Origin of the sequence: Leptospira sp. B5-022 (genome assembly GCF_000347035.1) — a bacterium.
Classification (GTDB): Bacteria; Spirochaetota; Leptospiria; order Leptospirales; family Leptospiraceae; genus Leptospira_B; species Leptospira_B cinconiae.
The window spans coordinates 1-57671 of record NZ_ANIJ01000006.1; the positions used below are offsets into that span (position 1 = coordinate 1).

Consider the following 57671-nt stretch of genomic DNA (forward strand, 5'->3'; position numbering starts at 1 on the left):
GAGTGTAACTTAGTCTTGATGTTAGATGTCTACATTGAGGACATCTAATTAGATCTGTTCTTGTTGAGATTTCTTTATCTAAGATTCTGCCGTTACATTCAGGAGTAGGGCAGTGCTTTGGGTAGAAGTCATTGAGTATCTTCTTGGTTATCTCTGTGAAGTAGACAGTGTTGAGTGCTGGGTTGTAGTGTTTAGGGAGGGGAGTTCGGAAGAGATTTCTATTTTCTGTTTTTCTAATGAATGGAGCGGTTCTGGATTGGAGGAAAGGTGGTCCTCGGTTCGGATTACGTGTGTTAAATAGGTAGTAATTTATCATTGACAATCCGCACATTTTGTGATTTAGCTAAGTGAAAAACGAAATTAGTAGCTTCGCTCTTACTAATTTCGTTTTTCAGGGTTGGAACGAAATTTTTTGCCTTCTCGGTTCTCTCCGATTCGGGACCATCATAGACCTCAACAATTCCAAGCTTCTCCCTTCCTCTCTTAGCTAACGCATCTACTCCAAATACTTTCAGGTTCTTGAAGAAACAATACTCATTGAGATAGAGCTGGGAGAACTCTGGCTTTATATATCCGTAAGAAGAGAATGCTTGTTTGATTACTCTATGGTTTCCTTCTGCGTATTGGATGTGAACTCCGTCCTTACTCCAGCGATTCCTTGCCCAGCGATATCTTTTGTCTTTTGAATGCGCACTGTGATTTACCATTCTATGGTTTTTATATACGGAATTTAACCATGGATATCCGCTATCTGTGAATATTGGTGTGGTACTTGGTATATTCTTTAGGAATAGAGGACCTAAGGTATTCATCTTTTGATCCGGCACAGAATCGAGTATTAATGCTCCATTGCTTGCGGCGATCGTATGCACCATTGTTCCTATCTGTTTTCCACCGAGTTTATCGCTCATATATATGGAAGCTGTACAACCCCCGTGTTTATGCCTTTTACGGCCTTTATTCGCTCTTTGGGATGCAGAGTAGAGGACCATTGTATCTGCGTTTGTTAGGGTCTTTCCTTTGAGGGCTTTCTGGAGTATCTTCTTTGGATTTCTTTTATCCGCGATTTCGGTTGGTATGGGATTCGATTGTATACGGCTCTGAGTTTGTTTGGACTCAGTATCCTTTTCTGGAAGACGGAAGTCTTTATATTCTTCTTCTAACTGTGAGAAGATTAGATCTCTAAATGATTCTTTCTGCTCACTTGCAAACAACTGAATTCTGCGTTTTAGTAGAAGAGCAGATTTATTAGAAATTCCAATTGATCTAACTATCTCAGCTGCTGTTAAAACCTTTGGGCTTCTTTTATATGATTCATCTAATACATATCCGAATACCCAGAGAGGTAATTTGAAATGGTGCAGGGGAGTATATGAAAGTCTTGATGCTTGGTAATGACAGACTTCGCAGCGGATTAAGTAATCTCTTGTGCTGATCTTCTTCTTTAATTGGATCTTACATGTTGGGCAAAATTTCGGGTAAAATGTATCTAAGAAGTATTCAGTTATTTTTTCATAATGTTTAGTTCCAATTGGGGAAGTTGGAGGGTCTTTTATACTTGCGTTGTGCGGATTAGCAGCTGAGAATAGGTAGTAATTTATCATTGACAATCCGCACATTTTGTGATTTAGCTAAGTGAAAAACGAAATTAGTAGCTTCGCTCTTACTAATTTCGTTTTTCAGGGTTGGATCAAAATTTTTTGCCTTCTCGGTTCTCTCCGATTCGAGAACATCATTTACCTCCGAGATCCCAATCTTCTCCCTTCCTCTCTTTGCTAACGCATCTACTCCAAATACTTTCAGGTTCTTGAAGAAACAATACTCATTCAGATAGAGCTGTGAGAATTCCGGCTTTCTTGTATATTCTTGCTTTGGTTGGTATCGGATTGGGGTTAATTTCTTTGGTAGATGATACAACTTTGGGAATCGGGAGCCAACATGACATTGGTTCTGGCACTGGGATTCTTATTTTTACACCCTGCTCCTTGAGGCGTTGTAGTAATGGCGGCAGACGAAAGTAAGAACAGGACGGCTGGAGTAACACAATCCGGAGCTGTGAATGTAAAATGACCTAAGAACTTTATGGTGAAATAAATAGAGGTGATTCTCTTACAAGCTGATTTGTTGGAAAGAGAAGTATGATCGGACTGCGTTTTGTTACACATCAGTTGAGTAGGTTACGACAATGACAGCTGCATTTGCATTGATATAAATGCCTTGGTTAGCGCCTTCGCTAAGTAATGTGTTTCCAATTACTCCAACTCAATTTGGTATTGTGAAAGGAATAGAATATTTCGGATATATAGGAATATTATATGATTTAAGGACTGAGAATTGGGGCAGCGCTGCGGCAGGTATAATTGGTTTACAATTTCCCGGCGTAATTCTAATTTATTCAGTAGCTGATAAAGCACACGATGCTTGTGTCGGTAGTTTATAATATGCGATCTTTGTATTATAAGATATTAATAGTAATTCTTTTTCTTCAAAGTTGCATTGGGATGCGTTATGGCTTTGAAACCTATTATCGACATAAAGATATTGAAAATTTCCAAAATACTTACATCAAATTTGGCTTTATGCCGAAGGTAATAAACGAAAATCGTCTCAATGATGACTTATTTACATATCACTTATTTGTCTTTTTTGGAGATACAAATCCATTATTAGCTTTTCCTTCAGCTGTTAACCCAAACGAGGGTTATTGGAGCGCTTATTATCAAAAACCTGAAGAGTTACCATATTTGATTAGGTCCGATATACGTTTTGTGTTTTTAGAAGGTTGTGAATATAGAATGCCGACAAATGCAGGTAAAACTTTCTATCGGTTTGCATTTGGTAGCGCAAGAACGGAATTTTCTGGAAAATTGGAAAAGGAAATCGACCTTCCGCCAAATCATTCTATTCGCTTAAGCTTTAAGGAAAAAGCGATTCCAAATCCCGAAGGCAAGACCTTTTCGGAAAGGCTTGAGAATTCAAGAAGTGACTATGATAGGTACGAGATTAACTATACAATAGAGCAGAATCCAAGTCTTGATCCGTTCATACTTTTTGATGTTAAAGGAAAATTAATTCGTAGTTTCGAAACAATTTATCAATATGGAGAACAAACCGGAAACACATGTGGAGGTAGTTTGTAATGAAAAGTAAAATAACATTACTCATTTTACTTATATTTTCAAACTGCTACGGGAATATATTTTATTGGAGGCGCCTACCTTATTATCCTATTCAAAACTCAGAAGGAAACTATCTGAAAATATATTTACCGTCAGAACTTAAGAATTCAAGAGAGAGAATGCAGGTAGAAAGTTATTTGATTTATATTTTTCAAGAAGAAAAAGACAATGTCCTTAAAAGAAGGTTATTGATTAATAATGATCGAAAATTAGGATTTAATACTTTATGGACTGGTTTGAAGCAATTTCATTTTAAAACAGACTGCCAATTAATTTTGCCAATTTCGAAAGGAGAATATACATACGAAATCAAAGCAAATAAATATCCAGATGGTTTCTTTTCGAATCTTCTAATAACTCAAAATTTAGAGGAAAATCAATCTATCGTTTTATCGTTTTATATAATAGAACCTCCCTATTCGAAACCTAACGGGATATCGGAAGAGTTGGCAAATAGAATTCATAATAGAGTCGAGCTGAAATATGCAGTGGAGGCTACTTCGAACGAAGACAAATTTCATGATTGTCCGTATGAATAATTGGAAAGATCATTTATACAGTCATCGACTTCTGATTTTTTGTAATACTTTTTAACATCGATGCCTGCAATTACAGAAGAAAAGATTGCGGTTATTGAGATCTGAGGTTGGCCGATAAGTATTGTTGAATTTACTAAGTCGGTCATGATCGCTGCATCTGCTAACTTAGCGGCAACTTCGTCGCCTTTAATCCGATCATAAGATAAACCTAACGTATCCAAAGCGATACAATTTGACACTGCAAAGAAATAAGCAAAATGAATTTTGGCAAATTTTCCTTAATCATACGACTCCAATTTTTACCAATTAAATGAAATGACTATCATTTTTCAAATATTTAATTTACTAATTTAGTACAAACAAAAGGCTTGGGAATTTATTTCCTTTACATATAGTTAGATGCATTTTACTAAAGATTCTTTGTTTTTGGGAATTTATCTTGATAAACGTGATGCATAGAGATATGCAGACTAGCTCCATTGTATTTACCGTTTGAAATATCAGTTAATAATCTCCCTGGATTCAAATTCTTGCCCCAATGATGAGAAACGAAATGGATGTGGTTTCCTTCTGCGTATTGGATGTGAACTCCGTCCTTACTCCATCTACTCCTGGCCCAACGATACCTTCCTTCATTTGCTGAAAATGTAAAATCTTCTGAAATGCAACCGAAAGGTAGTCAGGATGATTCAATTCGAGATAATGAAATGTCTTCCTCGATAAATCGAAACGGCTTTCAGATTACGGAACAAATAGGCTTGGGTTGGGAAAGTCTACCTTTGATTCAGGAAAATTACGAGGCAATGGAAGAGATTCGAAAATTATCAGAATTAGGTTTTAGTGGACAACAAGTGTTGGAAGCAATGAACTCACAGCCTGTCATTCCCAAAGCCCAAAAACGTCAAGAGGCTCGTTATAATTTGAATGGTCGTGTTAAAGCGGAAGTTGATAGAATTCTGAATTCAAAGTCTCTTTCTGCAAACGGTTATGAATTGGATAGAAGTCGTCGCGGTAAGACAAATTACATGATTCTAAAATCTTCGATCGATATGCGGATCAATAATTTTATAAACCGGAAAGCGAATGAGCGGAGCGAGTTGTCTCAAAAGGACTTAGATTTGATCGATGAGAATTTCGAGGAATTAGTGGGATCAGTTTTAGAGAGAGTTTTGTCGGCGGCTTGAGCAATTCTTGCAAACCGATTAATGATTTCTGTTTCGGTCGTATTATACAAATAGGATATTGAAGAAATTTGAACCTAAATAATTTTTCTTTATTCTTTATCCATATAGACCATGTTCTATAATCATAAATGAACTGAAGTTAGCGACTTGTTACGCAACTGTAATATCGAATAACGTTAATTTTCTCTTTTTTCTTTGAATTCCATTGACTCAGTTTTGCAGTATTTTTCCTATATATATTGTAAAAAGACTCCGGAATTCATAGTTCCGCATTTTTTTAGAGAGGAATATGAAAGAAAAATTAAGAAAAGCCATAACTTTAGTTTTCCTACCTGCACTCTTATTAATCATTTTTAGCGGATTTTCCATTAAATCGTTTTTCTTAAACCTTACAGGCTCTTTAGTTCCTCAACCTTTGCCTAAACTTTCTGCAAGTCCAAGTGGAACATTGACTTCAAATGTAGAAATTGTAATTCCTCCTGGAACAAAAGGAATCGTTCCGAATTTATCGCTCACATATTCTTCCGGAGGAAAAAACGGGATTTTGGGAATGGGCTGGGATCTTTCCGGAATCCATTCAATCTCACGAGATCCCAGCTTCGGAATTAATTTCGATGCAAACGATAGATTCCTATCAGATCAAGTCGGTCCTCTAACGGATATTTCGGGTAACAAAACCAAGTATCATAGCCGCAAGGAATCCTTTGTTCGTTTTGTTCCAAGTGGAGTTTGTGGAAGTGGACCTTGTTCATGGACAGCAACAGATAAGGACGGAATTCTTTATAGCTATGGAAAAACAAACGATTCCAGGATAGAAGCTCTTGGAAAAAATGGAGCAGTCCGAACCTGGGCTTTAAATCAAGTTAGAGATCCATTCGGAAACGGTTATGATATCACGTATATAGAAGATTCAGTTACCGGTGAATATTATCCGAATGAAATCAAATACCAGAACCGTAGTATAAAATTCGAATATTCGGACTCACGCACTGATACATCTCCTTCCTACGTTTTCGGATCTTTCGTAAAAACGACAAAAAAGTTGGAAGAAATCGAAATCTATGCGGACGGAAACTTACTTCGGAATTATGAATTTGAATATTCAAGCGGTCCTACTACCGGGAGACAAATTTTAACTTCTCTAAAAAGAAGTGAATCAAATATTTTTGGATCAGAAAGTTACGCGGATTTAGAGTTCAACTACGGAAGTGACGGTTTCTTAGTTCAGCCTTTAGTCGATACGAATCTCAATACTCCTACTTCATCGATTAATTTATTCGTTCCAAGCGCGTTACTGATGTATGCAAACTTTTATTTCGGAAATCCTTTGCCTACCCAGCCTACTGCAACGGAGAAAAGAATAGCGACTTACCTCCAATATGCAATGAAATATCCCGTTCCGGATCGTGATGCTTGCAATAACGGAGCATCCGCTTGTCTTTGTGCAGCTTATGCGCCTTGTTGGGGAGGTAATCCGAACTTCTTTGCAATACTTGCTAGCCTCTGTTTGGATTATAATAATTGGGGCGGTCCGAATTATTGTGCCTCCGGAATTACATCGGGCCTTACCTACTGGACTCCTATGGACCTAGATGGGAACGGTATTCTTGACTTCGCAAGCATAGTAGGTTCCGAGAGTTCGAATAGTATTCGTTTGAGAGCCTGGAAGGTTCAAAATGGAACTGTGGATCCGAATGGAAGTTATTTGAGTCCTGTCCTTCCTCTCCATTATAATACCTTCTTTCAAACGGTAGATTTGGATGGGGATGGAAGAACTGATTTTGCCTATGAGAGTGCTGGAAAGTTAAATGTAATATATTCCCAGTCGAATAGTTTCAGTAACCCAGTTAGTTTTTCGAATGTGTCCATACCCGTTGCAAGCCAGAACATGCAGGCTTTTCGTCCGTATTCCTATTATTATGAATATTCCAGTTTAAATCCAAAGAGAATGATCGCCGACAAGGCCCAGGTTGATTGGTTCGCCGACATGAACTCAGACAATCTTGCGGATTTTATTCATTTCGACGGAACAAAATTTAATATCTACCTGAACCAAAAGGGGAGTCTTTCTAACGCGATACAAATTACCGGAACTTCTAATTATTTTATAAATGAGTTCATAGATTTGGATTCGGACGGAAAGGCCGAACATGTACGCTTAGTACAGTATAGTCAAAATCCTCAATACACTACAGTTAGTAACCAATTGCAGGCTGCAAACGAGCAAGCTGAAACGATTACGAACGATTTTCATACAAAAGAAGATATTTTAAATTCCATTCTTGCTAACGGGGCAAATAGCGTATCCAATTCGGATTTTAATTCTTTGATCGATTATTATTTGAAAGGCTGCGGTTATTACATTGCAAATTCAGGTTCGGGAGGGGTTGTCGTTCCAGTCCCGAATAGTTTAGGGGTGAATGTTGACTGTATACAAACCGATCCGAATTATATAGACATCACTCAATTACAAGCAGCAAAGACTGGAACACCGATCCCGAATCTAAATACACTAGTAAACGACTTGCAATTGGTTTTTGCGAATACGATCGGTCCAGTAAATACTACGATCACTAGTCTACAGAATCAACTGAATACATTAAATGCAAGTACGAATGGAACGATACGATTTAGATTGGATGTTACTACTTTTAATCTTTCTTCTCAAACATCTACCGTAGTACAGTATGATTTAGGCACGAGTGCGGACCGTTTGAGAAGTTTTTTCGGCGACGTAAACGCCGACGGTCTACCGGATTTTATAACTTTGGTGGGTAACCAGATCAAAGTTTCTTTAAACACGAATCACGGTTTTGCAGCCCAAGTTACAAGTACCTTGAATGCAAGCAATGTTTCTAAAACCAGCCAGTTTAATTTTTCGGACGTAAACTCGGATGGATTAGAAGATTTAATTCTATATAATAAAGAAAATAAGAATGTAGAAAGTTATCTGTCGAACGGAGCCGGATCTTTAATTTATAATGCCAACTTCGGTTTTGGTCAGTTCGACCTAAATGAACAAACCAGTGGGGGTGTATATAAAGCTGACCAAGGTCAATTTATCATCCAAGATATGAATGGGGACGGATCGAAAGATGCATTACTCATCAAACTTTGGCAGGATAAGACTCAAGGTCATATATTGGCTAAAACTACTAATCCAAAAATCTCCGATGAAGATGATTTGATATCGGTCACGAACGGAATCCAGACTACAACGGTAGGTTATACTACTAAGCAGTTACATTCTGGGGCAATCCAGGCTGGAACCGGGGACTATCCGAATATTCCGGACACAAGCAATACTCATTTGGTAACCAGTATAACAACCGATTTAGGTTCCGGAGTATCTATCGGAGAGTCGTTCGAATATAAAAATTCCAGATTCTATTTGGGGATTCGGGAAGTTATCAGAAGTCTTGGGTTTGCTAACTTTAAAGAGAAAGACAATGGAACAGGATTTTACAAATTTACGGAATTTAATCAGACCGATTATAGATTAGCAGGAGTCCCGACAACATTTAGCAATTATAATGCTTCCGGCAACTTGATGCAGCAGACTATTTCGAGCGGGTTTCAATTCCCGAATCCGTTTGGGACCGAAATCGCAGTTGCTACGAATATTTCCAAAACTTCTTACCATAACGGAAATTTGGAAATATCGACAAATACAAACTACACTTTAGACCAGTACGGATTTCCAATAAACCAAACCGAGATAGCCGGCTCTCATACGATTTCTACGGATCTTACACTTAGTCACGATCTAAATTCTTGGAGAATCGGAAGAACGACCCGGAATAAGAAATTTACGGATGGTGTTCTTGTGCAGGACCAAAAGGTTGTGTTTGCCGCAGACACAGTTCAAAGCGTAACCAAATTTTTCGGAACCTCTGCTGAACAAATTACAAATTATACTTACGATTCATTCGGAAATCCGATAACGATTACGGATGCTTCAGGAGCTACTTCAACCATCGGATATGATGCAATTATACATTCTTTTCCAGTCACAAAGACAAATGCCTTAGGTCATCAGGAAATAACAAATTACGACTTCAATTCCGGGTTAGAAATTTCAAAAACTGATCCAAACGGTGGATTGATTTCTAAGACTTACGATACATTCGGGAGATTGATCTCAGTAACTTATCCAGGAAATCAAAGTTGGAATGAATCTTACGAATATGCAAATACTGCCAAATTTGATTTAACAAACCTTTCCAACACACAATCGGTTACAAAAACGATCCGAGATACCACAAGCGGAATTGAGACCAAAGTTACGGAATATTCCGATCCATTAGGAAATGTGCTAAGAACTGTTTCAGATACTGCAGTTTCCGGGATTTCATTGATAACGGATTCCTTATATAATTACCAAACAGGTTTGCTTTTCAAAAAGTCGAATCCGTATTTCAGCAATACTTCTCCATTTTGGACAGAGTATAAATACGAAGACCCGGATTTCAGGTCCACTGGAACGATTGCTAGCGATTCAAAAGGCATCACCACAACTACGATATCCTACACCGGATTGACTACGAATACATCAGTTATCACATCCGATGCGGTCGCGAAATCCTTCAGCGAAACAAAGAACGAACTTGGACAGGTGATTTCAAAAACGGACAATGGAAAGACGATCCAAACGAATTATTCCGCTTACGGGCAACCTTCTCAAATTACAGACCCGGCCGGACTCGTTACGAGTTTTACTTACGATATTGCGGGAAGAAGGACAAGCGTAACCGATCCGAGTTCCGGAACGATCGGGTATACGTATGATGCATTAGGTCGGATAGCCAACCAAACTGATGCGAGAAATAAGACGATCACATTTTCCTACGACCCAATCGGTAGGATTCTTTCCACTCAAACAAATGGGACGGAAGCGCCTATCCAAAACGAATACGATAGCGGAAGTTTAGGAAAAGGTCGGATCACAAAAATAACGGACAACTCCGGAATTACAGAGATATCCTATAATATCCAAGGAAAACCGATCCGACAAACCAAGACAATCGACGGATACCAACTCATTACGGAAATGGAATACGATTCCTTGGGAAGAATGATTTCGGTGACGTATCCTGACGGTTCAGTTGTTCATCAAAGTTATTCCTTAAACGGAAATCTAGAAAACGTAAGCTTAGATAGCCCGGATGGGCCAAGTGGAATAATGGTCGCTTCGTATGAAGGTCCGATCTTTGTAGATGGTAGCCCAGTGTTCAGAAGAACGACAGGTAATGGGGTCGTTACAGACCTAAAACTGGATCTTTCCAATTTCCAAACAATATCCCTATCTGCTAAAAAAGACGATGGAAGTATCCTACAATCTCTCTCTTACCAGTACGATGGTTCAGGGAATATCACCCAGCAAACGGACAATCAGAATACGAATCGGAGCCAGACATACACTTACGATTTGCATAACCGTGTTCTTTCCGCAGCCGGAAGTTACGGAACCCAAAGTTATTCTTATAGCACGGGCGGAAACTTAACTCAAAAAGGAGATAGTAACTTTACTTACGGAGATTCCAATCACCCTCATTCTGTGACAAGTGTTGTGTCCGGTCAAAGCTCTTCTACATACACCTATGATGCTTCTGGAAATATGATCTCTCGAAACGGTGATATACTGATCTATGATTCGTTTGGAAAATTAAAAGAATATAATTTATCAAATGGAACAAATCTCAAATACACGTATGATTATTCCGGAAATCGAGTAAAGATAGAGAATCTAACCGCTGCTGTTACAAATTATAACATAGGCGACTATTACGAAATTGAGAAGCCTACGAGTGGGGATGAAAAACATACAATCTATATCAAAGGTTTAGGTGGAGAGATTTTAACCCAGATTACTCGCTCGAATGTAACTTTGGTAACTCGTGACGATAGTTTTACTTTGGCATCTGCATCATCCGGAACTTGGTTCGACCAAACAGGACTTTGCTCGGGTGTGGTTATCGATTGTGGTAAATTTTGGCAAAATAGGCTTCTGTATCCAATCCAGAAGTTCTTTGCTTATTCTGCATACTTTCAGAAAGGAATTCCTACAATTGCATTTAGGATAGGCTATATTCTATTTATCATAGGATTGTTGTACATAGCTTATCCATTCTTATTGAAAGGGAATAAAATCTTAAGGCAAAGGAAAATATCGGGCCTTTCTACTCCAGTTCTCCTAATGTCCATATTCTCAGTCAGTCTATTCCAAGACTGTAATGGACTTTTGAATGGAAATCAGGCACCTTGGTTTACATTAAAATCGAATTTAGAGGAAGCCCATGCTTTTGGAGTAAAGGCTAATAGCTTGGGCTCACCGATTGTCGGTGGATATTTTTATCAAAGAGACCATTTAGGTTCCACAACTATGCTTACTGACGGCTACGGAAATCAAGTAGCAGGACCAGGTCAGAGTGGAGTGAGTTATGTAAGTTATCTTCCATACGGAGAAATCAATCTTTCTGAGACAACTGGACCGGATATTTTTCATTACAAATTCACAGGACAGATATTGGATTCAGATACAGGGTTGTATTATTATAAGTCGAGATATTATGATCCTTATTTAGGAAGATTCATTCAAGCGGATGATCGAACTGACAAAGGAATCAATGGCCTCAATCGTTATATGTATGTTGGCGGAAATCCAATTAATAGGATCGATCCGAATGGGCATAGCTGGTTGAGTAATGCCTTGAAAATTAAATCAGGAAGTTTCTTGCAGAGGGCGTTGTTTGTAAATAAAGCAAGAAGGTTTGCTTTCGAGAGAGCGACGATAACTGCGGCTAAGATTGGATTAGCAATTTCCAGCCCACTGGGGGGATTAATTGTTGATCCTGCTTTTACATCTGGATTTTATATGGCAACTTTTGATTTTACTGTAGGGACTGCCGTGAAAGCGGTTCAGGGTAAACCTTTACCTTCCATGTCCTATAAACATGGTGGTTTTATTGTAAGAAATTCTTTGACTGAGGAGATTTATAGTAAATTGGATCCTTCTGAAGGAGACGCATTTGCTACCGGACCCTTTGTATTTGGACATCAAGGAGTTTCTGCAGCCACTATCCAACATGAACTTGGTCATGTTCGTCAATATTATTCGTATGGCGGCTGGGGAGAAGTTATACAAAGCCAAAGAGCCGGAAAAATTGCTTTCGAAAATGAAGCAGATCAAAGAGCAGGTACAAATAGTTATGGAAATAATCCATGGTACAATATAATTTTTACACCAATTATAAATGAGATCCTAAACAATTCCCCGTATCCAAATAATTATATTACTAGATGGATTTTATCTGGTTTTATTTTTAATAATTTTGTTTCACATATCCCACCAACTTACTGAGGCAGCATGAAAATTTTTCAAATTTTATTTATTTTTCTTTTTCTATATAATTGTGTTACAGACTCATTCATTCCTAAAGGAGATTCAAAGAAAGAATGTTTAGAGACAAACGTAATTTACGGACTCGCTACAATTTCTGATGAGCAAGAGATCAATGATTGGTTAGCATATTCTCTATTGTTTTGTTCCGATCTCCCAAAGTGATTTTAGATTCTTTTTTAAAGTTTTGAAAAAATTTCATTCAAGGAAACTATTTCATTTATTCTACCCACGGAATACAACTTGCCATTTCATAGCTGCAAGAAAAGAGAAACAGCCGCTTCGATTTTAATACTTTAAATCCTCCTGAGAATCGCAAAAGTAAATTATAAAACGCTTCATCCAAGCAGATGATAGATCGGATAAAGGGATTAACGGACTAAATCGTTATATGTATGTTGGCGGGAATCCTGTGAATCGAATCGATCCGAACGGTCATAGCTGGTTGAGTAATGCGCTCAAGATTAAGTCAGGTAGTTTTTTGCAGAGAGCATTATTTGTAAGTAGAGCAAGAGCACACGCAGCAGCTGGTAACTTTGGCGTGAAGTTTGTCGATGCTGGAACCTGGGCAAGACGCTTTTTTACTGATCCTAAATTTATATTAGGTCAGTATATGGGCACAACTGACTACGTTCTTTCAACTTTGGCTGGAAAGAAGCCAACAGTTCATTATGCAAGGGGAGGCTGGGGTATACGTAATTCGATATTTGCAGATTGGCATGATGGGGGACGGTCCTTTGCTGGATATGGAGTCGCGCATATTCAAAGTGGAGAAAGTCAAGATACGATTAAGCATGAAATGGGGCATGTTGATCAATATCTAAATGGAGGAAAAATGGCCAATAGCAGTCACCATCTATTGACGGAAATAGATACAGATTTACGATCCGGAACTATGAATTACGGCGCAACTAAATTTGTTTTGTATAAAATACTGGATCCTCAAACTTTTGCAGCATATTCAGGAATGTTAGCCTATCGAACAATGAATATTAATGATATAAGTATGTTTACCCTAGCTAAGAGCAAAGCGCAGGGTACTATTGATCTCGAAAATTTGATGGCACTCGAGAAGTATCTATTTGATGGATTTATCTCAGATTATTACGAAAGAGAAATAAAAAATGCCCATTCAAACTTTCAAAAAATTATATACTATTAAATATTAGGAATTAAAAGGAATTAGGTATGAAAGTCGGAATTGTAAATATATTAATTTTAGTCGCAATAGCTTTTCCTTTCTGTACAGATTTAACAGGAAAATCAAAGAAGGAAGAGCAAAAAGAAAATTGTTTAATGAGTTATCGCTTATTACAAGCAACTTATGGGGATAAGGCTGAAGAAGCGTTATTACTTTGTATTTCTAAAGCAGAAAGTCAGTATGATTGATTATTTTGGGAGCGATAAGTGCAGGGGGCTTATTAATTACTTTCAACGATAATTGCAATATGTATTAACTCGCTGACATTTGATTTCCTGATTGCTTTGATTGTCGAAGGAATATTGAAAATAATTAGTTGGTAAATTATGAGAAAAGTATTGCCTTTCTTCCTTTTGATGATCTTTCATTTGAATTGTGGAGTCTTTACTCCTGAGGAAGACACTACGGACTGTGGCAATAGCGGCATTGAATAAATTCAATAGTACTGCAAGACCAGGTTCCGATGCTGACCTATTAAATACAGTTCTTGTTTCGGCTGCATGTAAACCTGAATAATTTATCGGGACGTTGAGTTACCAAATTATAGCAATGGGTGATTATAGATTTATTTTTTGTTCTCCTTATAACTTAACATATAATCATGAACTAGTCCATGTTAATCAATGGTATGCAAATTCTACAACAAACCTATCAGGCTTTGGTGATCCAAACGAGCATGAAGCTGACTTATTTTCAGGAACTAATAGCTATTTAACATGGACACTTTTATATCAGAATGGCTATATTAGCAAAACAATTCTTAATCAGATAAATAATATAACCATCATATATAATTTGAAGAGTAGTCTACTCTATTTGTTTATAATAAGGAGAAACAATGATGCGGCGGCCCCTTGAACTCTTAATATCAAAAAAGGGAATTCCCTATATGATTACTACTTTATTTGCAATTCTTAACTGCGTTTCCTGTGGCATAATTTATGGGCCTGAAGATAATGACGATTGCAAAACTGCGATTGCGGCATATTCAATGATCCTTCAGTCAAATCTATCTGAGTCAGCTAAACAAGGACTTGAAAGTGGACTAATTTATGCTTGTTCCCCCAAGGAATAGATTATTATAAATAAATTCAATTCTTGGATTAATTGCGTTGTAGTTTGAATCTGATTTCGTCCCAGCGATAACGAAACTTTGCATACAAAGAGTTTACTTTTTATACGAAGCGACAATAAAATGCCGAACAAACTATAATGAGATTTCAAATTTCTCAGGTAAGCATTGAGATTACGCTGAGCGAATATGAAAAGAATTTGACTTTTATTTTAATATCCATTTTTTCATTTTACTACACCGAAACTGAAAAAATGAGAAGGAATAAGAATGTATTTTAAATTATGAAATATTATTCAAGCAGGTCGATTCTCAAAATGCCGAGCAAGTTTTATTATTATGTTTAACTGATGTAGAAAGGAGTTATGATTGATATTTATTACTAAACTTGATGAGCCTATTCGACGCGTTTAACAATGGAAGTTAATAATATTTATATGAAATTTATATCGATTCTATTGTGCCTTATATTTATAAATTGCGATGGGCTTGGTATTTCCGAAGTCCCCAAAAAGAAAGAACAATGTTACTTAGAATATTACTACTTTTCACAGGCCCCTGAATTAAATCAAAATGATGATTCGGTAAATTTATTGAGTCTATTGGGTTGTCTAGAGGATACGAAGTAGTAAGGATTTTTTGACGAATAATTAGATGATGGATTATGAGAAAAGTGTTTCCGTTTTTCTTTTGATGATCTTTCAGTTGAATTGTGGAGTCTTTGCTCCTGAGGGAGATACTACAGATTGCGCAATAGCGGCATTGAATAAATTCAATAGTACTGCAAGCCCAGGTTCCGATGCTGATCTATTAAATACAGTTCTTGTTTCGGCTGCATGTAAACCTGAATAATTATTATCTTTATCTTTATTATCAAATCAATTATTTATCTAGTTTTGCTAATGTTTAGAGCTCTTGAGAAATGTTAATCGAAAGAATTAAGATTATGAAAACTAAACCATACGGAATTACAATTATTGGAATATTTCTTATTTCAAGTTGTGCCTTATTTAAAGAGGACAAGAAAATCGATGCGACAAAGTGTTTAATTGCCTTTCAGGTGGATGCCAATAGCTCGGCAGCTATTGGTTCGGAAGAGGATACTATGAATAAATGGTTACTTTCTGAAAGCTGTGGGCCTAAATACTGATATATAATATAAGGTTTGACCTTATGCCTGAATAAAGACATCGGTTCTTTGATTTTATGTTGGTGGGGAGCGTTTACTTTCCATAAAGGTAACCTAATTCTTCAATTGCAAATATAACATATTATCCGAATGCAGGTTTCTACATGAAGGACAGGGAAGGTGAGAATGGAGACAGAAAGCAATATACGGAGGGACTAGATTGTCCTTAAGTTCAAATTAAAAATCATGAAACTGTTTATCGGCACTCTTGTTATTATAACTTTTGTAAGTTGTTCTTCTGCATTGAGAGATTATGACTTAATATCTCAAGGAATTAGCAGCCAGTATCAATTATTTAATAATGGAGAAACTGAATATTTTGATTCAATGCTTTCGAATGGGTCGAGTTATTCGGCAACGGCTTTTTTTATTGGCAATGACCAATTGTCTACGATTCTCAATGATCAAAATAATAAAGATCTAACGTTCTATGATGATCCAAAGGCATACGGAAGAGAGGTGGATTATCTTCTATGGGAAATCTGCGGATCACAAGAGAAACATACTAAACGATATTCTTTCAATTTGAATGGAAATCTGCTAAACCTGCTGGCATCATACGATTTTCCTTATCCGTATAGAATGCTAGGGACAGGCAAAAGAAGATTCTTTCCACGTATTCCTGCCGAAGAATACGTTAACAAAGGAAAGGCGGCCGGAGTTATTCCTTGCAGTAGATACGTATCGGTCGTTCCGACTAAGCTAAATGTAGAAGGAAAAAATACGTTTGAAATTCGGCATCAGGTAAATAAAATATATGTTTTTACTTATTTTTATCGGAACGGATTTATTAAATATTATAAAAAGATGTTATGATTATTTTAGACAATTTTCAATGTCCGAGTCTTGCTCGAAAGCGGACATTGAAGAGGTCTTTAATCCCAAGGATGGCGTGATTTGAATGAAATAAGATTTGTAGCGAATTGGTTAATTTGCGTTATGAGAGATTTTGAAAATACGGGTCTTTATTTAGTCTTATCAGATAATGAATACTCCTAATACAAAATGAAACTTGTAATTAGAGTTGAATCGTATCAAAATTTTGGATACAATTTTATTATCTCCATGACATTGCTGATTCTGCCGTTTTTTGGCGATACAAAGCGATTCATTTCGTTCGAGGTAATTGATTTGCAAGGGAATTTAATCGCTAAAGTGGACCGTGAGGGAAAGCAGCGAGTAGTTCTTGAATTATTTTTAATCTTTACAATGCCATTTTATTGGCCATTTTCTGAAAAAAAATCACGTTTTCGCTCGCTTAAATAAGTCTGCTGCGAATGAAATTTATAAGTAGATTCAATCGTATGAAATTGATTTGAATAAATCTAGATAAAAATGACTGATTGCTATAAACCGATTTTAAATTATGAAAAAGCAAACCTATCTGCTATTAGCTCAATTGTCTGTAATTTTGGCTATATCTAACTGTGTCTTTTTTGATACGGAGATTGATCCCATTTATACGCGGCCGGGTATTGATAGAAAGTTAACAAAGAAAATTGCAGTTCAGATTAATGGCCCAAAAGATAACACAAAGTTTGTTAGCCAGGGAGTTAAGAAGGTAAGCTTAGGAGCAGTCACAGCGAATGTTTATACTAAGAAGCCTCCCGCTATAATTCTTAAAGAAATTATAGTCTCCGAACTTACCAATGCTGGCCTTTCCATCGATGAGAAATCGAATAACGATAGAATTCCTAAAATTGAAATTTTTCTTAATGTATTTTTTACCGAACCGGAAATAGGTCTTTTTGCTATTTCATATTTTGGCGTAATTGATACAGATGTAATCGTGACGATTCCCGAAGAAGGTATTTACAAAAAGAAGATCAAAGGAATAGGAGACCAATATACACTTATAATGGGACTATTTACCGAAGGCGGATTGGAGTTAGCCATGCAAGATTACGCGAAAAAATTTGTATACTCTATAGTTGAGCTATTGGGTGAGTCGAGGTATTATAATGAGCTTAAATAAGGTATTTCTATATTTTTGTTTTTTTGTTTTAGCATTCTTAACCGCTAACTGTTTTTATTCTTTATACTATTTGAATACGTCTGAAAAAACAGATAAGAAATGGGAGAAGATTGATTCTGATACAGATAAAGAATACAAAGATAGATGGTACGGTCCTAAAAAGAAGCCAATATGAGAGCTTAATATTTTACTTTGATTCACTTTTTTGAGATGGTTATGCAAGTAGGTATTGTATTAAGCCAAATTTGCGACTGAATTTATTTTTTTTAAATATTATTTTCTTTGTATGGATGCTTACTCCCCGATCGCGATAAGAAATCCAAAGAATTTCATCCGGATACGATCAGGGATGAAGAACTAAATGTTATAAAAGTTTTTAGAATATCGGATCACGATATTAAAGGATAGATAATATATGAAACTCACGACCTCGGTTGACAAGCAGAAAGTAAAAGTCAAACTGAGGAGTAAATTTGGCAACGGAACCCCATAGATGTTTTCAAAAAAAAGATGAAAGCTCTAAATCACGCCAAATTATCACGCAATGTCTCGAAAACATTCAGATATTTTTGGATAACAAGAGAATCCTTTTACCAATGGAAAAATGCCTTTGAAAAATATGGAGAACAAGCAAGGATATAGAGAAAAAAATATTTTAATTACGCCTAACTTTCAACTTCCTGAAATAAAATTACTTTACCAGGCTGAGAGTTCTTGTAACAGCCCGGGATAACTCATAAGCGGCGGTTTTACGTGACGGCACAATACCATTAGTTGAAACCGCTATTGTCTTGGGATAATTGGCTGCTTCTAATTTATCTCGGTCTGCCACAGCTCCGCTGACTACTAAACAGTCTGCACCAACTTTATGGCAGAGGTGAACCACTGCATCTACGAGTTTACCTGTCAGGGTACCTGCGTCGGTCTTACCCTCCCCGGTGAGGACCAAGTCGCCTGGACGGATCATGCTAGCTAATCCGGACTCCTCTAAAAAGAAAGAAGAACCGGAGCTGAGTGTTGCTTTCTTTTTTGTCATTCCGAGGAAAGGAAGTGCAATTCCTCCTCCTGCACCGACACCGGCTGGCCAATTTGTATCATTTTGTACAGCAAACTCTGCCCATAAACGGGAGAGTTGCTCGAGTCCGTCTTCCAATAAAACAATATCGCTCGGCGTAGCACCTTTCTGAGGGCCGAACAATTTGGGGGCGCCTGTCGGACCGAGCAGAGGATTGGTTACATCCGTAAACATTTTGATATCGGCTTCTATCGACGTAAATGTAGCTGGTGGTATGAGCCTTCGAGCATTCGGTAAATATCGTAGAGATTGCACAAGGTTACTTTTGCTGTCCAATAGCTGAAACCCGAATTCATGTAAGATCCCTAGTCCACCGTCACATACTGCAGTTCCTCCTAGAAACAAAATTAACTCCCTTTTTTGCGAGTCCAGCATACCCCGAACCCAGCGACCAAGGCCACAACTCGTGCGATCCAGAAGAGGAAGTCTGCGATTCCCTTGGAAGTTTAAGGAAAGTAATCGTGCCGATTCAAAATAAGCATCGGTATTATTGGTAAGATAACAAACGGAACGGTTGAGCCCGCCTGCGTTGGGAAGGATATCTGCCCGAAGATTCAACTTTGGCCGCAATGTGTGGAGGGCAACAAGACTCCCTTCTCCTCCATCGGCCAGAGGGAGTTCAACCACCTGGATTTTTTCCCCCCAAGCATTGCGAACGCCTGAGTGCATAGCCCTTGCAGCACGGGTTGCGCTAAGAGTTCCTTTGAATTTGTCCGGTGCTATGAGGATTCGGTTGTAGCGCATTCACTAAGGTCCGTTTTTGAATTTAAAAACGGTTTTGGACAAGCAAATTTTAAGATAAAAGTGAGTGTGGTGAAACGCTGGGACTTTTTTCTCACCAATAGCCAAGGACGCTAGTTGAGAAAAAGATTCCGGTAACCTTTCAACAGGAATCGATTGCGGAAAATATTTACTCTATTCTGAATGTTCACTAAAGAGGGGTCGCTTTCCCTGAATCCATTCATTTAGGTTGCGACCCCTTGATTCCCGAAAAGAATCAATTCCGGTAATTTGTTACTATCGATTTTGAATGGTGACATTCTCCGTTTTCACGTAAGAAGTATCAAACCACCAAGCACGAACTTCCATAGGGCGATCCGCTTTGTCCGGTGCGATATGAAAATCTAACGAGAAGTTGGTGTACTGGCCTGGACCTGCAAACTCGTGTCTATAAACATCCCTTCTTGCCAACACATCTTGGCCGTCGAAAACGTCTATTGTAACGACTTTATCGTTATTCGCGTTTGTAACATCCACTAACATACGGAATACCGCTCGCTTGTTGCCCGTTCCCCAACGACCTCTATCGTACGGACCGTAGATGATATGATCCGCCCAATGATCTGCCGTGGTTACAACCCAAGCGTCTCCTTCAGCAAATCCGGTACGGTGAGAAAGATTTTTTGCCTTATAAACTAAAGGTAATTCTCCGCTCAATGGAGAAGAGCAACAAAGTAGTGCGGCTCCTCCTCCGTCTCTTTGAGCAACTCCGGCTACGTATTCACTGTCGGCACATTGGCCTTTGTAAGAACCTGGAGCCCAGTCTCCTCCACGCTGAGAAGAACGGTTATCTCCTCTATCGAACCAAACGGTGCGGCAAGAGTTTGCAAGAGGGACCTTACTATGTGCGCAAAGGACACCGCTTGTTCCCCAAGAATGTTTGGTCGCACCTGCAACATAATAATCGTTTGGACATTCGTATTTTGTAAATCCGCCGGCCCAGTCACCTGTGCCGTGATAACGAGTAGTAGTCTCATACACTGCTTGCACATTGATTGCACGGTCTGCATGCCAAAGTTTTCCGTACTTAGTATCACTACAAAGAGCTCTTTGGTCACGGCTCAAACCTAATAGACGTTCTCCGTCAGGACAGGTCCCTTTGTTTGCTCCTACAAGCCAATCATTGTCAATCGTACTTACGTTATCATCTACACCGTTAAATCCGATCTTGGTCAAATGATCCACATAAGCCACCGACCCTGTTTTACCGGAGGAAGCAAGAAGGCGATCCATATGTTCATCTCTCCAGTTGCCTCTTTTGGTTTGAGACCAATCGGAAGTTACAAGTCCCCATTCATCTTCTCCGTTCAGAGGCCAAAATGCGAAATCGATATCCTTCTCGATTAAATAATCCACCAATCTTTTAAACCATTCTCGATCGGCAGGGTTGGTTTCTCCCGGGGAAGCTCCGAATTCACTCACCCAAACCGGTGCCGTTGTTACTGCATCCGGTTCAACCACGTATCCCCATTCGTCAGTGATCGTGTTTCGGAACGTAGTTGCATCCATATCCTTATATTTGATATTTCCGCCGGATGTACCGTCGTCACCGTTATGTTTCGGTCCGATAAAACCGTAGTTATGGGCTGCATATACAAGTTTATTTACATTACGAATATGGACCTGAAGATCACGAACCGGTTTTAAGTGAGGACGTTCTCCGGAACCTAAAATAGGGATCGCACCCCACCAGTTGATTCCCTCTACTACGATGACCATATCCGGGTTAACACGTAAGATATCATTTCCCGCTTCCTGAGCGGCCTTACGCCAGTCGTCAATATTATTCCAACCCCAGTTCGGACTATTCGGCAAATGTGTATCGTTAAAACGTTGGGTGCGTACTTCGTTCCTAAGATCCGCAGCAGCGACTAACTTGTTATTCTTATAACGATTCACTAAGAATACCCAATCCGCTTTCCACATTTCGGGAGTTTGATTATATGCGAAGGAAGATCCGGTATGATACCATTGACCGTTATAGTCGAAACCGCAGCACCATTCGGAGAAAGTGGTATGGTTATTCAAGACAACAACGATCCCTGCTGCAGTCAGAGCGGCAACGGTCTCATCGTAGATCTGTAGAGGCGTTTTTCCGAAAAATTGCGGGTTAGCCGCCACAAATTCGTTCGGAACAATATTCGCATCATGGATCATTACATTAGAAAAAGGTAAACGAACCGAATTAAAGCCCCATTCCTGGATCAAAGAAATAATATGAGAAATAGGTTGTTTATCCAGACCCCCCACTACCTGTCGTGTATCACTGGCTCCATACCAGTTCACCGCTTTTAATTTGAAGCGGTTATTGTTCGAGTCTACGATATATCTTCCATTCGTACTTAGAGGAACGACCGGAGGACTGCTTGGCACAGCCAAAGACATCACTGACCGATAAGCGGACTTTGCCGATTTCGGAAGTGAGAAAGGTAAATACGCTTGGTCTGTTTCAGGGGAACAACTTGCTAATATAGCAAAGACCACCGATACAGAACAAAAAATTTTCATTTTCCTTCTGTTAAACATTTTGAATTCTCTCCATTGAATTCCCAATCAATCACGGATACTTTTATATGTGTGTGGGATATTAAACGGTGTGTACTTATAAATCGTTTACTTTTGCCCAAGATTCTTCTAAGTATCTAAAGTTTTTTCTTTTTAAAGCATTTGTTATGATAAAAATATTGAACGAACAGTCCATATATTTAAAATCCGAATATTACAAAATGTTTATTATATTAAATATATGGAATATACTAGATTGGAGTTCTTGGGCGCCTCCTCGCGAACAACTCAAAGTTCCCCCATATAGTCTTTAATCGCTCGGACCGGGCTATCCGCTTGCATCTGCGCCTCACCATGATTATGTTGCGGCGCAGTATGCCGCTACTATCCCTGGCGCGGTGTTTATTCGCCGAGGATCTCCATTACTCTCGGGTAGGCGCACAGTCATTCTGGCGGATAACTTTCGGTTTTTGGAAGATTATTTTCTCAGGGGTGTATTGTCTAGGCTGGACTTATTCTGAGAAAGAAGGAGGAGATTTCCCTCCGGATCTTTGAGTATTGAAGTATTGCCTTGTTCTTCCAATTTGATCCCGCCTTCTTGTAGTATTTTATTCACTGATGAACGTAAATCCAAAACACGGAATCCTATGGCTATTTTTCCTATATCAGATTTACTTAATGGGCCTCTTGCACTGAAAGTATTGTAGGTAAAGATCTCTAAGGTGGGTCCACCTTCATCATATCCGGGTAATGAAAGATGGCGCCCTTTGACTTCTATTCCTCGGAGATCGGTTAGATTTTCTATAAAGTCTCCCTTATAATCCCTTTCGAAACCTGTGGGATTCGCTGCCAATACTTTACTATAAAATGAAAGAGCCTTGGTCCAATCCTTGGAATTAATATTTACATGAAGGAATCGGATCTCGTCCATTTTCGGGGGATCCAGTTTGAAGTAAGTCCGTACGAACGAATTTAGACTTCGAAATATTGTGCTTGGACTAAGGGGAGTCGGAAACGGAATGTGGATCTCGAATATATTCCCATCCGGATCCCTTCCATAGATTGCGGGAACTTTTTGTAAATTTTCGAAACGACTATCTATCCTTCCTCCGTTTTTTTGGATCGTTCGGATAAGACCCGGAACATTATCCGTTTCGAAACAGATATGAGCGTAACCTAGGTCATTTGCGGCGGAGGTTGCTAGATTGGGCTTCTTCGACTTTAATATCGTTAATAATGGGCCTTCGCCCTGATAACTCGGTGTTCTAAGTGTAATCACGGAAGAGAGCGGATCTCCAAGTATCCAACGGGGCGTACTTTTCGCTTCCGTTGCACGAAATATGGTCTTATAAAAATCGGAAAGACGTTTTGGATCCGGGCTCCTGAAAATTACCGTCTCAAAAGAAAAATCCGAATTTGGGATTCTTTTGTATTCATGGGGGGAAGGAGTTACGATCCACCAGAGGGTAATTAATAAAAGTATGGAGGAGAGAACGATCAAAAACTTCTTCATTTATAAACAAGGATAGCATGGACATTCCCTTCTCTGCTTGAACGAATCCGGTATGGATCGAAAAATGAAATGTATTTCGTAGAGTGTATTTTTCCCTACTGCGGAAAGTCTTCTTCATACAATGCGGGGCAATTCCTACTGAAAATCCTTGCGACCCTTCTATTGATACTTATTTCAAAAATCAGATCATCAAATATTTTTTAAATGATACTAGTTCAACTTGTTCCTTAGCCGGAAACGAATGTAATGTCCCGAAGAAAGGAGAAGCTGCTAAGATCGTTTTTGGCCAGGCAGATTTTGTAAGTAATACTTCCGGTACAGGAGATAACCAATTTGGACCGTCCGGTATTGTATTGGATCGCCAAGGAGGAGTCTGGGTTGCAGACTCTACAAATAATAGAGTCCTATTCTTCCTTTAGTTCCTAGTTCAATCCTGCTCTAACGTAATTCCGGATATGAGAACCGACACCTTTCATGTGTTCGGAAATCGTTGAATCTAGATCTCCCAAAAACTTTTGATTGATCGCAGGTAAAAGTTTCCCTTCCGAAAATCCATTCAACAGATTCGATTCGTCAATTAAAGTATCGATCCGATCGGAAAGATCGTAACTTTGTTTGGCTACCATATTAACTAAATAGGAATTGTCGTATTTTCCGTAATTATTATCCAGATCGGTTTGTCTCAAATTTACAATGAATGGATGAGTGAAATTTTTAGTTCGATATGCATTTCGTAATGTACTAAAATGATATTTTTCTATGGTGGTATGTCGGCTGGAGATCCTATCAATTGTTTCGTTTTTAGCGGTTTCGAAACCAAGGATCGCTTTTAGATTGATCCAAAGCATACTGATCGTCCCAAAATTCGGGAGAACTCTGGAGTGATAGGGTTGTGTAAGATCGGCAACATAATGCATCCCCCAACCTAAAAACCTATATCCCCAATAGGAATGTCCCGTTTGAAAAGCAAAACGGGAAAGTGTCATAAACTGAAATACTCTGTATTTTGGATAGGTCCGGGTTAAAAATCCAGCCGCGGCAAAAATGATAGGAGATTCGTGGTAATAACCTATATGAAACGGAACCTGGGTTGCATAATAGATCTTAGGATCACCGAAAGACTGTATTCCAAAACCGTACTCTTTTCCGAAACTTTCTCCATTATCCTCGAATAGGTTTAGATCTAATCCGAAATCCGGTTCGTCACCTGCGGTTGCAAGAACTTCGATAGGACTTACAAGTTCTCCAATTCGAATATCATAAAATTCGTAATCTTCCTTGAGATCCCTTTTTCCGTTGAGACTGACCGTGTTCGGATCTGATTTTTTTCCGGGCATGGGGTTTCCTGGAAGATTTTGCAAAAAATAACCTAACGGTGTTCCGGTGTTCACCCTGAGCGCTCGTAGAAACTGATTTCGGATCGTCTTTCTATCTCCACCTTTGAATCCAAGAGCCTCCGGAAGTGGGGCGTTTGTATCGTAGCTAAGATTCGCTTCCTTCTCCATATCCCTCATAAGAGGGATCAGTTTGTCCTGTTCTTTCAGTAAAAAGTCTTCTAGTGATTCTACTTTTACTTTAGGAGCGGATACCAATTCAGGCATAACTTCGAGAGCCGGTCGATTGAATAGAAAATGATTCCACCATGCTTCTGCGGGTGTGGCGAATAGACAAAGTGAGGCGATGAAAATTAGACTAGAGTAATATTTGAGCACACCAAAGAATTCAGGATCAGCAAGAGAAGTCAACAGCAAACTGCCAAAGAGAAAAATACTAGATTGTAAAGTAGTTGAGTGGATGAAAAGGTTTATGATGATCTGTAAAATCTCTCTCTCAAACAGGAAAAGATGGAAAATATCCTAGTCGAATATGTATATCTGATTTTGATCATTCTTGGATTGGTTGTGATTGCCGATAGACTAGGGCTTGCGTATCCGATCGTTTTATTGATCGGTGGTCTTGTTGTTAGCGCTATTCCATTTTTCCAAAATATTACTATCACGCCCGAACTTGTTTTTCTAATTTTTCTTCCTCCACTACTTTACGAAGCTGCTTGGCAAATTTCTTGGAAAGAATTTTGGAAATGGAGGAGGATCATCGCAGGTTTTGCGTTTCCGATCGTGATCATTACTTCTTGTGCGATTGCATTGATTTCCACTTCTCTCATTCCGGGATTTACTTTAGCGATCGGATTTTTATTAGGAGGGATTATCTCTCCTCCCGATTCTATATCTTCCGTTACTATCATGAAACAAACAAAGGCTCCTAAGTCCGTTGTGAGTATCGCAGAAGGAGAAAGTTTATTGAACGATGCTTCTTCTTTGATCGTTTTCCGTTTTGCATTGGCGGCTGCAGTCACCGGACAATTTTATCTACAAGAAGCTGCAATCAGTTTTATTTGGGTGGTAATCGCCGGTTCATTGATCGGTCTAACGGTAGGACTTGTATTCTATGGGATCCATCGTTGGCTTCCTCTTACGCCGAGTATAGAGATCGTTTTAACTTTTGTGACTCCGTATTGTATGTATTACATGGCGGAACATTTTCATGTTTCCGGAGTTCTTGCTGTGGTCTGTGGCGGGCTACTTCTGTCTAGCAAACGCCAAAGTTTATTGAGTTATGCGAGCCGTATCCAAGGCGTGAATGTTTGGAATAGTATCGTATTCATTCTAAATGGGCTTATCTTCCTATTGATCGGTTTGCAGCTACCTTCTATCGTAAATCAATTGGGAGATATTAGTATTACCAGTGCAATCGTCTACGGACTGGTGATCTCATTCGCTTTGATCGTCACTAGGATCGTCATCACTCTTTGCACCTCCGGTTTTACTCGCATCATGAGCAATTTTATAGAAGTCACGGAAGTAAATCCGGGATGGAAAATCCCTATCGTTTTAGGATGGGCAGGGATCCGAGGGGTTGTTTCTCTTGCGGCAGCGCTTTCTATTCCGATCTATATAAACGGAGAAACTCCTTTTCCTTATCGGAATTTGATCCTATTTATCACATTCTTAGTGATCTTGACAACTATGATCTTTAACGGACTCACTCTTCCTTGGTTGATACGGAAATTGAACGTAATGGATTTTCAAATTCCCGTTCCGGTCCATAAGCAGGAAGTGATGATCCAAAAAAGATTGGCTTCGGAGTCGTTAAGGTATTTGGAAGAAAAAAATAATACCGGTGCAAAAAAGAATAAACATCTCAAAAATCTGATCTCTCGCTTAAAGACGGAATTGGGATATTTCGAGGAAGAGCTCAAGGGAATGTCCGGCATTCATAGGGGAGAAAGAAAAGAATACGGAGACGTATATTTGGAATTATTACAATTCCAAAGAGATGTTCTAAATGACCTCAATCATGATTCTGGATTCGACGAGGAAGTGATCCGCAAATACCATGCGTTGATCGACATAGAAGAGTATAAGACCAGAGAAAGTGATTGATTATACTTTCTCCGGTATAGGTCTCCGATTTGCCCTAAGTTCGATTGTTTATCTAAACTGGGAGCGGTTCAGCACTTTTTTATACGTTTTTACAAGTAACAAGATGCGGATTGAGGAGTACTTGCGACTACGGTATTATAGTGAAGAGAATAATTACCCGTGATGGACTGTGTTCCTTCTTTCCCTGCATGCTCTCCTATGATCCAAGTATCCGCTTTCGGAATGCCGCCTGCAGCATAAGCCGCAATATCAGTAGTCGCATTTCCGTACGCACGGATAATATCCAAGCCTACGGTATTGCGCAAATAGTTGATATAATCCGTTTTATAAGACTGTACATTCTCGCCCCAATATTCCGAATGAGGATGATAATGCCATGATTTTATCCCCTTTATTGGGAACCATTCGCGTGTATCCTTGGTATTCCAGTAAGGGCGACCGGTCAGATAGACAACCTGATAACCTTTGTTACGATATGCATTTACAGTTTCGGGAGCGTAATAATAAGTATCAGCAATTTTGATGCCGGCATAATCGGCAATAGACTCGAAATCATTCTTGGTTAAGGTTCCATCCACATCGAATAAAACCGTTTGGCGACCGGGATCTGCGACGGTCAAATAACCGTCAGCGCTAGAAAGATCACCTTCCACCACCATACGAACGATATAGTCGCCCGTTGCTCGGACCCCTAAGTTTGCGGTGATCTTTCCGTCACCGTTCGTAGTATACCGACCCACATAATTCCAACCGCTCATAGCGGTTCCGTAAATATAAACATGGATGTATTCACCTTCCAAATCCTTGTGGAATACGGCATCATAGTCGAATTTGCCGACCATAGTTGCATTTGATCCGGATTTTACGATGGTATCATAGACCATATGATACGGTACATATAGACCGGCCAATATCGTATTTCCGAAATTACGGAAACTTCTTTTGGTGGGTTTCGAAAAACTAGGCGGGTTGGAAGGTGTGATGTAGTCCGGACAATCCGCCCAAAGACCGATAGAGAACACACTTAAACACAAGACTAACAAAAAGAATCGCATAGGAATCTCCAAATATTTTTTTCATCTGTAAGCTCGTTCGAAAAAAAGTTGTAATCGGATTACAAAAATTTCCCAAACAGCGGCGAATGTATTGGAGCAGTATAGGTAGAGCAAGAAGAAACTAAAAATATGAGCGTAACAAGAAGTGAAAATATAAAATACGAATCAATGAGCAAAGAGAATGTAATTGTTATAAATAACTTATATATAATTCATATATAAGAAACTTCTAAACAATTAAGATGGTTAGTCGATTTTAGTTAGAAGTCAAACTGTTATGCATTCTATTTTTTTTGTTTAAATTCATATCTATAACTTCCCCCGAAATAAGCCCTTGCTCCGTGATACGCGGAACAAGAAATTTCCTCCACCTCTATCCTATTTTGAAAATATTGGAATTCCAATAAGCAGCAGTCCGGATCTTCCGAATTACATCCTGGTGTGGAAGCCCATATCCATTTAGCTTCTTTGGCCGGAGTCCAATTTCCGCTTACTTCTCCCAGATGAGCAGTAGGACCTCTCACAACCTCCAGAGAAAATTGGATTTCGTTACTCGAGGTATCTCGAAAAAGTTTTAAACTTCCACCGAAGCCATCCGTATAAGAACCAAGTCCTTCTTTAGATACCGTGGAGAATTTCCAAACATGATGTAAATATTTGGTTCTTTCTATAGTAGTCCCAGTCTTGCAGATGATCGTTTCAATCCCAGATTCATCCGAAGAATACATAGGACCTTCACAAATCCCGTCTCTGTATCCGATCCAAAGCACTTGCAATTTTTTTAAATCTTCTTTCTCGGGATCGGATAGACCTTCCCTTATTTTTTTATAAGTAAGGTTCAATTGTTTGTCAGCGACTTGGTACTCGTTCATGTAACATTTTTTCTGATCGTTTTTGTTTTTGATCTTGGAACAAGGATCCGCCGGTTCGGATGTTTTGGATAAAAGGGAAAATGCAAGTAGGAGCAGGGAGGCGGAGGAGAGTAGAAAGCGCATGAAAGGATTTTATTATCCAACGGGAGATGACAATAATTTTCCTCGGCAAAGTGTTTCGTTTTTGTTCCTGATGTTCCGATTGTATAAGACATAATGAAGGTAGTGTCCTGAAAAGAATATCATGTTATTTTTATAATATGGAATAACATAAATTTTGTTTTATTTTTCTCTTTTGTTTGCCGTTTTTCTTTAGTTTTCATGCGAAGTCTTTCCCTTTATCTTTTTCTATTGCGGCCCTATAGTTAAATGGATGTTAGCTGAACTCGAGTGAGAATTGTGCAAGGATTTGATTGTCGGTATCGGTCGTAATTCTCCGTTAGATGAATGTCTATTGGATTCCCTGTGAATTTGTCGTTTCTCGGTTACTTACGTTGTTCGACCTTGTGGGTGTTGACGTTAGTGTAGAGTAAATGTATGATCTTTTGTCACAGGAATTCGGATATTAGGAGGCAAAGGATCATGAGAGATGCGAAAATACTCATGATTGGATGGGAATATCCCCCGAATATCACGGGAGGTCTTGGCGTTGCGTGTAAGGAAATTGCAAAAAATATCGCCTCCTTGGGATATAACGTCGATTTTATCGTTCCTAAACTACACGGAAACGAGGAAGAGATAGATGGTATTCGCCTTTTGGACATTCGAAAGGTTTGGGAACTATTGGGATCGAATGAAAAGGCGGAATTAATCAAAGAGAACGAAACGATTTTAGAAAGTCTTCCTGAAAGGCTTATGTTTTCTCCATATTTTTCTCCCGGGAAAAAGCAAGAAAGATCGCCAGGGATAACTTGGTCTTCCCAATATCCTGAAAATATGACACAAGAGTTGTCTGAAAAAATTCCGGAGATTGCAGGTGGATACGGTCCGGATCTATATTACGATATACGAATGTTTTCAAAGATTGTTTCCCTGTTGGGGGAAAAAATAAGACCGAATATCGTCCATGCGCATGACTGGATGACCTTTCTTGCTGCAAATGAGCTGAAGAGGAAAAAAAATATACCTACGATCCTTCATGTCCACGCTACTGAATTCGATCGATGTGGAGAGAGTGGTAATGAGGAAATCAAGCGGATAGAAAGAGAAGGTTTCGAATCCGCTGATCGTATCGTTTCTGTAAGCGAATATACTAAGAATATAATAAGAGATAAATACGGGATCGATGAAAATAAGATAGATGTCGCGCATAACGGTATTTCCCCTACGGCTGAAGGAAGGGAAAATTGGGGAGAGAATAATATTACAGACCCTATCATATTGTTTTTAGGAAGGATTACTCACCAAAAAGGTCCGGATTATTTTGTAAAGGCCGCCGCAAAGATCGTAAGGGAGGTTCCGAATGTGAAATTTGTCATGGCGGGAAGTGGAGACTTACAGAATCGCATGATAGAATTAGCCGCAGATTTGGGCCTGGGAGGTTATTTCCATTATACCGGGTTTTTAAATGCGGAGAAAGCTCATCGCCTCTACAGTATGTGTTCCGTTTATATAATGCCGTCCGTTTCCGAACCTTTCGGTTTAACGGCGTTAGAAGCAATGTCCCACAATCTACCCGTCATTTTATCTAAACAATCCGGAGTGAGTGAGATCGTTCATCAATGTTTAAAATTTGATTTTTGGGATACGGATAGTCTTGCGGAAAAAGCGATCTCGATCCTGAAATACGGTCCTTTGAGGGAAGAGATCGGAAATCAGGCCAAAGCCGAATCTGAAAGGATCAATTGGATGTCTACCGCCAAAAAAATCGCCCAAGTGTATAGGAGCTTTTTATGATATCTGTGTGCTTTTATTTCGAAGTCCATCAACCGTTTCGTCTTAAACCTTATGATTTTTTCGGAATTGGAAAGGATCATACCTATTTCGACGAGGAGAGAAATAGGCAAATACTCCGAAAGGTATCGGACAAATGTTATATCCCTACGACAAATCTTCTTTTGGACCTTATCCGCGAATTTAAAGAGGATTTTCAGGTAACTTTTTCCATTTCAGGAACGGCTATTGAGCAGTTTAAACTTTGGTATCCGGAAGTTCTAGATCAGTTTAAAAAATTAGCGGATACCGGATATGTGGAATTCCTTTCGGAGACATACTATCATTCCTTATCTAGTCTTTATTCGGAAAAGGAATTTTCGCGTCAGGTATTAAAACATAGAAAAACGATGAAGAAAGAGTTAGGAGTTCTTCCGCAAGCCTTTAGAAATACGGAATTGATATATTCCAATAATATTGCGCGCCTTGTTCGAAAAATGGGTTATACGCTCATGTTAATGGAAGGAGTAGATCGCCTTTTGGGATGGAGAAGTCCAAATTTTATGTACCAATCCAAATCGGAACCTGGTTTGAAACTTCTGACTAAAAATTACCGTTTAAGCGATGACATCGCTTTTCGTTTTTCCGAAAAAAATTGGTCCCATTTTCCTCTGAATACGGAAAAGTTTTCCCGTTGGGTTCATTCCCTTGCCGGTAACGGAAATTGTGTGAACTTGTTTATGGATTTCGAGACATTTGGAGAACACCAATGGGCTGAATCTGGAATATTCGAATTCCTTAAATATCTTCCATCAGCTATCCGTAAACATCCTGATTTCAAATTTAGGACCGTTTCTAATGCAGCGGAACGAAGCCATAGTTTAGGAGAAATTGATACGGAAGAAGCCGTTTCCTGGGCGGATATGGAAAGAGATCTGTCGGCTTGGCTTGGAAATTCAATGCAAAGACAAGCAGTCCAAGCGTTATACGCATTGGAAGATAGAGTTCATTCTACCGGAGACGAAAAGATCATAGATACGTTCGGAAGACTTCAGACTTCGGATCATTTCTATTATATGTGTACGAAATATTTCAACGACGGTGACGTTCATAAATATTTTAGTCCGTACGGATCTCCTTACGAAGCTTACGTTTATTTTATGAATGTTCTTCAAGACTTTAAGCAAAGACTTGATGCCCCAAAATTACATTCAGTTCAGTCAAAAGAAGTTCTCCCTTCCGATTTCGTAACAGCGATATAGATTCGTTTCCGTATGAATCAGATCCGTATCGAAAATGAACGTCCATACCGAGATATGGGACTAAGTTTTGCTCCTGGAAAACCGTACCCTTTGGGTGCAAGTTGGGATGGGAGAGGAGTTAATTTCGCGGTTTACTCAGAATACGCTACGAAAGTGGAAGTCTGTCTTTTTGCGGATTTGCTATCTAAAAAGGAAGAAAAGCGTTTTAGCTTAAGTTCAAGATCGGGGCCTGTTTGGCACGGATATTTTTCCGGCCTTAAACCGGGAGTCTTGTACGGTTATAGGGTTCATGGGCCGTTCGAACCTTGGGAAGGCCATTGGTTCAATCCTTACAAGGTTCTTTTGGACCCGTATGCAAGGTCGATCGCTCGTCTTCCGGTTCTGGATCTTTCTTTATACGCGTATCGTCGGGAAAATTTGGAAAAAATCCCGAAAGAAAGTGACATCTCTATAATGAGTGAAGCGGATAACGCGGCATTCTCTCCTCTTGCTAGAGTGATTGATGAAAGTTTCGATTGGTCGAACGAGCATAAGCCTTCCTATTCCTGGCAAGATACGATCCTATATGAAGCTCATATTAAAAGTATGACTATAAATCATCCGGATATTCCGAAAGATTTACGAGGAACATTTTTGGGATTTTGTTCCGAACCGATACTGAACCATTTAAAAAGTATGGGGATTACTTCCGTCGAACTCTTACCGATCCATCAGTCTTATTCCGGCGCTCGTTTACAGACCTCCGGATTATCCGATTATTGGGGTTATAATACTTTGAACTTTTTCTCTCCGGATATACGTTATGCGCGAAAGGGAGCAGAGGTGGAATTACTCCGGGATTTCAAAACGATGGTAAAAACGTTTCATAGCGCAGGGATCGAGATAATACTCGATGTGGTTTATAATCATACCTGCGAGGAAGATCATTTCGGTCCGAATCTTCATTTTCGCGGTCTATGCAACCGATCGTACTATCGATTAGAAGATCATAAAAAGATGATGTATCGGAATTATTCTGGATGCGGCAATACATTAGATGTTTCTAAGCCGGTTGTGTTGGACCTGATCATCAATAGTCTTAGATATTGGGCCTCGGAAACGCATGTGGACGGATTTAGATTCGATTTAGCGGCAAGTTTGATCCGCGGGAGCGATGGACTTCCCGAATCCTTTCCTTCTTTTATCGCCGCATTAAAACGGGATCCGCTTCTTTCGGAACTCAAACTAATTGCGGAACCTTGGGACTTGGAAGGGAATTTTCAGGACCGTTTTCCTTCGCCATGGAGGGAATGGAGCGATACTTTTCGGGATTCCGTTCGTAAATTTTGGAATTCAGGTGATGTTGATTCTAAAGAAATACTTGGTCATTTAGGACAGAGAAGACTTACACCGGAAACTACGAAGGATCTTCCGTTTGAAAAATTAAATTTTATTACCTGTCACGACGGGTTTACACTACAGGATTTGGTATCGTACAACGGAAAACATAACGAAAAAAACGGAGAAAATAACAGGGACGGTGCCGATCAGAATTACTCTTGGAATTGCGGCGAAGAGGGGCCTACACATAACGAAGATATTCTCTCTATGAGAGAAAGACAAAAAAGGAATCTGATCTCTAACCTTTTACTGTCTTCCTCTGTCCCGATGCTTTCGGGAGGAGACGAGCTTTCCAGAACTCAAAAAGGAAATAACAACGCATATTGCCAAGATAATAATATTAATTTTTACGACTGGGAATCGGATGCGGAAAAAGAGGATTTTTTTGCGTTCGTAAACTATTTGATCCGGTATAGAAAATCCAATCCTATATTTGGAAAAATTGATACGTTAATCTCGGATGATAATTCTCTTCTCTGGAAATCGATCGTTAGCGATGAGAATGGAGTCGAAATTTCCGATCCGTCGTTTGCAAGAAGCGGATCTTATCCGATTTCCTGGTATGCCCGTTTTAGAAAGACGGATCTTAAGAATATTATGCGGGAAACCGATTCGGAGATCGGCTTTATCCTTCTTTTGAATCCAACGGACAAGGAAGTGAAGTTCGTCTTTCCGGAGTCCAGCATCGGTTCTCCTTTGTGTAAAGTAATAGATACCTCCGAAAAAACTTTTTCCAACCGGAAGGAAATTCTTCTTTCTTCTTATATAGCACAACCTAAGTCGCTAGTCCTTTTCGAAGAACCTGGATCAGTGCTTAACGGATAATCTATGGAAACGGATCGGGAGAAAATCTGGAATAAATTGGGACTAGTACCTAAATACTATGATCTCGATGGGAAACTTCACGAATTAGATGAAAGATCCGCATTGGGACTGTTGACCGCGTTGGGATGGGAAGAACAAGAGGCAAGAGACCCGAAAAAACTTCTGGCTATGATCCGACTTTCCGACTCATCGCGACTTTTGGATCATATTTATTTTTCAAGCGGAGAAGATAAGGAAAGATGGATCCGATTCCGATGGCCATATCTGCATTTTCCTGAGGATTGTTTTTTGAAGATAGAAAAAGAGAACGGGAAAACGGAAGAGTTCCCTCTTGAGCTATCCGAGCCGGATAACACGGAGGAAGAACTGCCTCGAAAAAAATTTGTATATAAAATAAGGATCAACGATCGGATCGAATTCGGATATCATAAATTATCTATTCATAATGTTCCTGGCAGGTTCGAAGGTCTTTCTTCCGTTTTGGTGGTTCACCCGGAAAAATGTTATTCTGTAGAAGAAAATAGAAAGAAGTTGGGTATTTCAGTCCAATTATATGCAATCCGTTCGGAAATGAACGACGGTATCGGAGATTTTCACGACCTCTATATTTTAGCGGATTATTGTTCCGATTCAGGCTATAAGGTCCTCTCCATCAACCCGCTACATTTTCCATATCCGATCCCCACTCGCGATTTTAGCCCGTATTTTTCCTGGAATAGGTTTTTTAAAGACTATTTATACGTTCATTTGCCTTGGGTGTTCGAAGATCTGGATCTTCCGGATACATCAAAAAGATATTTCGGAGAGAGGGCAAAATTTCACAAAAAAGAAACCTCGGGAAAATACATAAATTTCGAATCGGTCCACGAATTTAAATTAGGATATTTATACCAAGCTTATTTGGAATTTATCTCTTCTTCAGATCCGAAATCAAAAAAAGACAAGAGGGAATTTTCGAATTTCGTTTCTGAACAAGGAGAACTTCTTTTTTCTCACGCATACTGGACCGAAAAATTATCGGGAGCTAGTTTCTACGAAAGGAAATCCCTAAACTCGCATAAGAAATCCGAAACAAACAAAAAGACCCACGACAGAGAGGAGTATATTGATTTCATCTATTTTCTCTCCTGGGTAACCGAGACACAATGGAGAAGGATACAGGAATATTTTAAAAAAAGGAAGGTATTATTATTCGGAGATTTGGCAGTGGGCTCGGATCCGAACGGACCGGAGGTCAGAAGTTTTTCTATGGACTTTGCGTCTTCAACGAAAGTGGGGGCTCCTTCCGATCTATTTTCGCCTACCGGTCAGAATTGGGGGATCCCTCCTTCGATCCCTCGCAGGATGATAGAGACCCGTTTCGATCATTTTATCAAATTGGTCCGAAACAATATGATCGAGAGCGGAATGTTAAGGATCGATCATGCTCTCGGATTGTTCCGTCTATATTGGATTCCTCAAGGTTCCAAAGGGGGGTACGTATCTTATCCGGCAGAACATTTGTTAAAGATCTTAGCTCTCGAGAGCCATAGGAAACGTTGCGTTCTAGTCGCCGAAGATCTGGGAAATGTTCCTTATGAAATTAAGGAAAAACTAATGGATTTCGGATTGTATTCCTTTCGCGTTCTATACTTCGAACAACGTCAGGGAGAAGGATTTATTCCTCCCAACGATTATCCACTCAAATCCGTTTCCGTTCATAATACCCACGACCTTCCCACCTTGAAGGGATATTGGAACGGATTTGATATAGAATTTAGAAAGAGAACTTCGATTTGGGACGAGGAGACTGCGAAAGTTTTTTCCACCAGTAGGGAAAGGGAGAAAAGGGAAATTTTGGACCTCTTAAATAGGGAGAATATCCGGATCGGGGAGGAAAACGGGAAGGATTTCGAAATTTCATTTAGAGACGGTATGTTCGAACTTTTGGGAAGAACGTCGTCGGAATATTCTATATTCTCACTTCATGATATTCTAATGGAAGAAGAACAGACGAATTTCCCCGGGACTAGCGAGGAATATCCGAATTGGAAGATCCGCTATTCGAAGGATCTGAAGGAACTGGTTTTGTATAGGGGATATCCCGCCGATATTTCAAATTTGGGAGTGAAAGGATATGGAAACTACTGAACGTCGGAAAATTTTGGACCTGTTCGAGCGAGATGTGAAGATGGGAGTGGATTCTCTTGGCTCTACCATCGTTAAAAAACTGGAATACGAACTCGGAAAATATAAGAACAATACGTACAAAGAGGATATCTATCGGGCCTTAGCGATGAGCTTAAGGGATATACTTATCAGCAGGTGGAATGAAATTCAGGAACAATATAGGAGTAAGAAGGTTCGAAAAGTATATTATCTTTCGATTGAATATCTGCTCGGAACGTTACTGAGAACCAATCTGGCAAGTCTCCAGATGAAAAATACCGCTGAAAAAGCTTTGCAGAGTCTCGGATATGAACTTTCGGAAGTCGCTGAAAACGAACCTGATGCAGCCTTGGGGAATGGCGGTTTGGGAAGATTGGCCGCTTGCTTTTTGGATTCGCTTGCAACGTTGAATTTTCCCGCTCAAGCGGCAGGTATCCGTTACGAATACGGGATTTTTAGACAAGAGATCCGAAACGGATTCCAGAGAGAGTATCCGGAGAACTGGTTGAACCAGGATAATCCTTGGGAGATTGCAAGAATGGATCTTGTATATCCCGTTCAGTTTTACGGGCAGATCAAGACGGATATCGATCATAAAGGTTGTTCGTTTTGTATTTGGGATCCTAAGGAAGTCGTACTTGCTGAAGCGTATGATGTTTTCATTCCGGGATTTAAGACGAATTCAGTCATCAATCTTAGGCTTTGGAAGGCAAAGTCTAGTAGGGAATTTAACCTAGACTATTTTAATCACGGGGATTATTTGAGAGCCATCGAAGACAAACAAAAGTCTGAGAATATCTCTAAGGTCCTTTATCCCAACGATAGCATAGAACAAGGGAGAGAATTGAGATTAAAGCAGGAATATTTTTTGGTAAGCGCGACTCTACAGGACGCCTTAGCACAATTTATTTCGGAAGAGGGGATCAAATGGGAGAATCTTCCTCGTAGGCTCATCTTTCATCTGAATGATACTCATCCTACCTTAGCGATCCCTGAATTTATGCGTTTGTTAATCGACGGGTATTCCATGGCTTGGGACCAAGCATGGGATTATACGACTCAATGTTTTGCATATACGAATCATACCATCATGCCGGAAGCATTGGAAAGTTGGACGGTGGATTTGATGGAAAATGTGTTACCTAGACATCTTCAGCTTATATACGAGATCAATTTCAATTTTCTGCAAGAACTTAGAAGGAAGAACGTTTCCGAAGATATTGTACGTAAGGTTTCCATTATAGAGGAAGGAAACCCGAAAAGGATCCGAATGTCCCATTTAGCGGTGGTAGCTTCTAAAAGTGTTAACGGGGTAGCAAAATTGCACACCGAAATCCTGAAGACCAATATATTTCCAGAATTCTATTCGTTGTTTCCGGAAAAATTTCATAATATAACTAACGGAGTCGCACATAGACGTTGGCTCCTTACTGCAAATCCTAAACTTTCGGATCTAATAACGGATAATATCGGAGATGGTTGGCAAAAGGATCTTTCTAATATATCGGAATTGGAAAAGTATTCGGGAGATAAGGAATTTAGACAGGAATGGGCTAAGATCAAAAAGGAAAATAAGGAATTTCTATCTAATTTTACTCTGAACACTTTAGGATTAAGGATCGATCCGAATTCCATATTCGATGTCCAGATAAAAAGAATACATGAATATAAACGGCAACTTTTGAATGTTTTGCGTATCGTGTACGACTATCAAAGGATCAAGGAAAATCCTTCCGGCCTTTACGCTCCTAGAACGGTCTTCTTTTCGGGAAAAGCCGCCCCGGGATATCGTAAAGCAAAGTTGATCGTCAAATTGATCCATTCTGTCGGAAATGTCGTGAATTCGGATCCGCAAGTGAATCGGCTTCTTAAAGTCGTATTTCTTCCAAATTTTAATGTGGGTCTGGCTGAGAAAATTATTCCAGCCGCAGATTTGTCCGAACAGATCTCTTGTCCGGGAACCGAAGCTTCCGGAACCGGAAACATGAAGTTCATGTTAAACGGAGCGCTTACCGTGTGTACATTAGATGGAGCTAATTTGGAAATTTTGGAAACTGTGAAGGATGAAAATATCTATGTATTCGGACATACTGTAGATGAGCTGAAAGAACTCAAGAATTCCGGCTACGATCCACTCATGATCTATAATACTGATCCTGCGATCATGAACGTTTTGAACGCAGTTCGAAAAGGTTTCTTTCTGAAGGAAGCTAAAGACCTTTTTAAGGATTTGGTGGACGAACTTCTGTTACGAGGAGATGCGTATTATTTGCTCGCGGATTTCCACTCTTACATAAACGTCCAAGATAGAATTTCAAAGGATTATTTACATTCCGAAGATTGGACAAGACGAACGATCATAAATGCGGCAAGGGCCGGAAATTTTTCCTCCGACAGAACGGTCTTGGAATATGTTCAAAAGATCTGGAAGTTGAAAAAGTATATTCCTTCCGACTGAGGAATTTTTGAGGATAAAAAGAATAAATTCTATATACCCCATAGGGTATTATTACTTTTGAATAGTCTAATCAGTAAGGCCCTGGAACCGGGGATAAATGGAGACAGATTTATGAAATATATCGTTGAGTCGGCCAAGAGTGTGGAGCAAGCTTCTTTGGATTTGCAGAAGAACGTAGCCGAGGCGAAATATGGAGTGTTACATGTTCACGACCTCAAGGAAACTATGAAAAAGAAAGGGGTCGAATTTCCGGAAGAATGCCGAATTTTCGAAGTTTGCAACCCGCTCCGTGCGAGTAAAGTGCTAAGCGAGGATATGGAGATGAATTTCGCGCTACCTTGCCGGATCTCCGTTTACACTGATCATGGGAAAACTAAGATTGGAATGATCAGACCCGAACCCCTTTTGCGGACTTTGTCCGACTCGAAAGTTTTGGCACAAGAGGCAAGAGAGGTCGAATCGGATTTGATTCGAATTATCCAATCTAGTAAGTAAACTTTTAGTTAGATCTTAAATCCGAAAATAGACATCCCTTAAGGAGTTATTGTTCGAGCAAACATCCTAAGAATATAAACTATTCTTGCCAATTCGCTTATCATATCCTGAAATAAGAAATTCGATGCCTAAAACGAGTTTCGATATTCTTTGGATCATTCTTTCTTCCGGATTGGTGTTTTTCATGCAGGCCGGATTTTTATGTTTAGAATCCGGCCTGACTCGAACCAAGAACTCGATCAATGTAGCAATTAAGAATATTACGGATTTCGGAATTGCTACTCTGGTTTTCTACTCGATAGGATTCGGGCTTATGTTCGGAACGACCTTTTACGGTTGGATCGGAAAGGATATGTTCTTTCCTGATTTTTCAAGAACAAGTCCGGAAACTTCCGTTTTCTTTTTATTCCAACTCATGTTCTGCGGAACTGCTGCCACAATTGTTTCCGGAGCCGTCGCGGAAAGAATGAAGTTCGGCGCTTATATCATCGTGACCACCATCATCTCTTCCTTGATCTATCCGATTTTTGGTCATTGGGTTTGGGGAAGAGACCTACAAGACTGGAACCGATTTACTGGTTGGCTTTCTCATCTTGGGTTTATGGACTTCGCAGGTTCCACTGCGGTACACAGTGTAGGCGGATGGGTCGGACTTTCCGCGATGATTCTCATCGGGAATCGAACGGGTAAATACGGTAAGGATGGATCCGTCCGAAAGATCACGGGGCATAATCTGCCTCTCGCGATGCTTGGTACATTGATCCTTTGGTTCGGTTGGATCGGTTTTAATGGGGGAAGCACTCTTGCATTCAACTCGGAAGTGCCAAAGATCATCGCAAATACTATGTTTGCCGCTTCCGGAGGAATGGCTTCCAGTTTGATCTATGGCTGGATCCGTTTAAAATATGCAGAAGCCACACTTCCTTTAAACGGCACCTTGGCGGGGCTTGTGGCAATCACCGCTCCTTGTAACGTTGTCAATTCCGTAGAATCGCTTCTGATCGGACTAATTGCAGGAATTTTAATGTTCGAAGCGGGAGTCGTATTAGATAAGCTTAAATTAGACGATGCGGTAGGGGCCATTCCTGTCCATCTTGTTTCCGGGATCTGGGGCACTTTGGCCGTTGGATTTTTCGGGGATCTTTCTATTTTAGGAACGGGGTTGGATAGAACTACTCAGATCCTTGTGCAGTTGCTTGGAGTGATTTCTTGTGCGATCCTTTCTTTTGGAGTTAGTTATCCGCTTCTTTCTGTAATTCATCGTTTTTATAGCCTGAGAGTTTCTCCCCAAAATGAATACCAAGGTTTGAATTATACGGAGCATAGGGCCACCACGGAGTTGATTGATCTGTTTATGGAAATGGAATACCAAAAGCAGACAGGGGATCTAAGCCAGGATCTTTCTATAGAACCGTTTACGGAAGTGGGACAGATCGCAGAAAGGTATAATTTGGTTCTGGATAAGATCCGAACCAATATTAAAGAAAAGGAAACTTTAGCTATAGAACTGGAGCATAATCTCAGTTTACTCCAAAGCGATCTATCCACCGCCCGAAAGATCCAATCAGGCATCATTTCTCAAGAAGATAAACTCACAGGAGAATTAGAGATTACTGTTAGATACCTTCCTCTGACGGAAGTGGGAGGGGATTTTTTCGATATTATGGAGCTTCGTCCCGGGCTCACTCGGGTGTTTCTTGCGGACGCTACGGGACATGGTGTGCAAGCGGCACTATTGACAATGGCGATCAAAGCGATTTATGAATCCTTAAAGCGTGGGATCTATAGTGTGACCGAAATTTTATATCATTTGAACAATGAGTTCTTGCATACATTCAAAAATTTGAATCAATTCTTTACATGTATCGTGGTCGATATTGATACGAATCTAAATTTGATCCGGTATTCTTCCGCAGGACATGTGCCTCAATATCTGATCCAAGGACAAGAAATACACTCTTTGGAAAAAACAGGAAGGATCATGGGCGTGATCCCGAATACTAAATACACTTCTAACGAGATGAAGTTTACCCAAGATTCTAAACTAATACTTTTTACGGATGGTCTTTTCGAACAATGGAATTCTAATAAAGAGGAATTCGGAGAAGGTAGGGTGGAGGAGATCGTGGGGAATTTGAAAGGAATTCCTATGGGACAAGGGATCGATCAAATATTAAATAAGTTGGATGAATTCTTGTCTGGATCTCCTAAACAAGATGATATTTCCGTTCTAGGAATTAGTAGAAAATCCAAAAAATAGAATTTCACTTTTCATTTATAAACTTGTGAAAAATCCGTAAGTTGTTACTTTGATACTTCTCAAGATCCTATGTTATATCTTATCTTTAAATATGCTGTGACTTCCGCATTGGTGGTATTAATTTCGGAAATCGCTCGAAGGAACGATCGTTTAGGTGCTTTGATCGCTTCTCTTCCTTTGGTAACCATATTGACCTTGCTTTGGCTACAATTCGAAAAAACGGAACCGGAGAAGATCTCCAATCATGCATATTACACTTTTTGGTTTGTGATCCCTACTTTACCTATGTTCTTGGTATTTCCTAAACTGCATTCTACATTCGGTTTTTGGTCTGCGCTTGGTTCTTCTTTAGTCTTAACCGTTTTACTTTTTATTTCTTTTAATTACGTTCTTGAAAAATTCGGTATCAAACTTATTTAGAGAAGAGAATCATGCCCGCTAAAAAAACAAACAGACCCAGTCCTGGAAATTCATTAGCAATCGGTAGGTCCGCGGAAATTTTGGAATATGGACCAAGCAAGATCCTGAAATTATTTTTTAAGGATACCCCTTCCTCCGAAGTAGACACGGAATATTCTAATTCCAAAATCGCCTTTTCTGCAGGCACTACTTCTATGAAATGTCATGAGAAGGTCAAGATCGGAGATAGGCAAGGATTGGTCTTTGATAGATTGGATGGGATTTCTCTCACTAAACTTCCGGACAAAAAACCTCTGACTTTTTTTAGTCTTTCTACAATACTCGCTGACCTTCATCTGGATTTGCATAATAAAAAAACCAAAAAAATGAAGGATGTAAGATCGGAAGCGGTTAAAACTCTCTCTAGAGAGCCGCTTTCTTTCTTAAGTAAAGAAGAGAAGAAGACTGCAAAACAATTATTGGAGTCTTTGCCCGACGGCTCTTCCGTATTACATCTGGATTTTCATCCGGAAGACGTGGTCGTAACAAAGGAATCCTACGTGATCATAGATTGGATGACCGCTTTAAAAGGAGATCCTGCGGCGGATGTAGCCTCTACCGTTTTTCTATTCCAAGACGCGGAACTTTGGCCTGGGACTCCTTTCTTAAAGATCCTATTCTATACGGTGGTACGAAAGTTCATCTTAAAAGGTTATTTAAAACGGTATCTTTCCGTTTCCGGAATGGATTGGAAGGAAGTGGAAAGATGGAGACTTCCTATATTAATTTTTCGTTTAGGACTTTGGAATATAGAAAGTGAAAGACCTGCTCTTCAGAAAGAGATCAGAGAGATTATTACCTCTTCTAAGGCAGGTAAATGAGTCCTCAAAAATTGGAACGATTTATCGAAAAACTAGGCGAGGAAGCTCTTTTTGACCTATTGATCATAGGTGGTGGGATCACCGGTTCTGCCTTGGCTTATGAAGCGGCCAGCAGAGGACTTTCCGTTGCTTTGGTAGAAAAGGAAGATTTCGGCGGAGCAACATCATCTGCCACAGGGAAGCTGATCCACGGTGGTTTAAGATATTTAAAACGTTTCGATCTGTCCTTAGTCAGAGAGGCGCTTAAGGAAAGAAGGATCTTGTCTAATATCGCTCCGAACTTGGTATATCCTTATCCGATGATCCTTCCGGATCCAGGTCTTTTGGAAAGAGTCGGTCTATTCGTATACGATCTACTTTCTTTTGATCGAAATTGGACCTGGGACAGATCCAAAAAGATCCCTGCGCATAAAATCCTTTCTAAAAAAGAGATCAAAAATCGCGGTTTGGCTATGGACTCCGCGATCTATTTTTACGATTGTATCATGCCGAATCCCGAAAGATTGACTCTTGCATTTCTGAAATCGGCAGTACAAGAAGGCGCATCCGTTTCCAATTATACAAAAGCGGAAGAATTGATCTTCGAAGGGAACCGGGTTATAGGCGCTGTTGTTCAGGACGTCATTCATAATAAAAATGTAAAATTAAAAGCTTCCGTAATTGTGAACGCATCCGGGCCTTGGAGCCAGGATTTTTTGAATGGGACTAAAAAGATAAAAGTCCCTGTCCCTAAAACAAGATCTGAAGGGATTTATCTCATCACTAAAAAATACTTTGATACAATGGTGCTCCATGTGGGGAAAAAAGGCCATTTCAGTTTCGCTCCTTGGAGAGGAAAGAATATGATTGGCCCCACGGAAAAAGCCTATTATGGTCCTGTGGAAGATTGGAAACTTTCTTCTGAAAGTATTTTAGAATTTTTGGAATATATCAATTCTTCCGGTTTACTTTCCGAAAAGCTGGAATTAAAGGACGTTGAGTTTGCTTACGGCGGGCTTAGGCCGCTTGCGGAAACTGGAGGAGAAGATAAGGAAACGTATTCTGCTTCCAGAAAATCCGAATTACAAGATCATTCTAAGGACAGGATAGAGGGACTGATCAGTGCAGGCGGTGGAAAATATACTACCAGCAGACATTTTGCGGAGAAAATATTCAAACTCATCCGAAAGAAATCCTCTAAAAAAGTAGGGCCGAACGTTTCTAAGAAGAAATTCCTAAAAGGTTGCGAGATTCCTGATATACAATCTTATTTAGAAAAAGCTAAAACTTCTCATCCTGATTTTCCTAAAAATACAATAGAGTATCTGGTCCGTCATTATGGAACGGAATACGAGTCCATTCTGGAGTTAGCGGATTCTTCCGGACAATTATCGGAAGTATTGGACGAAGACGGAGAATTGGCAGCCCAGGTTCTGTATGCGATCCGTTTCGAAATGGCGATGAACTTGCAGGATATTTTTTTGAGAAGGACCGGACTTGGTACTGTTGGACTTCCAACCGACGAGGTGATTTCTAAAGTAGTAGAGATCGCAGGTAAAGAGTGGAGATGGACTAATGAAAAAAAATCGGAAGAGATCCAAAAACTAAAAAGAAGACTGAAAGTCCCTGTTTCATTTTAAGCTCGGATCTCCTCCGATCTAAGCGGGCTATTTTCTAGATTCGTAATTTTCTAATACGATTGCGATACCTTGTCCTCCTCCTATACAAAGAGAGGCCACTCCGTATCTTAGATTTCTACGTTTGAGTTCATAAGCAAGCGCCAATGTCACTCTGGTCCCGCTTGCTCCGAGTGGATGGCCGATCGCGATTGCTCCTCCGTTTACGTTTGTTCTTTCCGGATCTAATCCCAATTCTCCGATCACTGCCAAGGTTTGGGAAGCATATGCCTCGTTGATCTCGAATAGATCTATATCTTTCAAATTCAGTCCCGCATTTTGGAGAGCCTTCGGGATGGCAAACACAGGACCAAGGCCCATCATTTTAGGATCGCAACCGACATTCGAATAACCTAATATAGACGCTAAAGGTTTGGTCCCATTCGTTTTTGCCCAATCTTCCGAGGCAAGTAGAATCGAGGCGGCTCCATCGTTGATCCCGGAAGCATTTCCCGCAGTGACAGTTCCATCTTTCAAAAATGCTGTGGGTAGATTTTTCAATTGGACCACACATTCTTCTCCTCGGATCTGTTCGTCTTTTTCGAGTAATACGGATTTTTTGCCTCCGGTTTGGACGGATATCATTTCGGAGGAGAAGGTTCCGCTCTTTGTGGCCTTCTCCGCTCGCACTTGAGAAATTCCAGCCCATTCGTCTTGTTCCGCTCTGGAAATTTTAAAATGTTGGGAAATATTCTCGGCAGTCATTCCCATGGTCAGGTCCACAAAACAATCCGTGAGACTTTGGGCTAATCTATCTTCTGCGATGGCATCCCCATACTTGTTTCCCCATCTGGCTCCTTTTAATACGAATGGAGCGTTGCTCATGGACTCTGTCCCTCCGGCGAGGATAAGGCTGTTTTCTTTGGAGAGAATTTTACGCGCGCCTATCAGGATACTTTCTAATCCGGAACCGCAAAGTCGATTTACGGTGAGTGCGCTGGATTGTTCTGAAAGTCCCGATCTGAGAGAGATATGTCTGGAAAGATATGCGGAGTCCTTATTATCCTGTATTACATTTCCATAAATAGATTCCTCTATTTTAGTAGGGTCCACTCCTGTTTTACGTACGGTCTCTTTGGCTGTGATCACCGCCAAGTCGGAGGAACTATATTCTTTTAATCCTCCGCCGAACTTTCCAAAAGGGGTCCTTGCCCCGTCTACTATGACTACCATTTTGTCTCCTTATATATTGTATATACACTATTATGCCGATAAAATATTCAAATTCGTTCTACATTCTTAGACTTGGTTATAGGTTTCCAATACCGGGATTTTTCTGACTTCAGAGAGTATCCTTAAGGTTTCTTGGAATTTAGGTTTTCCTAATGATTTAGTTATCTCTGTTTGCGCTTCCTGCCAAAGTAGAATTGCTTCCGATAATTTGGATTCTCCCTTTTTAGTGAGGGAAAGATTTCGGATATTCCCGGCCTCTTTTTTTTCGATCTTGATCAGACCATCCCGTTTTAAGATCTCTAAACTTCTTTGCAGGGTGGTCCTGTCTATGTCGGTGAGCCTGGAAAGATCCGTGATACTACATTCTTCTTCGTGTCCTATTCCTACTAATATGCTGAATTGTGTGATCCTTAGCCCGGAAGGTTTGAGTATGGAATCATAATAGGAAGTAATTAATCTTGCAGTCCTTCTTAAACTTACGTTCAAGCAGGATAGTCCTATTTTTTTGAGTTCGGAAGTGGAAGGTCTGTTTTTCATGTCTTCTGTCCAAATGGTGTGTATGCACTATTGTCGGGTCAAGCCGAAAAATGACCCTAAGCCGAGAGGTTATTGCCTCAAAGCCGGGAATTCATGGGGTAGTTTGGATCGATTCTCTTTTAGTATCCGATAAGAAGAATCTTTTTCCTCCAGAATACACTCGTCCAAAAGGGATCTAAACGCCCTGCTTACCGATTCGGGGGTGGTGCCGATCAACGAGGCCAATTGATTTTTAGTGATGGGAAGTGTGATAAATTTCTGAGAGGCCCCGCATTCTTTTAAAAAATTTAAGATCCTGTCTTTTACGGAGAGGTGAAGATTCTCTACCAATTTTTTTCTGAAATAATTCAGATGCTGGATGGTAACCGCTGAAAATAAATAAAGCGCTTTATTATTTTCGAATAAGAAGGAGGTGAATTCTCTTTTAGGATAATAGATCAATTCTCCATCCTTTAAGGCCTCGCAGAATGCGGGATAAAAACATGGCTCTTGCGGTTGAAAGATCGGATGAGAAGCGATCAATTCTCCCGGATAAAATACTTTTAAGATGGCTTCTTTTCCGTCCTGGGACAAGGAATACACTTTAAAGATACCTGATACGATCTCAAAAAATCCGTCGTAAGGATCTCTTTCTCCGAAAACCACTTCGCCTTTTAGGATCTTTTTTCTGATGCCGATAGATGAAAGTTCATATGTGAATTCTCTTTGAATTTCGGCCCAATAATCACCTGTTTGAACGCTTAACATTTTAGCCATAACGATTGTTTTATGTAAGTTTTCGTAAATAATTCAAGCCAAAAGATCTAAAAATTTTTCTAAACTCGCTTGATCTATATCAAGGAAATTTTTTGAACCATCAACCAGAATACTCCCGATTTCTAAATCACTGTTTCCCGCGAGCTCGCGGTTTTTTTGAGATAAGGATTAAGGCATGCTTACAAAATTTCAGGCGAAATTATTTTTCCTGGTCGGGACTTTTTTATTCTCCGCGGTTTTTCTGTTACTAACTTACGATTCCTTAAAGTACGTTTATTCTGCTCCTTCTTCTAAAACTTTAAGCGAAGAAGTGATCCGAGGCAAAGAGCTTTGGGAAAAGAATAATTGTATGGGATGTCATACGATCTTGGGAGAAGGAGCGTATTACGCGCCTGAATTGACAAAGGTGTATGAGAGAAGAGGGCCAGAATGGATCCGCGTTTTCCTGAAAGATCCTCAGGCGATGTATCCTGGAGAAAGAAAAATGGTGAAGTACGATTTTTCGGACTCTCAGATCTCGGATATTATCGCGTTTTTGAAATGGAACGGTGAGTTGGATCTAAAAGGTTTTCCTCCTAAACCGGAATATAGATCTTCTACCCAGATCGTAAACGCCGATTCCGCCACAGTCGCCCAACCGGAAAAGTTCAAACAGATCTGCACTGCATGCCATTCCGTTGCAGGTTCAGGAGGGAATGTGGGGCCTGCTTTGGACTCTGTCGGAAAAAAATACGATATCGCTTATCTTCAAAATTGGCTAAAAGACCCGCAAAAGATCAAACCGGGAACCGCAATGCCTAAACTTCCGCTAAGCGATAGCGAGATCAAGGATCTGTCCTCATATCTCTCCCAGTTGAAATAAACAAATAGGATTAGAATATAACGGTTTCATTATGAAGTATAAGTCTCAAAAAATTGCGTATTGGTTCTTTGCTACCTGTATGCTCTTATTGTCCTTGCAAATAGTTTATGGATTCGTGATGGGATTCGCGAGAATGGGCTTCGATGTTCTGCATGATTGGATACCGTTCAATGCCGCCAGGGCTACACATACGAATCTATTGGTAGTTTGGTTACTGACAGGTTTTATGGGTGCAGCCCATTATATTATTCCTGACGAATCCGACAGAGAGATCTATTCCGTAAAACTTGCTTATATCCAGCTCATCTCACTCATCATCGTGGGAGTAGTGTCTATCATCGGATTCCATTTGAATTTCTGGGAAGGAAGAAAGTTTTTAGAGATCCCTCGTCCTTTGGATTATCTGGTGGTAGTTAACGTTCTATTATTCCTTTTTAATATAGGAATGACTGTTTGGAAAGGGAAAAGATATACTACAACTTCTCTCGTATTGTATTTTGGTCTTTTTTCCGCGGCGCTTTTGTATCTTCCCGGAATGATCCAATTCAATAGCCAAACTCTAGACTCCTATTTCCGTTGGTGGGTAGTCCATCTTTGGGTAGAAGGGGTTTGGGAATTGATCATGGGAGGTATTCTTTCTTTCCTTCTGATCAAACTTACGGGAGTGGACAGGGAAGTTATAGAAAAATGGTTGTATGTGATTGTGGGTTTGACTTTCCTTTCAGGGATCTTGGGAACAGGACACCATTATTATTATATTGGAGTTCCTGAATATTGGAAATGGGTAGGCGGATTTTTCTCTATGTTGGAGCCTCTTGCATTTCTTGCTATGGCAATGTTTGCAATCTCCATGTATAGAAAAAGCGGAAGGAACCATCCGAATACGATCGCTCTTTTCTGGACCATCGGAAGTGCAGTCATGTCTTTCGTGGGAGCGGGCTTTTTAGGATTTGCTCATACTCTTCCTCAGGTAAACTTATACACTCATGGAACGTTGATCACCGCTATGCACGGCCACCTCGCATTCTGGGGGGCTTATGCGATGATCGTGTTTGCGATCTTAACATATGCAATGCCTTTACTTACGGGCAGAAAACTTTGGAATAATCCTACAGGGCTTTTCGCGTTCTGGGCTTCTAATATAGGAATGCTTGGAATGACCGGGGCATTTGCGGTTGCGGGTATCGCGCAGGTTTATTTGGAAAGAAAACTAGGGCTAGACTTTTTGACCGTACAAAAAGAGATCCAAGTCCACTTCTTAGGTTTGGTACTTGCAGCGCTCGTATTTACCTCGGGAATTATTGCTTTTATCATAAACTTCGTACGTTTTGGAACTCCTACAGACGAGGCCTTGGGTGCGGAGCAGGCTTCCGGAGAGATTTCTCTTGCTCGTAGATCCTAAAACAGATCATAAAAATGGAATGTATCCGAAAGAAGGCGAACTTCCTTATTATAGGCCGATCGGTCGGGAAATAGAAATATTCGAGCACGCTTATAAGAATAAACTTCCGATTCTGCTAAAGGGTCCTACAGGTTGCGGTAAGACCCGTTTTGTGGAATATATGGCTTCTAAATTGGGACTTCCTATGACGAGTGTTTCTTGTCATGAGGAAACCTCCGCAGTGGATCTACTCGGAAGGTTTTTGATCCAAGGTTCGGAAACTGTTTGGCAGGACGGGCCCTTGACAAGGAGCGTTCGGTCCGGAGGAATATTATATATAGATGAAATAGCCGAGGCAAGACCGGATACGATCGTTTCCATCCATCCTTTGACGGATCATAGACGGGAAATTTTTATAGATAGAAAGAATGAAAATCTGAAAGCTCCGGATTCTTTCGTTCTGGTCGCTTCTTATAACCCGGGTTACCAAAGAGGTTGGAAGGAATTAAAACCTTCCACAAGACAAAGATTTATCTCCATCCAATTCGATTATCCGGATCCGGAAACTGAAAGCGAGATCTTGTGTCGGGAAACTGGAATTTCCTCTTCTATCTCTTCTAAACTTGTAAAGTTAGCGGAGAAGATCCGAAATCTGACTGAGTTAGGATTATTGGAATCTTGTTCTACAAGACTACTTGTGGACGCCGCAAAATTGATCTCGACCGGTTTACCTTCTCGTTTGTCCTGCGAAGTTGCGATAGTGCAACCATTAAGCGACGATCCGGATACGATACGTTCCTTAAAAGATCTGGTCTCTTTGATGATCTGATATGGGTTGGGAAGAATTCATATTCAAAAAAACCTATAATACGGTCCGAGAAATTTTCTCTTCCGAAAAAGATCCATCCTTAAATCATAAAATTGTAAAACTCTCCGAATTTAAGCCCAGACTTTCTGTTTTGGCTAAGTCTTTGACTGGGGAAAATATAGAAATATCTCCCGCAGAAAAAGAAGGTGGGTTCCAGGATCAGGTCTTCTTTTTGCCTGGGTCCTATTCTCATGGACCGGATATATCTTCCAATCTTCAATTTTATATATTCAGAATACTTTATATTTCGGAACAAAGAAAATTAGGATTTTATTGGAAGAAGGGAGAAAATAAGAATAGAGAAGAATCCTTAAAAGCGGCTTCCCGAACATACCCGCAGGTACTTGCAAGTTTAGAAAAAAATTATCCGGAAGCAAAATCACTGATTGAGTCCGTAGAAAACACAGAGAAAGAATTCCAGAGATCCGTAATAAAAAATAAGGATTTGGCAGAAGATCTTTCCTTACTGCATGGGATTTGGATGTCTTCTTCTATCTCTAAATTAGAAAATCGGATCTCTTCTCAAGAATTACTCGCTCAGAAAGCAGAAAACGATAAGATCGAAACGGAAATAGAAGGTGTAGCGAGAGAAAGAATAGAGACCATCCAGGCGGATCTGAGATCCCAAGAAGATTATACTTTAATGCACCAATTCGAAAAGGTGGAGACCGCAGAGGAGTTCCAAGGAAATTGGCGGGACTTTGACGGATCTGATACTTTATCGGAACAAGAAGAAGCCATCCGAGAACTGGATCTTAGGCATACGGTCCGTTCTAACGAACCCACACATTCCGTTTTTAGGACTGATCTTTTCTCGGGACTATTTGCAGGAGAAGTGGAGAATGATCGCTCTGAAGAAAATCCGATCTCTTACGATGAATGGGACTTTAAAAAAAGGAAATATAGAAAAGATCATTGTAAGGTATTTCCTAAAAAATTCCCGGATGGGAACCGCGGCTTTGCACAAAAAATTTTCCAAGAGAATCACAGCACATTAAATTCGCTTCGTTCCAGAATGAATCGATTCTATAATCTCAAAACTTCTCTAAAAAGACAACCTTACGGAGAGGATTTGGATCTGGATGCCGCTCTCCAATATTTTTCGGATCTGTCTTGTGGACAGACTCCTAGCGAAAATGTATATTTATCGGATCGAAAAAAATTGAGAGAAGTTTCTATCCTTCTACTTGCGGATATGAGTTTATCCACGGATTCTTATGTGGCTAACCAAAGGATCTTGGATGTGGAAAAGACTTCTTTGGTATTATTCGGACAGATCTGTTCCGAATTCGGGGACCGTTTTAGAATAGATTCGTTTTATTCCAATACCAGAAATCATTGCGATTATTCTAATATAAAAAGTTTCGATGAACCTTGGGAGAGATCCAGAGAAAGGATCGGGCTTATGGAAGCCAAAGGTTATACCAGGATTGGACCTGCAATACGACATTCACTCTCATTGATCCAAACGGAAAAAACCCAAAAACGTTGGATCCTTCTTTTGACGGACGGTAAGCCGAATGATTACGATCGTTACGAAGGAAAATACGGAATAGAAGACGTAAAAAAAGCGATCCAAGAATGTGAAAGATCGAATGTGGGAGTTTTTGCACTTGCTATTGATAAAAGTGCGAAACAATACCTTCCTGCAATGCTCGGAAAAGAATCCTATAGGATCTTGCCGAACCCGAAAGAATTGCCGGAAGCTCTAACCGATTTTTTTATAAAACTGGTCCGCTGAACCTGAATCTCGTAAAGTGTATTAGTAATAATTAATATTTATGGAATGGAGTAAATTGTGAAAAAAATTCCCTTAGGGTTGATCTCTTTAGTATTATGGGGGATCTCCGCTTCTATCTTTTTGTATTTTTTCTTTTCAGGAAATGTGTCCGAATCCATAGACGGAAGGGTTGCGATCCACCTGAATCCGCAAGAGAGAAATTTAGTCCTAACAGAGATGAGAGGATTACTTGCTTCCGTGAATGGGATCGTTTCCGCGTTGGCTGAAGATGATTATAAAAGGGCGGAATTGGCTGCTTCTGCCAGTGGAATGGAAATGGTAAAAAAACTGGAAGACGAGGAAAAAACGATCCTTCTGAAATTACCGATCGAATTCAAACAATTAGGATTCGGAACTCATGATCAATTCGATAAGATCGCAGAAGATCTAAGACAAAAGAAAGAACCTAAAATGATCCTGAAAGAATTGGATAAACTCACCCAAAATTGTGTCCGATGTCATGCAACGTATAAAATAGCGCTTTAGATTAATATAAAGATCAACTAAAACCGAAAGAATGTTCTCGATCTTAGTTGATCTTCCGCAATTTATAATCTTAGTGAACCGCTTTCATGAGTTCTACTAATTGGTCAAGAGCCGCGTTCCATCCCTCGTGGAAGCCCATTTCTTCGTGTTTTTTTCTAGTTTCTTCGTCTTTATGACGGGCAAGAACATGATACTTGGTTCCATTACCATGTTTTTCTAATGTAAGGATCGCGGTAAAAAATCCGCCGCTGGCTGTAGGTTTAAAACCCGGTTCGAAAATATCCGTGAATACAAGCTTTTCGTTTTCAACTATATCCAAAAAACAACCGTTATTCGGGAATTCTTGTCCTTCCGGAGACAACATAGTAGTGCGGAAGATCCCGCCCGGTCTAAGATCGATCTCACAATCGATCGTTTTCCATGGGGCAGGGGTAAACCATTTCAGGATATGTTCCGGAGTGGTCCATGCTTTCCAAACCAGTTCTCTTGGAACGTCTACGATCCTCTCCAGAACTAGATCTGTTTTTGGGTCCGGTTGGTAATAATTAGTCTTTGCCATTTTTTTTCTCCTTCATTTCAAGTAAGTAACTGTCCAGTTGGTTTAGCCTTCTGTCCCAGAGAGTGCGTTGTCTAACGAACCATTCTTCTCCCGCTTTCATGGTTTCTTGAGTAAGTTTATAAGTTCTTACACGACCCACTTTTTCGGAACGAACAAGAGAACAATCTTCCAACACACCCAAATGTTGCATCAAAGAAGGAAGAGCCATTTTGAAGGGTTCCGCCAATTCTCCGACTGTCGCAGGCCCCATGCTCAAACGTTCTAAAATGGACCTTCTTGTAGGGTCCCCCAGAGCGTGAAACATATGATCCAGACTGTTACTATACTTAGGCACTTGCCTAACTATAGCATAGAAATAAACTTAGGTAAATACCTAAGTATGAAAAAAGTAAGAATTTGAGAAAAAAAATTCAGTTTCTGCCCAAGCGGTTTTCAACCATTCGACTCGTAAGTTTACTTCGGATTTTGTTTGAAGGAAAGAACATTTGTTGTAATTTGATTTTCCCCGTTTGAAATTTTTTATCTTGGTGAAATATAATAAATATCTAATGTTTACGATCTTAGGAAATTAAGGAATAAAGGTGTCCCAAGTCGAAAAGGAAAACCGGATAATTTTCGAAGATCCCTCGAATGAGGGAGAAGAGTTTTTCAAAAATTTCAATTTGATTTTTAAAATATTAGAAATGAGTTGTAATACATCCTACGATTAAATGTAAATATTTTTTGGTGCGAATATTTCTGAAACTAACTACCGGTAATTTTCTTTTTTATAAAAGACTTACGGAAAATCTTAACTCGCCTGTTTTATTTTTGCAAAAAAAAATTCGCTACGGGGCTTCAGCTTTTCTCTTTTTCGTTTTTGGATCCTGCTCGTTTCAATCCATAAATCTTGCCTTCGAAGCAATGCTTGAAGCCCAGATCGCTTGTTTAGTTGCCGGTGATACCTGTGTAGATGCAAGTATCTCTCCTCCGCCTACCGATATAACGGCTCCTACCGTCACAATCACAAATCTTCCTAGTTCCGGAAGGCCGACAGTAGAAACTGGATTTCTAAAAGGAACTTCTTCAGATGATATCTTGGTCTCCGTCGTGCAGATTAGTATCGATGGAGGGACTTATACTGCCGCGACAGGAACGACTAGTTGGAGTTTTGCGTTGCCTACCGGTTCCTCCACCTGGAGACATGGTTCTTTACATTCGATCAATATTAGAAGTGTGGATTCGAGTGCAAATGTTTCCACAGTCTTAAGCCTGAATATTAGAAAAGGATATAATCGAGATCTTAACGGGGACGGTTATGCCGACGTAGTCGTCATGGCTCCTGGAGCTGCTTCCGGAATGGGAGTGGCTTATATTTTTAACGGTGGAGCTTCCGGGGTTGCAGCGACAACCACGAGCGCGGCGGACCATTCTATCACAGGACAAGGAAGAATGGGATACACTTCCGCGATGGGAGATGTAAACGGAGACGGTTTCGGAGATCTGGCGATCGGAGCTTCCGATTATTCAGGATTACAAGGGATCACTTATATATTTCACGGAAGTACTTCCGGTATTGTTGCGAATACGGCCGCGGGTGCAAACCGGATCTTAACTTACACAGGTTCAAACGAATTCGGTTATGCGATCTCATTCGGGGATGTGAATGGGGATGGATACGATGATCTAGCCAATGGCGCGTATCGTGTTTCCGGTTTTTCCGGACTCGCATTTATTTATTATAGTACCGGATCCGGAGGGATCTCCTCCACCGCAGGGACTACTATTTCAGGTCCAGGCGGAAGTAATTTTGCCTGTGGGATCGGCCTTGGAGATATTAATGGAGACGGCTTTTCGGATCTGATCGTCGGAGGAAATGCTTACTCGGCTTCCGCCGGAGGAGTTTGGATCTTCCATAGTAGTGGATCCGCGGGAGTTACGGTAAATTCATATACATTAGCAAATACTGTTATAGTTGGAGAGACTACGAGTAATTTTGGGATTCGTATCTATACGGGAGATGTAAACGGAGATGGATATGCGGATCTGGCTGTAGGCGCTCCTCAGTACAGCGGTTTTTTTGGAAGAAGTTATGTATTCAATAGCACAGGAACTACAAGTGGGATTACTGTCGCTGCGGCAACGAGTGCAAATACTATAGTCAGCGGTTTCTCTTTCAGCGCTGTGGGAATGTCGATAGCGATGGGAGATGTAAACGGAGATGGATATGACGACTTTGCTACAGGCGCCACTAGTTATTCCGCTACGCAAGGAAGAGTTTATATAAATTTAAGCGATGGGACCCAGGTTTCAAACGGTTCCGTAAATCTAATTGATGGGCAATCTTCTAATCATGCTTTCGGTAATGCCGTAATGATCTCGGATATAAATGGAGACGGGCTGGGAGATCTATTGGCGGGAGCATATTTCTATCCGGATGGAGTTGCGTTGTCTGGGCGCACTTATATTTTTCATAGTTTCGGTTCCGGGTATCTTGCGACAAGCACAAGTTCCGCAAATACGATTATCTCGGGGAGCACAGGAAGCGAATTCGGAAGTAATCTGGTGGATGCAAATTTTCCGAAGGACCTATTCCCTAAATTTTTAGGGGTTTGGACCTTCGGAAGTTTAGAAACGTATAGGATCCAAATTTAAGAAAATCGAATATTCAAGTAAGTTTCGGCCTTCTTTTTTCCTTTAAAGCGCTCATTGCTTCCAACAAATTCGCCACTACTTTAGGATCTTCAAAACTACTTTTGGTAAATTCCAATTGGGATTCGAATTTGTCGTTGATCTCTTTATTGATTGCGGCCTTGGTCCTTCTATAAGCGCTGGGAGCGATCGCCATAACTTCATCCAATTTTTTTAGCACAAGTTTACGCAAATCTTCCTTATTTTCGGCAGTTTCATTGATCAAAGAAATTTCCTTCGCTTCTCCCGCCTTATAAGCGGTTCCTAAAAGACAAACTTCATTCAAATATTCCGATTTAACGGTGATCTTTAATTTATCAACGAAACTGATCGGAAGAGGAAGTCCAACAAGCACCTCGGTAAATGCGATCCTTGCCTTACCTTCTAACATAAATTTGAAATCGCAAGCAAGAGTCATAACAGCGCCGCCCCCCATCGCATAACCGGTAACTTCTGCAATCAACGGTTTTCCGAAACTCAAAAGTTTACCGAATAGGATCACGATCTGGCCCATCTCTGCTGTGAGTTTTTCTCTGGGGGTATTTAGAATATTCTCCGCATCGATTCCATTGGAAAAAAATTTAGGATTGTCGGAACTCAAAAGGACGGCACGGATATTATCGTCCTTGTCGATCTCGGCCAAGATATTTTCCAATTCTATCATATTCTCTCTTGTCAAAGAATTCTGATCGTTAGTTTGTATTTTGATACATTCGGCTCTGCCGTTTTTTAATTGGATAGGTTCCCGCAAATAGTTCATAAGGCATGATTAGGAACTCCAACATAAGTGATCCACTCGAATTTTATGGTTTAAATCACAAACTAATCGTCTAAAGGAAGGCTTTGGCGCCTCCCACCTTTGGCGGGACCGGGCTTTCCGCTTCGGTCCTTGGACTTTTTAAATATACTATATCAAAAAAAAGGAATATATAATAAAAAGTCCAAGTCCCCCGCTTCAATCCCTGGCGCGTTTCTATTTCGGGATATTACCTATAACCTCCGGATGCGCTGATCCTTTCTCCGGTAAGCCAATAAGAATCTTCCGAAGCTAAGAACAATGCGACTTTCGCGATATCTTCAGGTTGCCCCAGCCTTCCTAAAGGAGTTTTGGAAACGATCTGTTTTTCCATCTCGCTTCCTATCATTCCGAGTCTATGAGCACCTTCCGTTTCCACACCCCCCGGTGCGATCGTATTCACTCTGATCTTTTTAGAACTGAGTTCCATAGCCAATACTTGGGAAACCGTATCCAACGCACCTTTGGTAGAAGCATACACGACCGAATTCGGAACAGGGATCTCGCTCACAATGGAACTGATATTGATCACGGAGCCGCCTTCCGGAGCAAAGTGATTTAAAGATTCTTGAGTGGCGAGGATCGGACCCAGAACATTCGTATTCATTTGTCTATGGAATTCATCTTCTGTTACCGCCTCCAAAGGAGCGAACTCGAATACACCTGCGTTATTCACTAAAATATTTACTGAACCGAAAGCTTTTTTCGTTTCGGAAAACAAACGTTTAACGTCTGCGGACTTGGACATATCGCCTTGTACTGCGATCGCTTTTCCACCGTTCTTTTCTATTTCCGCCACAACCTTATCCGCACCTTCTTTACTGGAAGAATAGTTTACCACTACCGAAGCGCCTGCGGAACCCAATGTTTTAGCGATACTTGCTCCAATCCCTTTGGAAGCTCCCGTTACTACTGCGACTTTACCTTTCAACTGACTCATAAGATCACTCCTGAATATTCGGATCAAATAATTTTATAGTTAGACAAGTATCGAAGTGTTTGTTTTGAAAATATTTAGATATTTCGATAATTATAAAATTAACGAAGTTAGGATGAGCGTCGGTCGGTTCGATCTAGATCTGGGAAAGTTTGTCCAAGTATGCTTTGAATACATCCCTTCTTAGGACGATATTCACGAATTTGCCATCCTTCGAGGTTTCTATCAGGCCTGCATTTTCTAATTCTTT

44 protein-coding genes and 1 pseudogene (1 of these 45 running past the window's edge) are annotated in these 57671 nt (G+C 40.1%); 28 read left to right on the forward strand and 17 right to left on the reverse strand.

The window, feature by feature from the left end; all coding sequences use genetic code 11:
- Positions 1-331: pseudogene (locus LEP1GSC192_RS20010) on the reverse strand (transposase); the annotation flags it as partial.
- Positions 294-1604: a transposase gene (locus LEP1GSC192_RS00675; protein ID WP_020768228.1), complete on the reverse strand. Its 1311-nt coding sequence runs from the start codon at positions 1602-1604 to the stop codon at positions 294-296. The gene LEP1GSC192_RS00675 and the pseudogene LEP1GSC192_RS20010, both read right to left, overlap by 38 nt.
- Positions 1605-2441: 837 nt before the next feature.
- Here LEP1GSC192_RS00675 and LEP1GSC192_RS19225 point away from each other — a divergent pair.
- Together LEP1GSC192_RS19225 and LEP1GSC192_RS00695 are read left to right on the forward strand one after the other, a co-directional pair.
- Positions 2442-3140 (forward strand): hypothetical protein, encoded by a 699-nt coding sequence (locus tag LEP1GSC192_RS19225; protein ID WP_020768491.1) that lies wholly within the window; start codon positions 2442-2444, stop codon positions 3138-3140.
- Positions 3140-3718, forward strand: a complete 579-nt coding sequence (locus LEP1GSC192_RS00695) for a hypothetical protein (RefSeq protein ID WP_020768431.1) — start codon at positions 3140-3142, stop codon at positions 3716-3718. Before LEP1GSC192_RS19225 ends, LEP1GSC192_RS00695 begins: the two co-directional genes overlap by 1 nt.
- On the opposite strand, the gene LEP1GSC192_RS20175 is transcribed toward LEP1GSC192_RS00695, so the two are convergent.
- Positions 3697-3957, reverse strand: coding sequence for a TIGR04452 family lipoprotein (locus LEP1GSC192_RS20175; RefSeq protein ID WP_020768089.1), 261 nt, complete (start codon positions 3955-3957; stop codon positions 3697-3699). The genes LEP1GSC192_RS00695 and LEP1GSC192_RS20175 overlap by 22 nt on opposite strands.
- Before the next feature lie 423 nt (positions 3958-4380).
- Here LEP1GSC192_RS20175 and LEP1GSC192_RS00705 point away from each other — a divergent pair, with 423 nt between their 5' ends.
- The 8 genes from LEP1GSC192_RS00705 (at position 4381) to LEP1GSC192_RS00755 (ending at position 17738) form a co-directional block, all read left to right on the forward strand.
- A complete protein-coding gene (locus tag LEP1GSC192_RS00705) occupies positions 4381-4902 on the forward strand; it encodes a hypothetical protein (protein ID WP_198289285.1) in 522 nt (173 codons plus the stop codon).
- Between the two features lie 289 nt (positions 4903-5191).
- Complete coding sequence (locus LEP1GSC192_RS00710) at positions 5192-12262, forward strand: RHS repeat-associated core domain-containing protein (protein WP_020768027.1); 7071 nt, start codon at positions 5192-5194, stop codon at positions 12260-12262.
- 451 nt (positions 12263-12713) lie between these two features.
- Positions 12714-13463 carry a hypothetical protein gene (locus LEP1GSC192_RS00720; RefSeq protein ID WP_157186879.1) on the forward strand — a complete coding sequence of 250 codons (750 nt, stop codon included), beginning with the start codon at positions 12714-12716 and terminating at the stop codon, positions 13461-13463.
- A gap of 26 nt (positions 13464-13489) precedes the next feature.
- Complete coding sequence (locus LEP1GSC192_RS00725; RefSeq protein ID WP_020768309.1) at positions 13490-13690, forward strand: hypothetical protein; 201 nt, start codon at positions 13490-13492, stop codon at positions 13688-13690.
- Positions 13691-15228: 1538 nt separating this feature from the next.
- The gene (locus LEP1GSC192_RS00735) at positions 15229-15426 is read left to right on the forward strand and encodes a hypothetical protein (RefSeq protein ID WP_036088626.1); all 198 of its coding nucleotides are present in this window, start codon (positions 15229-15231) and stop codon (positions 15424-15426) included.
- A gap of 94 nt (positions 15427-15520) precedes the next feature.
- Positions 15521-15724: a hypothetical protein gene (locus LEP1GSC192_RS00740; protein WP_036088628.1), complete on the forward strand. Its 204-nt coding sequence runs from the start codon at positions 15521-15523 to the stop codon at positions 15722-15724.
- Positions 15725-15949: 225 nt separating this feature from the next.
- Complete coding sequence (locus LEP1GSC192_RS00745) at positions 15950-16579, forward strand: hypothetical protein (RefSeq protein WP_020768469.1); 630 nt, start codon at positions 15950-15952, stop codon at positions 16577-16579.
- 550 nt (positions 16580-17129) lie between these two features.
- The gene (locus tag LEP1GSC192_RS00755; protein WP_020768128.1) at positions 17130-17738 is read left to right on the forward strand and encodes a hypothetical protein; all 609 of its coding nucleotides are present in this window, start codon (positions 17130-17132) and stop codon (positions 17736-17738) included.
- A 691-nt stretch (positions 17739-18429) separates the two neighbouring features.
- Here the strand turns inward: LEP1GSC192_RS00755 and LEP1GSC192_RS00765 are convergent.
- From LEP1GSC192_RS00765 to LEP1GSC192_RS00775, 3 genes are all read right to left on the reverse strand, one after another.
- Positions 18430-19557: a glycerate kinase gene (locus LEP1GSC192_RS00765; RefSeq protein WP_020768131.1), complete on the reverse strand. Its 1128-nt coding sequence runs from the start codon at positions 19555-19557 to the stop codon at positions 18430-18432.
- Positions 19558-19830: 273 nt separating this feature from the next.
- Complete coding sequence (locus LEP1GSC192_RS00770; protein WP_020768057.1) at positions 19831-22119, reverse strand: glycoside hydrolase family 5 protein; 2289 nt, start codon at positions 22117-22119, stop codon at positions 19831-19833.
- 457 nt (positions 22120-22576) lie between these two features.
- Complete coding sequence (locus LEP1GSC192_RS00775; protein ID WP_232420932.1) at positions 22577-23599, reverse strand: VOC family protein; 1023 nt, start codon at positions 23597-23599, stop codon at positions 22577-22579.
- A gap of 95 nt (positions 23600-23694) precedes the next feature.
- Here LEP1GSC192_RS00775 and LEP1GSC192_RS00780 point away from each other — a divergent pair, with 95 nt between their 5' ends.
- A complete protein-coding gene (locus tag LEP1GSC192_RS00780) occupies positions 23695-24030 on the forward strand; it encodes an NHL repeat protein (protein ID WP_020768454.1) in 336 nt (111 codons plus the stop codon).
- A 3-nt stretch (positions 24031-24033) separates the two neighbouring features.
- Here LEP1GSC192_RS00780 and LEP1GSC192_RS00785 read toward each other — a convergent pair whose 3' ends face one another.
- On the reverse strand, positions 24034-25212 hold the full coding sequence (locus LEP1GSC192_RS00785; protein WP_020768120.1) for a hypothetical protein: 1179 nt from the start codon (positions 25210-25212) through the stop codon (positions 24034-24036).
- Between the two features lie 243 nt (positions 25213-25455).
- On the opposite strand from LEP1GSC192_RS00785, the gene LEP1GSC192_RS00790 reads away from it, so the two are divergent.
- Positions 25456-27054, forward strand: coding sequence for a Na+/H+ antiporter (locus tag LEP1GSC192_RS00790; RefSeq protein ID WP_020768059.1), 1599 nt, complete (start codon positions 25456-25458; stop codon positions 27052-27054).
- Positions 27055-27143: 89 nt separating this feature from the next.
- Here LEP1GSC192_RS00790 and LEP1GSC192_RS00795 read toward each other — a convergent pair whose 3' ends face one another.
- Both LEP1GSC192_RS00795 and LEP1GSC192_RS00800 read right to left on the reverse strand, forming a co-directional pair.
- The gene (locus LEP1GSC192_RS00795) at positions 27144-28109 is read right to left on the reverse strand and encodes a lipin/Ned1/Smp2 family protein (protein WP_020768216.1); all 966 of its coding nucleotides are present in this window, start codon (positions 28107-28109) and stop codon (positions 27144-27146) included.
- Positions 28110-28393: 284 nt separating this feature from the next.
- Positions 28394-29104, reverse strand: a complete 711-nt coding sequence (locus LEP1GSC192_RS00800; RefSeq protein WP_020768475.1) for a lysozyme inhibitor LprI family protein — start codon at positions 29102-29104, stop codon at positions 28394-28396.
- Between the two features lie 459 nt (positions 29105-29563).
- Here LEP1GSC192_RS00800 and LEP1GSC192_RS00805 point away from each other — a divergent pair, with 459 nt between their 5' ends.
- The 10 genes from LEP1GSC192_RS00805 (at position 29564) to LEP1GSC192_RS00850 (ending at position 44580) form a co-directional block, all read left to right on the forward strand.
- Entirely contained in the window at positions 29564-30877 is a 1314-nt protein-coding gene (locus LEP1GSC192_RS00805) for a glycosyltransferase family 4 protein (protein WP_020768292.1), read from the forward strand.
- Positions 30874-32115, forward strand: a complete 1242-nt coding sequence (locus LEP1GSC192_RS00810; RefSeq protein ID WP_020768099.1) for a glycoside hydrolase family 57 protein — start codon at positions 30874-30876, stop codon at positions 32113-32115. The genes LEP1GSC192_RS00805 and LEP1GSC192_RS00810 overlap by 4 nt, the downstream gene beginning before the upstream one ends.
- A gap of 12 nt (positions 32116-32127) precedes the next feature.
- A complete protein-coding gene (glgX, locus tag LEP1GSC192_RS00815; protein WP_020768175.1) occupies positions 32128-34320 on the forward strand; it encodes a glycogen debranching protein GlgX in 2193 nt (730 codons plus the stop codon).
- A 3-nt stretch (positions 34321-34323) separates the two neighbouring features.
- On the forward strand, positions 34324-36450 hold the full coding sequence (gene malQ, locus LEP1GSC192_RS00820; RefSeq protein ID WP_020768259.1) for a 4-alpha-glucanotransferase: 2127 nt from the start codon (positions 34324-34326) through the stop codon (positions 36448-36450).
- The gene (locus tag LEP1GSC192_RS00825; RefSeq protein WP_020768075.1) at positions 36437-38926 is read left to right on the forward strand and encodes a glycogen/starch/alpha-glucan phosphorylase; all 2490 of its coding nucleotides are present in this window, start codon (positions 36437-36439) and stop codon (positions 38924-38926) included. The genes malQ and LEP1GSC192_RS00825 overlap by 14 nt, the downstream gene beginning before the upstream one ends.
- Before the next feature lie 111 nt (positions 38927-39037).
- Positions 39038-39421, forward strand: a complete 384-nt coding sequence (locus LEP1GSC192_RS00830) for a DUF302 domain-containing protein (protein ID WP_036088632.1) — start codon at positions 39038-39040, stop codon at positions 39419-39421.
- Between the two features lie 124 nt (positions 39422-39545).
- A complete protein-coding gene (gene amt / locus LEP1GSC192_RS00835) occupies positions 39546-41681 on the forward strand; it encodes an ammonium transporter (RefSeq protein ID WP_020768287.1) in 2136 nt (711 codons plus the stop codon).
- Between the two features lie 69 nt (positions 41682-41750).
- Complete coding sequence (locus LEP1GSC192_RS00840; RefSeq protein WP_020768516.1) at positions 41751-42101, forward strand: DUF3147 family protein; 351 nt, start codon at positions 41751-41753, stop codon at positions 42099-42101.
- Positions 42102-42112: 11 nt separating this feature from the next.
- Positions 42113-42961 carry a phosphotransferase family protein gene (locus LEP1GSC192_RS00845; protein ID WP_020768445.1) on the forward strand — a complete coding sequence of 283 codons (849 nt, stop codon included), beginning with the start codon at positions 42113-42115 and terminating at the stop codon, positions 42959-42961.
- Positions 42958-44580 carry a glycerol-3-phosphate dehydrogenase/oxidase gene (locus LEP1GSC192_RS00850; RefSeq protein ID WP_020768045.1) on the forward strand — a complete coding sequence of 541 codons (1623 nt, stop codon included), beginning with the start codon at positions 42958-42960 and terminating at the stop codon, positions 44578-44580. The genes LEP1GSC192_RS00845 and LEP1GSC192_RS00850 overlap by 4 nt, the downstream gene beginning before the upstream one ends.
- A 27-nt stretch (positions 44581-44607) precedes the next feature.
- Here LEP1GSC192_RS00850 and LEP1GSC192_RS00855 read toward each other — a convergent pair whose 3' ends face one another.
- The 3 genes from LEP1GSC192_RS00855 to LEP1GSC192_RS00865 all read right to left on the reverse strand — a co-directional run bounded on the left by LEP1GSC192_RS00855 (position 44608) and on the right by LEP1GSC192_RS00865 (position 47073).
- Complete coding sequence (locus LEP1GSC192_RS00855) at positions 44608-45789, reverse strand: thiolase family protein (RefSeq protein ID WP_020768038.1); 1182 nt, start codon at positions 45787-45789, stop codon at positions 44608-44610.
- Between the two features lie 66 nt (positions 45790-45855).
- The gene (locus LEP1GSC192_RS00860) at positions 45856-46326 is read right to left on the reverse strand and encodes a MarR family winged helix-turn-helix transcriptional regulator (protein ID WP_020768105.1); all 471 of its coding nucleotides are present in this window, start codon (positions 46324-46326) and stop codon (positions 45856-45858) included.
- Positions 46327-46395: 69 nt separating this feature from the next.
- The gene (locus LEP1GSC192_RS00865; protein ID WP_020768178.1) at positions 46396-47073 is read right to left on the reverse strand and encodes a Crp/Fnr family transcriptional regulator; all 678 of its coding nucleotides are present in this window, start codon (positions 47071-47073) and stop codon (positions 46396-46398) included.
- A 184-nt stretch (positions 47074-47257) separates the two neighbouring features.
- On the opposite strand from LEP1GSC192_RS00865, the gene LEP1GSC192_RS00870 reads away from it, so the two are divergent.
- The 5 genes from LEP1GSC192_RS00870 to LEP1GSC192_RS00890 are packed head-to-tail and all read left to right on the forward strand — an operon-like array spanning position 47258 to position 52459.
- Positions 47258-47944 carry a c-type cytochrome gene (locus LEP1GSC192_RS00870; RefSeq protein ID WP_020768117.1) on the forward strand — a complete coding sequence of 229 codons (687 nt, stop codon included), beginning with the start codon at positions 47258-47260 and terminating at the stop codon, positions 47942-47944.
- A 31-nt stretch (positions 47945-47975) separates the two neighbouring features.
- The gene (locus LEP1GSC192_RS00875; protein ID WP_020768215.1) at positions 47976-49346 is read left to right on the forward strand and encodes a cbb3-type cytochrome c oxidase subunit I; all 1371 of its coding nucleotides are present in this window, start codon (positions 47976-47978) and stop codon (positions 49344-49346) included.
- The gene (locus tag LEP1GSC192_RS00880; RefSeq protein WP_020768502.1) at positions 49330-50154 is read left to right on the forward strand and encodes a CbbQ/NirQ/NorQ/GpvN family protein; all 825 of its coding nucleotides are present in this window, start codon (positions 49330-49332) and stop codon (positions 50152-50154) included. Before LEP1GSC192_RS00875 ends, LEP1GSC192_RS00880 begins: the two co-directional genes overlap by 17 nt.
- A 1-nt stretch (position 50155) precedes the next feature.
- Positions 50156-51934, forward strand: coding sequence for a nitric oxide reductase activation protein NorD (locus tag LEP1GSC192_RS00885; protein WP_020768428.1), 1779 nt, complete (start codon positions 50156-50158; stop codon positions 51932-51934).
- Between the two features lie 57 nt (positions 51935-51991).
- Positions 51992-52459 carry a hypothetical protein gene (locus tag LEP1GSC192_RS00890; protein ID WP_036088633.1) on the forward strand — a complete coding sequence of 156 codons (468 nt, stop codon included), beginning with the start codon at positions 51992-51994 and terminating at the stop codon, positions 52457-52459.
- 70 nt (positions 52460-52529) lie between these two features.
- Here LEP1GSC192_RS00890 and LEP1GSC192_RS00895 read toward each other — a convergent pair whose 3' ends face one another.
- A complete protein-coding gene (locus LEP1GSC192_RS00895; protein WP_020768329.1) occupies positions 52530-53018 on the reverse strand; it encodes an SRPBCC family protein in 489 nt (162 codons plus the stop codon).
- Entirely contained in the window at positions 53005-53352 is a 348-nt protein-coding gene (locus LEP1GSC192_RS00900) for a helix-turn-helix transcriptional regulator (protein WP_232420934.1), read from the reverse strand. The genes LEP1GSC192_RS00895 and LEP1GSC192_RS00900 overlap by 14 nt, the downstream gene beginning before the upstream one ends.
- Before the next feature lie 569 nt (positions 53353-53921).
- Between LEP1GSC192_RS00900 and LEP1GSC192_RS00905 the strand changes: the two genes are divergently transcribed.
- A complete protein-coding gene (locus LEP1GSC192_RS00905; RefSeq protein WP_020768494.1) occupies positions 53922-55652 on the forward strand; it encodes an FG-GAP-like repeat-containing protein in 1731 nt (576 codons plus the stop codon).
- A 13-nt stretch (positions 55653-55665) separates the two neighbouring features.
- Here the strand turns inward: LEP1GSC192_RS00905 and LEP1GSC192_RS00910 are convergent, their stop codons facing one another.
- The 3 genes from LEP1GSC192_RS00910 to LEP1GSC192_RS00920 form a co-directional block, all read right to left on the reverse strand.
- The gene (locus tag LEP1GSC192_RS00910; RefSeq protein ID WP_020768196.1) at positions 55666-56448 is read right to left on the reverse strand and encodes an enoyl-CoA hydratase/isomerase family protein; all 783 of its coding nucleotides are present in this window, start codon (positions 56446-56448) and stop codon (positions 55666-55668) included.
- 226 nt (positions 56449-56674) lie between these two features.
- Positions 56675-57424 (reverse strand): SDR family NAD(P)-dependent oxidoreductase, encoded by a 750-nt coding sequence (locus tag LEP1GSC192_RS00915; RefSeq protein WP_020768487.1) that lies wholly within the window; start codon positions 57422-57424, stop codon positions 56675-56677.
- Between the two features lie 133 nt (positions 57425-57557).
- On the reverse strand, positions 57558-57671 hold the final stretch of the coding sequence (locus LEP1GSC192_RS00920) for a helix-turn-helix transcriptional regulator (protein WP_036088634.1). The gene runs 189 nt beyond the window's last position; only the last 114 of its 303 coding nucleotides appear in the window; its start codon lies off the right edge, out of view; the stop codon is at positions 57558-57560.

What these genes read in the sequence shown, in the direction of transcription:
- LEP1GSC192_RS00675 (WP_020768228.1), bottom strand. Translation starts at nt 1,604, where the DNA reads ATGATAAATTACTACCTATTCTCAGCTGCTAATCCGCACAACGCAAGT.
- LEP1GSC192_RS19225 (WP_020768491.1), top strand. Translation starts at nt 2,442, where the DNA reads ATGCGATCTTTGTATTATAAGATATTAATAGTAATTCTTTTTCTTCAA.
- LEP1GSC192_RS00695 (WP_020768431.1), top strand. Translation starts at nt 3,140, where the DNA reads ATGAAAAGTAAAATAACATTACTCATTTTACTTATATTTTCAAACTGC.
- LEP1GSC192_RS00705 (WP_198289285.1), top strand. Translation starts at nt 4,381, where the DNA reads ATGCAACCGAAAGGTAGTCAGGATGATTCAATTCGAGATAATGAAATG.
- LEP1GSC192_RS00710 (WP_020768027.1), top strand. Translation starts at nt 5,192, where the DNA reads ATGAAAGAAAAATTAAGAAAAGCCATAACTTTAGTTTTCCTACCTGCA.
- LEP1GSC192_RS00725 (WP_020768309.1), top strand. Translation starts at nt 13,490, where the DNA reads ATGAAAGTCGGAATTGTAAATATATTAATTTTAGTCGCAATAGCTTTT.
- LEP1GSC192_RS00735 (WP_036088626.1), top strand. Translation starts at nt 15,229, where the DNA reads ATGATGGATTATGAGAAAAGTGTTTCCGTTTTTCTTTTGATGATCTTT.
- LEP1GSC192_RS00740 (WP_036088628.1), top strand. Translation starts at nt 15,521, where the DNA reads ATGAAAACTAAACCATACGGAATTACAATTATTGGAATATTTCTTATT.
- LEP1GSC192_RS00745 (WP_020768469.1), top strand. Translation starts at nt 15,950, where the DNA reads ATGAAACTGTTTATCGGCACTCTTGTTATTATAACTTTTGTAAGTTGT.
- LEP1GSC192_RS00755 (WP_020768128.1), top strand. Translation starts at nt 17,130, where the DNA reads ATGAAAAAGCAAACCTATCTGCTATTAGCTCAATTGTCTGTAATTTTG.
- LEP1GSC192_RS00765 (WP_020768131.1), bottom strand. Translation starts at nt 19,557, where the DNA reads ATGCGCTACAACCGAATCCTCATAGCACCGGACAAATTCAAAGGAACT.
- LEP1GSC192_RS00770 (WP_020768057.1), bottom strand. Translation starts at nt 22,119, where the DNA reads ATGTTTAACAGAAGGAAAATGAAAATTTTTTGTTCTGTATCGGTGGTC.
- LEP1GSC192_RS00785 (WP_020768120.1), bottom strand. Translation starts at nt 25,212, where the DNA reads ATGCCTGAATTGGTATCCGCTCCTAAAGTAAAAGTAGAATCACTAGAA.
- LEP1GSC192_RS00790 (WP_020768059.1), top strand. Translation starts at nt 25,456, where the DNA reads ATGGAAAATATCCTAGTCGAATATGTATATCTGATTTTGATCATTCTT.
- LEP1GSC192_RS00795 (WP_020768216.1), bottom strand. Translation starts at nt 28,109, where the DNA reads ATGCGATTCTTTTTGTTAGTCTTGTGTTTAAGTGTGTTCTCTATCGGT.
- LEP1GSC192_RS00800 (WP_020768475.1), bottom strand. Translation starts at nt 29,104, where the DNA reads ATGCGCTTTCTACTCTCCTCCGCCTCCCTGCTCCTACTTGCATTTTCC.
- LEP1GSC192_RS00805 (WP_020768292.1), top strand. Translation starts at nt 29,564, where the DNA reads ATGAGAGATGCGAAAATACTCATGATTGGATGGGAATATCCCCCGAAT.
- LEP1GSC192_RS00810 (WP_020768099.1), top strand. Translation starts at nt 30,874, where the DNA reads ATGATATCTGTGTGCTTTTATTTCGAAGTCCATCAACCGTTTCGTCTT.
- glgX (WP_020768175.1), top strand. Translation starts at nt 32,128, where the DNA reads ATGAATCAGATCCGTATCGAAAATGAACGTCCATACCGAGATATGGGA.
- malQ (WP_020768259.1), top strand. Translation starts at nt 34,324, where the DNA reads ATGGAAACGGATCGGGAGAAAATCTGGAATAAATTGGGACTAGTACCT.
- LEP1GSC192_RS00825 (WP_020768075.1), top strand. Translation starts at nt 36,437, where the DNA reads ATGGAAACTACTGAACGTCGGAAAATTTTGGACCTGTTCGAGCGAGAT.
- LEP1GSC192_RS00830 (WP_036088632.1), top strand. Translation starts at nt 39,038, where the DNA reads ATGAAATATATCGTTGAGTCGGCCAAGAGTGTGGAGCAAGCTTCTTTG.
- amt (WP_020768287.1), top strand. Translation starts at nt 39,546, where the DNA reads ATGCCTAAAACGAGTTTCGATATTCTTTGGATCATTCTTTCTTCCGGA.
- LEP1GSC192_RS00840 (WP_020768516.1), top strand. Translation starts at nt 41,751, where the DNA reads ATGTTATATCTTATCTTTAAATATGCTGTGACTTCCGCATTGGTGGTA.
- LEP1GSC192_RS00845 (WP_020768445.1), top strand. Translation starts at nt 42,113, where the DNA reads ATGCCCGCTAAAAAAACAAACAGACCCAGTCCTGGAAATTCATTAGCA.
- LEP1GSC192_RS00850 (WP_020768045.1), top strand. Translation starts at nt 42,958, where the DNA reads ATGAGTCCTCAAAAATTGGAACGATTTATCGAAAAACTAGGCGAGGAA.
- LEP1GSC192_RS00855 (WP_020768038.1), bottom strand. Translation starts at nt 45,789, where the DNA reads ATGGTAGTCATAGTAGACGGGGCAAGGACCCCTTTTGGAAAGTTCGGC.
- LEP1GSC192_RS00860 (WP_020768105.1), bottom strand. Translation starts at nt 46,326, where the DNA reads ATGAAAAACAGACCTTCCACTTCCGAACTCAAAAAAATAGGACTATCC.
- LEP1GSC192_RS00865 (WP_020768178.1), bottom strand. Translation starts at nt 47,073, where the DNA reads ATGTTAAGCGTTCAAACAGGTGATTATTGGGCCGAAATTCAAAGAGAA.
- LEP1GSC192_RS00870 (WP_020768117.1), top strand. Translation starts at nt 47,258, where the DNA reads ATGCTTACAAAATTTCAGGCGAAATTATTTTTCCTGGTCGGGACTTTT.
- LEP1GSC192_RS00875 (WP_020768215.1), top strand. Translation starts at nt 47,976, where the DNA reads ATGAAGTATAAGTCTCAAAAAATTGCGTATTGGTTCTTTGCTACCTGT.
- LEP1GSC192_RS00885 (WP_020768428.1), top strand. Translation starts at nt 50,156, where the DNA reads ATGGGTTGGGAAGAATTCATATTCAAAAAAACCTATAATACGGTCCGA.
- LEP1GSC192_RS00895 (WP_020768329.1), bottom strand. Translation starts at nt 53,018, where the DNA reads ATGGCAAAGACTAATTATTACCAACCGGACCCAAAAACAGATCTAGTT.
- LEP1GSC192_RS00905 (WP_020768494.1), top strand. Translation starts at nt 53,922, where the DNA reads ATGCTTGAAGCCCAGATCGCTTGTTTAGTTGCCGGTGATACCTGTGTA.
- LEP1GSC192_RS00910 (WP_020768196.1), bottom strand. Translation starts at nt 56,448, where the DNA reads ATGAACTATTTGCGGGAACCTATCCAATTAAAAAACGGCAGAGCCGAA.
- LEP1GSC192_RS00915 (WP_020768487.1), bottom strand. Translation starts at nt 57,424, where the DNA reads ATGAGTCAGTTGAAAGGTAAAGTCGCAGTAGTAACGGGAGCTTCCAAA.